The organism is Thermus sp. KWY1, from assembly GCF_057547025.1.
Genome location: NZ_BAAJPG010000023.1, coordinates 53350 through 94242, shown reverse-complemented (window position 1 = coordinate 94242; position 40893 = coordinate 53350). Strand labels below are relative to the sequence as shown.

The 40893-nt window shown below is 65.7% G+C and carries 51 protein-coding genes and 2 tRNA genes (1 of these 53 only partly in view); 33 read left to right on the top strand and 20 right to left on the bottom strand.

All coding sequences use genetic code 11. The features are described from left to right. Nucleotides 1-438: arsenate reductase ArsC (locus AC27GT_RS07170; RefSeq protein ID WP_487223813.1), on the top strand; the 438-nt coding region annotated here is incomplete at its 5' end. Between the two features lie 2 nt (nucleotides 439-440). Here the strand turns inward: AC27GT_RS07170 and ubiE are convergent. Further along, entirely contained in the window at nucleotides 441-1160 is a 720-nt protein-coding gene (gene ubiE, locus AC27GT_RS07165; RefSeq protein WP_487223812.1) for a bifunctional demethylmenaquinone methyltransferase/2-methoxy-6-polyprenyl-1,4-benzoquinol methylase UbiE, read from the bottom strand. A gap of 60 nt (nucleotides 1161-1220) precedes the next feature. On the opposite strand from ubiE, the gene AC27GT_RS07160 reads away from it, so the two are divergent. Both AC27GT_RS07160 and AC27GT_RS07155 read left to right on the top strand, forming a co-directional pair. Further along, nucleotides 1221-3053, top strand: a complete 1833-nt coding sequence (locus AC27GT_RS07160) for an ABC transporter permease (protein WP_487223811.1) — start codon at nucleotides 1221-1223, stop codon at nucleotides 3051-3053. Further along, nucleotides 3050-3973, top strand: a complete 924-nt coding sequence (locus tag AC27GT_RS07155) for an ABC transporter permease (RefSeq protein ID WP_038028652.1) — start codon at nucleotides 3050-3052, stop codon at nucleotides 3971-3973. The genes AC27GT_RS07160 and AC27GT_RS07155 overlap by 4 nt, the downstream gene beginning before the upstream one ends. On the opposite strand, the gene AC27GT_RS07150 is transcribed toward AC27GT_RS07155, so the two are convergent. From AC27GT_RS07150 to AC27GT_RS07135, 4 genes are read right to left on the bottom strand one after another with little or no spacing between them, the layout of a single operon-like run. After that, complete coding sequence (locus tag AC27GT_RS07150; RefSeq protein ID WP_487223810.1) at nucleotides 3961-4236, bottom strand: hypothetical protein; 276 nt, start codon at nucleotides 4234-4236, stop codon at nucleotides 3961-3963. The two genes, AC27GT_RS07155 and AC27GT_RS07150, sit on opposite strands and share 13 nt — an antisense overlap. 1 nt (nucleotide 4237) lies before the next feature. Further along, nucleotides 4238-5026, bottom strand: coding sequence for a PSP1 domain-containing protein (locus AC27GT_RS07145; protein ID WP_015718213.1), 789 nt, complete (start codon nucleotides 5024-5026; stop codon nucleotides 4238-4240). Next, nucleotides 5023-5832, bottom strand: a complete 810-nt coding sequence (locus tag AC27GT_RS07140; protein WP_015718214.1) for a DNA polymerase III subunit delta' — start codon at nucleotides 5830-5832, stop codon at nucleotides 5023-5025. Before AC27GT_RS07140 ends, AC27GT_RS07145 begins: the two co-directional genes overlap by 4 nt. After that, nucleotides 5799-6521 carry a metallophosphoesterase family protein gene (locus tag AC27GT_RS07135; protein ID WP_487223809.1) on the bottom strand — a complete coding sequence of 241 codons (723 nt, stop codon included), beginning with the start codon at nucleotides 6519-6521 and terminating at the stop codon, nucleotides 5799-5801. Before AC27GT_RS07135 ends, AC27GT_RS07140 begins: the two co-directional genes overlap by 34 nt. A gap of 23 nt (nucleotides 6522-6544) precedes the next feature. Between AC27GT_RS07135 and AC27GT_RS07130 the strand changes: the two genes are divergently transcribed. Continuing rightward, the gene (locus tag AC27GT_RS07130; protein WP_487223808.1) at nucleotides 6545-7168 is read left to right on the top strand and encodes a hypothetical protein; all 624 of its coding nucleotides are present in this window, start codon (nucleotides 6545-6547) and stop codon (nucleotides 7166-7168) included. Nucleotides 7169-7181: 13 nt separating this feature from the next. Next, entirely contained in the window at nucleotides 7182-7382 is a 201-nt protein-coding gene (locus AC27GT_RS07125) for a hypothetical protein (protein ID WP_038041103.1), read from the top strand. A 55-nt stretch (nucleotides 7383-7437) separates the two neighbouring features. On the opposite strand, the gene AC27GT_RS07120 is transcribed toward AC27GT_RS07125, so the two are convergent. Together AC27GT_RS07120 and AC27GT_RS07115 are read right to left on the bottom strand one after the other, a co-directional pair. Next, nucleotides 7438-7857, bottom strand: coding sequence for a hypothetical protein (locus AC27GT_RS07120; RefSeq protein ID WP_487223807.1), 420 nt, complete (start codon nucleotides 7855-7857; stop codon nucleotides 7438-7440). Nucleotides 7858-7902: 45 nt separating this feature from the next. After that, nucleotides 7903-8862 carry a tetratricopeptide repeat protein gene (locus AC27GT_RS07115; protein ID WP_487223806.1) on the bottom strand — a complete coding sequence of 320 codons (960 nt, stop codon included), beginning with the start codon at nucleotides 8860-8862 and terminating at the stop codon, nucleotides 7903-7905. On the opposite strand from AC27GT_RS07115, the gene AC27GT_RS07110 reads away from it, so the two are divergent. The 10 genes from AC27GT_RS07110 (at nucleotide 8828) to AC27GT_RS07065 (ending at nucleotide 19579) form a co-directional block, all read left to right on the top strand. Next, complete coding sequence (locus AC27GT_RS07110; RefSeq protein ID WP_487223805.1) at nucleotides 8828-10051, top strand: MFS transporter; 1224 nt, start codon at nucleotides 8828-8830, stop codon at nucleotides 10049-10051. The two genes, AC27GT_RS07115 and AC27GT_RS07110, sit on opposite strands and share 35 nt — an antisense overlap. 167 nt (nucleotides 10052-10218) lie before the next feature. Further along, nucleotides 10219-12198 (top strand): threonine--tRNA ligase, encoded by a 1980-nt coding sequence (thrS, locus tag AC27GT_RS07105; protein ID WP_487223804.1) that lies wholly within the window; start codon nucleotides 10219-10221, stop codon nucleotides 12196-12198. Further along, nucleotides 12198-12980, top strand: coding sequence for a PaaX family transcriptional regulator C-terminal domain-containing protein (locus AC27GT_RS07100; RefSeq protein ID WP_054391575.1), 783 nt, complete (start codon nucleotides 12198-12200; stop codon nucleotides 12978-12980). The genes thrS and AC27GT_RS07100 overlap by 1 nt, the downstream gene beginning before the upstream one ends. 10 nt (nucleotides 12981-12990) lie before the next feature. Next, a complete protein-coding gene (locus tag AC27GT_RS07095) occupies nucleotides 12991-14181 on the top strand; it encodes an ABC transporter substrate-binding protein (RefSeq protein WP_054391574.1) in 1191 nt (396 codons plus the stop codon). A gap of 48 nt (nucleotides 14182-14229) precedes the next feature. Next, nucleotides 14230-15447, top strand: a complete 1218-nt coding sequence (locus tag AC27GT_RS07090) for an ABC transporter substrate-binding protein (RefSeq protein ID WP_487223803.1) — start codon at nucleotides 14230-14232, stop codon at nucleotides 15445-15447. Between the two features lie 134 nt (nucleotides 15448-15581). After that, a complete protein-coding gene (locus tag AC27GT_RS07085) occupies nucleotides 15582-16349 on the top strand; it encodes a sugar phosphate isomerase/epimerase family protein (protein WP_487223802.1) in 768 nt (255 codons plus the stop codon). A 96-nt stretch (nucleotides 16350-16445) separates the two neighbouring features. Then, complete coding sequence (locus AC27GT_RS07080) at nucleotides 16446-17171, top strand: c-type cytochrome (protein ID WP_487223801.1); 726 nt, start codon at nucleotides 16446-16448, stop codon at nucleotides 17169-17171. A gap of 13 nt (nucleotides 17172-17184) precedes the next feature. Then, a complete protein-coding gene (locus AC27GT_RS07075) occupies nucleotides 17185-17667 on the top strand; it encodes a DUF1129 domain-containing protein (protein WP_038070560.1) in 483 nt (160 codons plus the stop codon). A gap of 10 nt (nucleotides 17668-17677) precedes the next feature. Next, nucleotides 17678-18307: a QcrA and Rieske domain-containing protein gene (locus AC27GT_RS07070; protein ID WP_015718228.1), complete on the top strand. Its 630-nt coding sequence runs from the start codon at nucleotides 17678-17680 to the stop codon at nucleotides 18305-18307. 9 nt (nucleotides 18308-18316) lie between these two features. Then, nucleotides 18317-19579 carry a cytochrome b gene (locus AC27GT_RS07065; protein WP_487223800.1) on the top strand — a complete coding sequence of 421 codons (1263 nt, stop codon included), beginning with the start codon at nucleotides 18317-18319 and terminating at the stop codon, nucleotides 19577-19579. 64 nt (nucleotides 19580-19643) lie between these two features. Here the strand turns inward: AC27GT_RS07065 and AC27GT_RS07060 are convergent, their stop codons facing one another. After that, nucleotides 19644-21263, bottom strand: coding sequence for a 30S ribosomal protein S1 (locus tag AC27GT_RS07060; RefSeq protein WP_487223799.1), 1620 nt, complete (start codon nucleotides 21261-21263; stop codon nucleotides 19644-19646). A 198-nt stretch (nucleotides 21264-21461) separates the two neighbouring features. On the opposite strand from AC27GT_RS07060, the gene AC27GT_RS07055 reads away from it, so the two are divergent. From AC27GT_RS07055 to AC27GT_RS07035, 5 genes are read left to right on the top strand one after another with little or no spacing between them, the layout of a single operon-like run. After that, complete coding sequence (locus AC27GT_RS07055) at nucleotides 21462-22577, top strand: M20 family metallopeptidase (RefSeq protein ID WP_487223798.1); 1116 nt, start codon at nucleotides 21462-21464, stop codon at nucleotides 22575-22577. Then, a complete protein-coding gene (locus AC27GT_RS07050) occupies nucleotides 22574-23050 on the top strand; it encodes a YbaK/EbsC family protein (protein ID WP_487223797.1) in 477 nt (158 codons plus the stop codon). Before AC27GT_RS07055 ends, AC27GT_RS07050 begins: the two co-directional genes overlap by 4 nt. A gap of 2 nt (nucleotides 23051-23052) precedes the next feature. Then, nucleotides 23053-23331 (top strand): hypothetical protein, encoded by a 279-nt coding sequence (locus AC27GT_RS07045; protein ID WP_038028683.1) that lies wholly within the window; start codon nucleotides 23053-23055, stop codon nucleotides 23329-23331. Nucleotides 23332-23340: 9 nt separating this feature from the next. Beyond that, nucleotides 23341-23625, top strand: a complete 285-nt coding sequence (locus AC27GT_RS07040) for a hypothetical protein (protein WP_038028685.1) — start codon at nucleotides 23341-23343, stop codon at nucleotides 23623-23625. 2 nt (nucleotides 23626-23627) lie between these two features. Further along, nucleotides 23628-24026, top strand: a complete 399-nt coding sequence (locus AC27GT_RS07035; RefSeq protein ID WP_487223796.1) for a hypothetical protein — start codon at nucleotides 23628-23630, stop codon at nucleotides 24024-24026. Between the two features lie 30 nt (nucleotides 24027-24056). Here AC27GT_RS07035 and AC27GT_RS07030 read toward each other — a convergent pair whose 3' ends face one another. Together AC27GT_RS07030 and AC27GT_RS07025 are read right to left on the bottom strand one after the other, a co-directional pair. Continuing rightward, nucleotides 24057-25412, bottom strand: coding sequence for an alanine/glycine:cation symporter family protein (locus AC27GT_RS07030; RefSeq protein ID WP_015718236.1), 1356 nt, complete (start codon nucleotides 25410-25412; stop codon nucleotides 24057-24059). 2 nt (nucleotides 25413-25414) lie between these two features. After that, on the bottom strand, nucleotides 25415-26239 hold the full coding sequence (locus AC27GT_RS07025; RefSeq protein ID WP_487223795.1) for a DUF4388 domain-containing protein: 825 nt from the start codon (nucleotides 26237-26239) through the stop codon (nucleotides 25415-25417). Between the two features lie 94 nt (nucleotides 26240-26333). Between AC27GT_RS07025 and AC27GT_RS07020 the strand changes: the two genes are divergently transcribed. Continuing rightward, a complete protein-coding gene (locus tag AC27GT_RS07020; RefSeq protein WP_487223794.1) occupies nucleotides 26334-27032 on the top strand; it encodes an alpha/beta hydrolase in 699 nt (232 codons plus the stop codon). 10 nt (nucleotides 27033-27042) lie between these two features. Further along, a complete protein-coding gene (locus tag AC27GT_RS07015) occupies nucleotides 27043-27789 on the top strand; it encodes a ZIP family metal transporter (protein WP_015718239.1) in 747 nt (248 codons plus the stop codon). Here the strand turns inward: AC27GT_RS07015 and AC27GT_RS07010 are convergent. The 3 genes from AC27GT_RS07010 to AC27GT_RS07000 all read right to left on the bottom strand — a co-directional run bounded on the left by AC27GT_RS07010 (nucleotide 27742) and on the right by AC27GT_RS07000 (nucleotide 28680). Then, nucleotides 27742-28452 (bottom strand): DNA/RNA nuclease SfsA, encoded by a 711-nt coding sequence (locus AC27GT_RS07010; protein WP_487223793.1) that lies wholly within the window; start codon nucleotides 28450-28452, stop codon nucleotides 27742-27744. The genes AC27GT_RS07015 and AC27GT_RS07010 overlap by 48 nt on opposite strands. Before the next feature lie 36 nt (nucleotides 28453-28488). Next, a tRNA-Ser gene (locus AC27GT_RS07005) sits at nucleotides 28489-28581 on the bottom strand. An 8-nt stretch (nucleotides 28582-28589) separates the two neighbouring features. Beyond that, a tRNA-Ser gene (locus AC27GT_RS07000) sits at nucleotides 28590-28680 on the bottom strand. A 54-nt stretch (nucleotides 28681-28734) separates the two neighbouring features. On the opposite strand from AC27GT_RS07000, the gene AC27GT_RS06995 reads away from it, so the two are divergent. The 3 genes from AC27GT_RS06995 to AC27GT_RS06985 are packed head-to-tail and all read left to right on the top strand — an operon-like array spanning nucleotide 28735 to nucleotide 29414. After that, nucleotides 28735-28974 (top strand): HEPN domain-containing protein, encoded by a 240-nt coding sequence (locus AC27GT_RS06995; RefSeq protein ID WP_487223792.1) that lies wholly within the window; start codon nucleotides 28735-28737, stop codon nucleotides 28972-28974. After that, nucleotides 28877-29119, top strand: coding sequence for a HEPN domain-containing protein (locus AC27GT_RS06990; protein WP_487223791.1), 243 nt, complete (start codon nucleotides 28877-28879; stop codon nucleotides 29117-29119). The genes AC27GT_RS06995 and AC27GT_RS06990 overlap by 98 nt, the downstream gene beginning before the upstream one ends. Beyond that, nucleotides 29082-29414: a nucleotidyltransferase domain-containing protein gene (locus AC27GT_RS06985; protein ID WP_487223790.1), complete on the top strand. Its 333-nt coding sequence runs from the start codon at nucleotides 29082-29084 to the stop codon at nucleotides 29412-29414. The genes AC27GT_RS06990 and AC27GT_RS06985 overlap by 38 nt, the downstream gene beginning before the upstream one ends. Before the next feature lie 164 nt (nucleotides 29415-29578). Here the strand turns inward: AC27GT_RS06985 and AC27GT_RS06980 are convergent, their stop codons facing one another. Continuing rightward, entirely contained in the window at nucleotides 29579-31015 is a 1437-nt protein-coding gene (locus tag AC27GT_RS06980) for an SWIM zinc finger family protein (protein ID WP_487223789.1), read from the bottom strand. A 72-nt stretch (nucleotides 31016-31087) separates the two neighbouring features. Here AC27GT_RS06980 and amrS point away from each other — a divergent pair, with 72 nt between their 5' ends. From amrS to AC27GT_RS06965, 3 genes are read left to right on the top strand one after another with little or no spacing between them, the layout of a single operon-like run. Next, the gene (amrS, locus tag AC27GT_RS06975; protein WP_487223788.1) at nucleotides 31088-32140 is read left to right on the top strand and encodes an AmmeMemoRadiSam system radical SAM enzyme; all 1053 of its coding nucleotides are present in this window, start codon (nucleotides 31088-31090) and stop codon (nucleotides 32138-32140) included. After that, nucleotides 32128-32940, top strand: a complete 813-nt coding sequence (amrB, locus tag AC27GT_RS06970) for an AmmeMemoRadiSam system protein B (RefSeq protein ID WP_015718243.1) — start codon at nucleotides 32128-32130, stop codon at nucleotides 32938-32940. Before amrS ends, amrB begins: the two co-directional genes overlap by 13 nt. A gap of 4 nt (nucleotides 32941-32944) precedes the next feature. After that, on the top strand, nucleotides 32945-33502 hold the full coding sequence (locus tag AC27GT_RS06965) for a Uma2 family endonuclease (protein WP_015718244.1): 558 nt from the start codon (nucleotides 32945-32947) through the stop codon (nucleotides 33500-33502). Here the strand turns inward: AC27GT_RS06965 and AC27GT_RS06960 are convergent. The 5 genes from AC27GT_RS06960 to AC27GT_RS06940 all read right to left on the bottom strand — a co-directional run bounded on the left by AC27GT_RS06960 (nucleotide 33499) and on the right by AC27GT_RS06940 (nucleotide 36099). Further along, on the bottom strand, nucleotides 33499-33888 hold the full coding sequence (locus AC27GT_RS06960; RefSeq protein WP_487223787.1) for a hypothetical protein: 390 nt from the start codon (nucleotides 33886-33888) through the stop codon (nucleotides 33499-33501). The genes AC27GT_RS06965 and AC27GT_RS06960 overlap by 4 nt on opposite strands. A 75-nt stretch (nucleotides 33889-33963) precedes the next feature. Continuing rightward, nucleotides 33964-34713 carry an HAD family hydrolase gene (locus tag AC27GT_RS06955; protein ID WP_487223786.1) on the bottom strand — a complete coding sequence of 250 codons (750 nt, stop codon included), beginning with the start codon at nucleotides 34711-34713 and terminating at the stop codon, nucleotides 33964-33966. A 13-nt stretch (nucleotides 34714-34726) separates the two neighbouring features. After that, complete coding sequence (locus AC27GT_RS06950) at nucleotides 34727-35110, bottom strand: hypothetical protein (RefSeq protein WP_487223785.1); 384 nt, start codon at nucleotides 35108-35110, stop codon at nucleotides 34727-34729. After that, a complete protein-coding gene (locus tag AC27GT_RS06945) occupies nucleotides 35107-35622 on the bottom strand; it encodes an LOG family protein (RefSeq protein WP_487223784.1) in 516 nt (171 codons plus the stop codon). The genes AC27GT_RS06950 and AC27GT_RS06945 overlap by 4 nt, the downstream gene beginning before the upstream one ends. Nucleotides 35623-35664: 42 nt before the next feature. Further along, the gene (locus AC27GT_RS06940) at nucleotides 35665-36099 is read right to left on the bottom strand and encodes a universal stress protein (RefSeq protein ID WP_028493756.1); all 435 of its coding nucleotides are present in this window, start codon (nucleotides 36097-36099) and stop codon (nucleotides 35665-35667) included. Nucleotides 36100-36145: 46 nt separating this feature from the next. Between AC27GT_RS06940 and rlmB the strand changes: the two genes are divergently transcribed. From rlmB to AC27GT_RS06915, 5 genes are read left to right on the top strand one after another with little or no spacing between them, the layout of a single operon-like run. Continuing rightward, nucleotides 36146-36862 (top strand): 23S rRNA (guanosine(2251)-2'-O)-methyltransferase RlmB, encoded by a 717-nt coding sequence (rlmB, locus tag AC27GT_RS06935; RefSeq protein ID WP_038028712.1) that lies wholly within the window; start codon nucleotides 36146-36148, stop codon nucleotides 36860-36862. 4 nt (nucleotides 36863-36866) lie between these two features. Further along, nucleotides 36867-37937, top strand: coding sequence for a M20 family metallopeptidase (locus AC27GT_RS06930; protein WP_038028715.1), 1071 nt, complete (start codon nucleotides 36867-36869; stop codon nucleotides 37935-37937). Continuing rightward, entirely contained in the window at nucleotides 37922-38158 is a 237-nt protein-coding gene (locus AC27GT_RS06925; protein ID WP_038028718.1) for a hypothetical protein, read from the top strand. The genes AC27GT_RS06930 and AC27GT_RS06925 overlap by 16 nt, the downstream gene beginning before the upstream one ends. Next, complete coding sequence (locus AC27GT_RS06920; RefSeq protein ID WP_054391557.1) at nucleotides 38155-39063, top strand: glucokinase; 909 nt, start codon at nucleotides 38155-38157, stop codon at nucleotides 39061-39063. Before AC27GT_RS06925 ends, AC27GT_RS06920 begins: the two co-directional genes overlap by 4 nt. Then, complete coding sequence (locus AC27GT_RS06915) at nucleotides 39050-39271, top strand: DUF2905 domain-containing protein (RefSeq protein WP_038029865.1); 222 nt, start codon at nucleotides 39050-39052, stop codon at nucleotides 39269-39271. The genes AC27GT_RS06920 and AC27GT_RS06915 overlap by 14 nt, the downstream gene beginning before the upstream one ends. On the opposite strand, the gene AC27GT_RS06910 is transcribed toward AC27GT_RS06915, so the two are convergent. Beyond that, nucleotides 39182-40893, bottom strand: partial view of a hypothetical protein gene (locus AC27GT_RS06910; RefSeq protein WP_487223783.1) — the 3' portion only. It continues 10 nt past the right edge of the window; only the last 1712 of its 1722 coding nucleotides appear in the window; its start codon lies off the right edge, out of view; it ends in the stop codon at nucleotides 39182-39184. The two genes, AC27GT_RS06915 and AC27GT_RS06910, sit on opposite strands and share 90 nt — an antisense overlap.

The window sequence follows — 40893 nt, the reverse complement described above, 5'->3', positions numbered from 1 at the left end:
GTTCTTTGCACCCACAACTCCGCCCGCAGCCAGATGGCGGAGGGCTGGCTCCGGCACTGGGCCAGGGAAATGGGAGTGGTCCTCGAGGTCCACTCCGCCGGCACCGAGAAGACCTTCGTCAAGGAGGAGGCCAGGCGGGTGATGGCCGAGGTGGGGATTGACCTTACGGGGCACTTCTCCAAAACCCTTTTTGAGCTCCCCGATCCCTGGAACTTCCACCTGGTTCTCACCGTCTGCGATGCCGCCAAGGAAGCCTGCCCCGCCTACCCCGCAAAGACGGAAAAGCGCCACGTTTCCTTCCCCGACCCCTCGGGAAAGCCCCTGGAGGAGTGGCGCAGGGTGCGGGACGCCCTCGGGCGCATGGCCCGCCACCTGGTGGAAAACCTGAAAGCGGGGCGCATTCCCACGGATGCAGAGCTGAACCAGGCCGCAAGGTAGCCCTATCGGGCTGACCCGGCCTCGAGGTCCCCGATGTGGATGGCCGCCACCCCGAAGGTGAGGAGTTCGTAGCGCACCTTGAAGCCCGCTTCCTCCATCATGCCCTTTAAGGCTTCCGGCGGGGGAAAGGCCTCCACGCTTTCCGGCAGGTAGCGGTAGGCCCCGAAGCTACCCGAGACCACCCCCCCCAGGAAGGGAAGGAGCCTCTGGAAGTAAACCCGGTAAACCAGGCCAAAGACCCCCCTGGGAGGCGGGGGAAACTCCAGGATGACCAGCCGCCCCCCCGGGGCCAGGACCCGGCGGAGCTCGAAAAGAGCCTTACGGTAGTCGGCGAAGTTGCGGAAACCGAAGGCGACGGTGATGGCCTCAAAGCTCCCTTGGGGAAAAGGCAGGGACAGGGCATCGGCTTCCAGAAACTCCACCGCAAGGCCCTGCGCCCGGGCTTTCCTGCGGGCGATCTCCAGCATGGGCAGGGCGAAGTCCGCCCCCACCACCTGGGCCGTGGGCGCCTTCCTCTTCAACATAAGGGCCAGGTCTCCCGTACCCGTGGCCAGGTCCAGGATGCGCCCGGGATTTTTTTCCAAAGCCAGGGCCACCGCCCGCCTGCGCCAGCGAAGATCGGCGCCAAAGGAAAGAAGCCGGTTCAAAAGGTCGTAGCGGGGAGCGATCTCCGCAAACATGCGCCGCACCCGCTCGGCCTTTTCCCGGGGAGAAACCTCCACGAAAGAAGTCTAGCACCGCCCCGGGCCGTAGACCTACGGGGCTAGGGTACAATCGTGGGCGTGTGGAAGGACCGTAAGCGCCTGGGAATCCTGGTGGCCTTGGGGGGAGGGGTTCTCCTCCTCCTCTGGTACCTGGCGCCCTGGGCGGTACCCCATCGCCTTTTTGGCGGCGAAGGCGTGCTTCTAAGCCCCTTCGGCCACCACCTGCCCCAAGGAACCCTGCCCCCGGGTTACCGGGATGGCTGGCTCTCCTGGGTCTTCTATCCCTCCCTGGCCTGGCTGGCCCTCACCCTGGTCCTGGCCCTGACTCCCAAGCCCGCCCGGAAGCTTTACCTCATGGGGATCCTGGGCCTAGGCCTCTTCCTCCTCACCTACCTTCTCTTCCAAGCCAGCGTGGCCCAGGTGAACGCCGGCGCGGAAAGGCCCATCCTCAGGCGGTACACCCTGGGGCTTGGCAGCTACGCCACCTTGGCCTATAGCCTCTACCTCCTCCTCCTGGCCCGGCTTTTCTCCCCTGGGGGGGTGGCCTTTCTGGTGCGCCGCCGGGGGGTGGTGGTGCCCCTTTTCTCCCTCCTCTTGGCCTCCTTGTTGGGCGGCCTCATCGTGGCGGTGATGAAGAGGGCACCGGGGGAAGCCCAGACCCTAAGGGAAGCCTGGATGCTGAAGCTGGACCTCATCACCTACACCTACCAGCTCCTCTATAGCCCCTTGGTCAACCCCTCGGGCTTCCTGCAAAGCCTCCTCCTGGCTACTCCCCTGATCTTCACCGGCTTGGCCGTGGCCTTAGGCTTCCGCGGGGGGCTTTTCAACATTGGGGCCCCGGGGCAGCTCATCCTGGGGGCCATCGCCGCCATGCTGGTGGGGGTGTACCTGCCGGGGCCCAGGTGGCTGGTACTCCCCCTCGCCATCCTGGCCGCCGCTTTGGCCGGGGGGCTATGGGGTGCCCTGCCCGGCTGGCTTAAGGCCCGCTTCGGGGCCCACGAGGTGATCAACACCATCATGCTGAACTACATCGCCGCAAGCCTCTTCCTCTTCCTCATCTCCTCCAACGAGTACAAGTTCTTCGGCAACACCCTGTACCTGCCCTTCAAGTACCCCGGGTACGAGGCCCGGAGCTACGAGATCCGACCCGAGGCCCGCATCCCCCACTGGACCGAGCTGGTGGCCCCAGGGGGGGAGCTTTCCTTCGCCCTGCCCTTGGCCCTCCTCCTGGGCCTGCTGGGCTACTTCCTTACCAGGAAAAGCCTGGGCCACCGGGTGCTCCTGGGCCTCCTGGCCGGGGTGGTGGGGTACTTGGTGGGGGGGCTTCTTCCGGGGCCTGCGGTGAACTTCGGCCCGGACCTCACCTCGGTGCGGCTCAACGGGGCCTTCCTTTTGGCCCTTCTGGCCCTTCTTTTCTTCCACTTCTACGTCTTCCGCACTGTAGGAGGGTACGAGCTCAGGGCCATGGGCCTGGCCCCCAAGGCGGCGGAGTACGGGGGGGTGCTGGCCGGGCGGAAGATGGTCCTCATCATGTTCCTGGCGGGGGCCTTGGCGGGCTTAGCCGCCACCCACTACGTGCTGGGCGGGGGGATTGACGAGTACCGTCTGAAGCAATCCCTTCCCTATTCCGTGGGCTTTGACGGCATCGCCGTGGCCCTGATGGGCCAGAACACCCCCTTGGGGGTGGGCCTCGCCGCCTGGCTTTTCGGCATCCTCCTCACGGGTGGATTGCAGGTGAACCTGCAGCTCGGCATCAGCCGGGAACTGGTGGCGGTGCTTCAGGCCTTGATCGTTCTCTTCATCGCCGCAGGGGGCTTTCTGCCCCGCTACTTCACCGACCCCTTGCGGGCAGCCGAGGTGGAGCTTAGGGAAGAAATCCGAAAGCGAGAGGAAAGGGAGGAGACCCCATGAACCTGGACGCTGCCTTTTGGATCGCCCTCTTCTTCTCCACCCTGCGCCAGACCACGCCCCTTTTGCTCACCGCCTTGGGGGGGATGTTCTCCGAAAGGAGCGGGGTGGTGAACATCGCCCTCGAGGGCATCATCCTCTTCGGAGCCCTCACCGCCGCGGTGGTGGTGGAAAGGGTGGAACACACCTTAGGCCCCGGCCCCCATCCCTGGCTTCCCTGGCTTGGGGTCCTAAGCGCCATGCTGGTGGGAGGGCTGGTGGCCCTGGTGCATGCGGTGGTCTCCATCAAATACCGGGCCGACCAGATCATCAGCGCCACCGCCATCAACCTCCTGGCCCTGGGAGCCCCCAGCCTGGTGCTCACCTACTTCTACGGCAACGCCACCAGCTCCAAGGAGGTGGCCAACCGCCTGCCCCTTTGGGGCCCCGAGGGTTTTGCCCTTTCCCCCTTGGTCTACCTGGCCTTCCTCCTGGTCCCCCTGACCTGGTGGGTCCTCTTCAAGACCCCCTTCGGCCTGCGGCTCAGGGCCGTGGGCGAGCATCCCGAAGCCGCCGACACCCTGGGGATCAACGTGTACCGCATGCGCTACATCGGGGTGGTGCTCTCCGGAGTTTTGGCGGGTCTCGCCGGGGCCTACCTGGCCATCGGCTTCCTCAACCAGTTCGTGCGGGGCATGTCGGCGGGGATGGGGTTCATCTCCCTGGCGGCTTTGATCTTCGGCAAGTGGCACCCCTTGGGCATCCTCTTCGCCACCTTGCTCTTCGGCTTCGCCAGCGCCTTGGCCATCCAGCTTCAGGGCACGGAGATCCTGCCCGCGGTCTTGGTGCAGGCCTTCCCCTACGTGGTCACCGTTCTGGTGCTGGCGGGCTTCATGGGCAAGAGCCGACCCCCGGCGGCGGTGGGAAGGCCCTACGAGAAGTGAAGGACCTTGACCCACCGCCCCAGGCGGTAGCGGAGGCTGAGGGCGCTTCCGTCTTGGAAGCGGAGCTCCACCCGCCCCCTGCCCAAGGCGAAGCCCGCCACCTCCTCCACCCCTAGACCCTGGGCAAAGTGGGCGAAGCCATCCGAGCGCAGGTAGAGGAAACCCTCCCCCCCAGGGGTGAGGAGGAAAATCTGGGCCTCGGTGCCCTGGCGGTTCAGCACCAGGCGGCGCACCTTTCGGGCGAAAACCTGGGCCCCGCTCATCCTAAGCCAGTTCCTCCTTGGACACCTCCACCGCCTTTCCCTCCTCCAGGAGGAGCTCCACCGTCCCCTTCAAGGGGTTCACCTTCTGCACCTTGCCGCACACCCCTTCCTTGGTGCAGACCCGGGCGTTTTTGCGGGGAAGCTCCGCCAAAAGCTCCTGGTACACGGGATGCTCGTAAGCCAGGCAGCAAAGGAGCCGGCCGCAAGGACCCGAGATCTTCTCGGGGTTCAGGGGAAGCCCCTGGTCGCGGGCCAGCTTGATGGAAACCTGGGCGAAACCCTGTAGCCAGGTGGAGCAGCAAGACTCCATCCCGCAGGCACCCAGGGTGCCCAGGTAGGCGGCCTCCTCCCGGGGGCCCTCGGCCAAAAACTCCACCCGGGCCCCGAAGCGCTCGGAAAGCTCCCGGGTGAAGCGCTTGAGGTTCACCCGCTCCTCCGCGGCGTAGTGCACGGAAAGGTGCCGGCCATCCAGGGTGAAGTCGCACCCCAGGACCTTGGCCCTCACCCCCTCTTCCTGAAGGCGGGCCCGCAGGTAAAAGGCGGCCTCCTCCGCCTTGGCCCGGAGCCTCGAGGCCAGGTCCAGATCCTCCTTGGTGGCCAGGCGCACCACCTCCCCGGCCTCCTTCTCCTTGCGGGGCGGGGTACGCACCTTGCCCACCTCCAGGCCCCGGCTGGTGCGCACCACCACATAGGCCTCCAGGGGTGGGGGATCCCCTTGGAAGCGGAAGTAGCGCAGGACAGGGGTGCGGGCTTTGCGCAGATCGGCGTGCAGGCGAACGCCCACGGTCATGTTTCCAAGTCTAAGGCCAATCGGGCCAGGACCAGGTCCGGGCTCACATACCGCTCCAGGGCCTCCCGGGCGGCCTCGAGGGCCAGAAGCGCTTGCGGACGGTGGCGGAAGGCGGCATAAAGGGCGAAAATCCCTTCCTCGTCCGCGAAGAGCTCCTTCAGGAGGGCAAACCGCCGCCAGGAGGAGGCGCCACCCACCTCCCTGGCCTTCTCCATGCGGGCGCGGAAGGCAGTGGGGTCGGCCAGGGCCCTCAGGAGCCGGCCTGGAGCCCCGCCGGCGTAAGCCAGAAGCTCCGGGTCCTGGGTCAAGGGGTAAAGCCGCTCCTCAGGCACCGGGGCAAAGGCCACCTCCAGGGCCCGGCTGGCCAAGGTGGGAAGCAGGGTGGCGCGGCTTGGGGCGATGAGGACGATGCGCCCGTAGGAGGGAGGTTCCTCCAGAAGCTTCAAAAGGGCGTTGGCCGCCGCCTCGGTAAGGAGGTGGGCGGCATCCAGGATGGCCACCTTGACCCGCTCCCGGGGGTGGGTGGCGAACCAGTCGAAAAGGGGTTCCACCTCCTCGAGGCGGATCTCCACCCGCCCCTTCAAACCCCGCTCCGGGGGACCTATCTCCAGAAGGTCGGGATGCTCCCCCAAGGCGGGGGGAGGAAACCCCCGGTTCAGCCCCCAGGCGTACCAGCGGGCCACCAGGCGCCTCCCCACCCCTTCCGGCCCCGAGAAGAGCAGGGTGGAGGCGCCAAGCCGGGGCAGGAGCTCCAGGACGGCCTCATGGCCGATTATTCCCCAAGGGTCAGGCGGGTGTAGAGCCACGCGGGAAACCCCTCCTCCGCCAGGCGCTGGGCCACCTGGTCCAGGTTGTACCCCACCCGGAAAAAGGTGATCCCGTCCCCCTCCCACAGGGCGAAGGCCGCCCCCGGCACGTGGTCGCGGGGCTGGCCCACCGAACCTGGGTTGACCAGGGCCCGCACCGTAGGGGGAAGGATCAGCTCACCCCCTTCCGCCAGGCGCTGGTAGCGCACCCAGGGGCGGGGTCCGGAAAGCTCCAGAAAGGCCCCGGCCAGATGGGTGTGCCCGTGGAAGGTGAGGCGGTGGTCCGTACAGGCGAAGGCCTGGCGGGCCAGTTCCAGCGCATCCAGGTACTCCATGGGATCGCAGGGGCTGCCGTGGACCAGAAGCGCCCCCTCCACCTCCTTTTGCCAGGGCCAGGAGGAGAGGAAGTCCAGGTGCCTGGAGGACAGCCGCTCCCGTTGCCAGGCCAGGATCTCCAGGACCACCCCCTCCTTGGGCAACCGGTCCAGGGCCAGAAGCCAGGCATCGTGGTTGCCCAAGACGCACTGGGCCTCCACCTCCATGAGCCAGTCCAGTACCCGGTCCCCATCCGGATAGTAGCCCACCGCATCCCCCAGGAAGAGCACCCCATCAAAAGAAGGGGCCGCCTCGAGGACCGCCTGCAAGGCCGGCCAGTTGCCGTGGATGTCGGAGAGGACCAGGTAGCGCACGGGGTTTAGGATACCATGAGAACATGGCTTCCTCCTTGCTGGAACAGCTTTCCGCAGACCTCGAGGTCCTCTCGGAGCACCTCCGGGCGGGACTGGACGAATTCGGCACCCTTTACTGCTACCTGGAAGGCGGCCGAGGAGGAAGAACCTACCTCCTCCACGCCCCCTACGAGGAGGCCTTGGCCGTGCTCCAGGCTCTAAACGGCCTCTCTTTTCGGGGACGGATCCTTCTGGCCCTGGATCCTTCGCCCCTCTCGCCCACCTTAGAGGGCCTTTCCCTTTCCGGCCCCACCCGGGCACCCCTGGCCCACCTCCTGGAAAAAACCCGCCCAGACCGCCTCCTCTTAGCCTTTCCCGGGGAGGGGCTTGGCCAAAGCTTCCCGGGAGCCAAGGAAACCCCAAGGGGCTGGCAACCCCTGGAAGCCGAGGAGGAACCCCTGGTCCTGCGGGTGGAGGCGCCCACGGGCCTCACCTACCAGGAGGTGCGGGCCTACGGGCCCTGGGAAAGCCCTCCTCTACCCCTTGGGCTACCCATAAGCCCAGGGCCCTATTGGGGAAGCGTGGGCTTGGCCTTGGGGATTCCCACCTACGGGGTGGGTTTGGTAAACTTACGGGCAAGCCTGGAGGCGCTTCTCAGCCTCTGGTAACAGGAGGGAGAATATGGTGTACATCGCGCTGTTTGCCTTGGGAGCGGCCCTGGTTACCCTGCTCTTCTACCTGATCCTGAACCCCCGCGTGCTCACCACCGAGGGGGAAACCTTTGACCTGCGCTTTATCCTCTTCATGCTGATGCTCATCGTCCTGGCCGCCAGCACCGTGGCCCTGATGCTGACCCTGGGCAAGATGCACCACCTGCTTTAAACTCCGCGCCCTCCGGCCAAAGGAGGGCACTTTTGCACTTTGCGGGTTTCCCACCTCAGGAAACCCGGCTCGTTTCCCTTTCGGAAAGCTCCTTGCGAAGATACTCCAGGTCCTTTTCCAGGACCTTGCGGGTGGCCTCGAGGACCGGGGTGAACTCGGGGGGAAACTCCCGGGTCAGGTGGCCCATGCACACCAGAAGCCCTTCCACCATGGCCTTCTCCTGCTCCCGCCGGCGCTTGCCCCCCCGCAGGGCGCTGTAGGCCAGATGCTCCAGCCGCCGCACCACGCACACCCTGGGCTCCCCCCCCACCCCAGCACAGGGAAGCCCCTCCGCACCCCCACAGGCCGCATAGGCCTTGGAGTACAGGGGAGCCAGCTCGGGATGCCCTAAAAGGGCAGGCCCCAGGGGCCCCGCGTGGGCCGCGGCCAAGCGGAGGTAGGCGACGTGGCGGGCGCGGCGAATCTCCACCTCCATGGTTCCATCTTAGACAAGGGCCACCGGGACAAATGCCCCAGAGGGCTAGGGAAGCCGGAAAGGGCTCCTCAGCCCAGCCAAGGCGATGGTCCTGGCTTCCTCCGGGGCCCAGGAGAGGGCCAGGACCCCCCGGTAGGCCCTCAGGGCCCTTTCCCGCTCCCCCGCCAGGTCCAGAAGCTGGCCAAAGCGGGCCAGCACGTAGCCTGGCAGGTAGCCGGGGTGCTGGAAGTCCATGCGGAACACCTCCTCCATCAGGCTTAAGGCCTCCTGCCACTCCCCGGCCGCCAGGTAGATCTGGGCCGCCAGGTACAGGGCCTCGGGATCCCCTATTTGGAAGAGCTCCTCCAAGAGCCCCGCCCAGTCGTCCTCCTCCCTAAGCTGCCAGGCCCGGTCCAAAAGGGCCCTCTGGCGTTCCTTCTCCGTGGGCTCATGGGCCTTGGGCAAGGCCTCGGGAAAGCTCTTGGCCAGAAGGAGGTAGTCCAGAAGCTCCGCCACCACCACCCCTTCCCGGCCCCTCAAGGCCTCCGCCACCCTTTCCATGCGGCGGGCCCGGAATCCCGTGGCCGGACCTTCCCCGAAGGTCTGGGCGTACCCCTCGTAGATTTGGCCCAGATGGTCCAGGAAGGCCTGGGAGCCCAGGACCTCCGGGGTAAGGGGGGTCTTGAGGAGCTGCAAAAGCTCCTGGTCAAAGGCGTGCATCCGCTCCAGGTGGGGTTTTCCCAGGGGGTGCTGGGCCAGGGCTTGACGGAAGGCCTCGGCCTCCTCCTTTAGATGGGCCTCCTCATCCAGGGCCACCACAGGGATGCCCTTCGCCTCCGCCCAGGGAAGCAGGTGAAAGAGAAGGGGGTCCTCCTCCCGCCAAAGCCCTTCCCGCAGGCTTTCCTCCGAGTGGGAGGCCAGGTAGAGGACGGGGGCACCGGCCTTTTCCAAAAGGGCCAGCACCGTGGCGGCGTTGTAGCGTGGATGCAGGATGTGGAAGGGCCCAAGGGAAGGAAGAAGCAGCATCCTCACCATCTTAGACCTCCGGGAACGCAACTACCGCCTGGCGGTGCTCAATGGCTGGCTGGTGTGGCTGGGGGATACCTTCTTGAACCCCAACATCGTCCTCACCAGCTTCGCCGCCAAGCTGGGGGCCCCCGGGGCCCTGATCGGCCTCCTCCCCGCCTTGCTGCAGGCCGGAGGTATGATCCCCCAGGCCTTCCTGGCCCCCTACGTGGCCCGCTTTCCCCGGAAGATCGTGCTCTACCGGAAGGTGGCGGCCCTAAGGCTTTCCGGGGTGATCCTCATGGCCTTGGCCACCTTCTTCCTGGGTCCCTGGCCCCACCTCCTCCTTGCGGGCTTCCTCGCGGGCCTTCTCCTGAATGCCCTCTTCACCGGGGTTTCCAGCCTCCCCTTCTGGGAGGTGGTGGCCAAGACCACGCCCGTGGAGCGCCGGGCCCACCTCTTCTCCGCCCGGAACCTCATCGGAGGGCTTCTGGCCTTCCTGGCGGGCTTCGGGGTCCGGGGAATCCTTGCCCTTCCCCTTCCCTTTCCCCTTCCCTACGCCCTCCTCTTCGCCCTGGGGGCCTTGGCCTTTGGCACGGGCTGGTACCTTTTCGGCCTCACCCGGGAGCCGGAAGAACCCCCCAAGGAGGAAAGGATCTCCCTGCGCCTACCCCTCGAGCACCAAGGCTTCCGCCGCTACCTCCGGGTGCGGGTTCTCCTGGGCCTTGCGGGGATGGCCGAGCCCTTTTATGCGGTGTATGCGGTGCGCACCCTGGGGCAGGGACAGGAGCTGGGCCTTTACCTCTCCCTTTACGCCCTTTCCTTCACCCTTTCCAACCTGCTTTGGGCCAGGCTGGCGGAGCGGGGCTCCAAGGGGGTGCTCCAGGCCGGGGCTTTCCTGGCCCTCCTCGCTCCCCTTCTGGCCCTTCTCCTACCCCGGCACCTCTTCGGTTTGGTCTTTCTCCTCCAGGGGGCCTACCTGGCCGCCTTGGGGCTTTCCACCACCACCTACCTCCTGAACCTGGCCCCACCCATGGAGCGTAGCGCCTTCATCGGCCTGGCCAACACCGTGGCCGGGGTCTTCGCCTTCGCCACCGTCCTGGGAGGGTGGGTGGCCGACAGCCTGGGGTTTTCTGGCCTCTTCCTCCTGGCGGCCCTTTTCTACGCCTGGGCCTTTTACGCCGGGAGAAAACTCCCCCACGAGGGGTAAAGAGGGAAAAAGCCCCGTGGGCCAAAGGCTTCTTTCATCCATTATCTCCACGCCCCTGCCCATGCGGGTTCGGTTCCCGCACCGCGCGCAAACCCTGGGTTTGCCCCAAGTCCTCGGCTTAGCTGAATCCATCCCCGCCGGCCGCGGGGCTGTGTATAGTAAGGTTCATGGTGGTCTACCTGCCGGATGGGAAGGCCCTCGAGGTGGAGGAGGGAGCCACCGCCTGGGACGTGGCCCGGGCCATAGGCCCAGGGCTGGCCAAGGCGGCCGTGGGGGCCTTGGTGAACGGGGAGGTCTACGACCTGCTAAAGCCCCTCCCGCCCGGGGCCCAGGTCCGGATCCTCACGGAGAAGGACCCCGAGTACCAGCTCCTCTTCCGCCACACCCTGGCCCACGTCCTGGCCCAGGCGGTGAAGGAGTTCTTCGCCGAAAAGGGCTACGACCCGGAAAGCGTGAAGCTCGGGGTGGGTCCGGTGATCGAAAAGGGCTTCTACTACGACATCGATGCCCCCGAGCCCATCTCCGATGAGGACCTGCCCGCCATAGAGGAAAAAATGCGGGCCATCATCGCCAAAGACCTTCCCCTGCGCCGCTACGTGTTGCCCCGGGAGGTAGCCCTTTCCCGCTACCAGGGCAAGGACCCCTACAAGACCGAGCTCATCCTGGACCTGCCCGAGGACGAGGAAATCAGCTTTTACCAGCAAGGGGACGAGGCCTACGGCTTCACCGACCTCTGCCGCGGGCCCCATGTGCCCTCCACGGGCCGCATCCCCCCCCACTTCAAGCTCACCCACGTGGCCGGGGCCTACTGGCGGGGGGATGAGAAAAGGCCCATGCTCCAGCGGGTCTACGGGGTGGCCTTCCGCACCGCCGAGGAGCTAAAGGAATACCTCTGGCAGCTGGAGGAGGCCAAGAAGCGGGACCACCGCCGTTTGGGGCGGGAGCTGGAGCTATTCCTGATCGATCCCATGGTGGGGAAGGGGCTGGTGCTTTGGCTTCCCAAGGGGAACGTGATCCGGGAGGAGCTCATAGCCTTCATGCGGGAGGAGCAGATAAGGCGGGGCTACCAGCTGGTCACCACCCCCCATATCGGGAGCCTCGAGCTTTACCGCACCAGCGGCCACTACCCCTACTATGCGGAAAGCCAGTTCCCCCCCATCAGCTTCAAGGAAAGGGGCGAGGAGGAGGAGTACCTCTTAAAGCCCATGAACTGCCCCCACCACATCCGCATCTACGCCTTTAAGAAGCGCTCCTACCGGGAGCTTCCCTTGAGGCTTGCCGAGTTCGGCACCGTCTACCGCTACGAGAAGGCGGGGGAGCTCCTGGGCTTGACCCGGGTACGGGGCTTCACCCAGGACGACGCCCACCTCTTCTGTACCCCCGAGCAGGTGAAGGAGGAGTTTTTGGGGGTCTTGGACCTGGTTTTGAAGGTGCTTTCCACCCTGGGCCTTAAGGACTATAGGGCCCGCATCGGCACCCGGGACCCCAAAAGCGACAAGTACGTGGGGGACGAGGCCAAATGGTCCCTGGCGGAAAGGCAGATTGAGGAGGCAGCCCTGGAAGCTGGCCTCCACTACACGGTGGAGGAAGGGGATGCCGCCTTCTACGGCCCCAAGCTGGACTTCGTGGTGAAGGACGCCCTGGGAAGGGAGTGGCAGCTTGGCACCATCCAGGTGGACTACAACCTCCCTGAGCGCTTCGGCCTCACCTATGTGGGGCCGGATGGGGCCGAACACCGCCCCGTCATGATCCACCGCGCCCCCTTTGGCTCCTTGGAGCGCTTCATCGGCATCCTCATCGAGCACTTCGCCGGGGACTTTCCCCTCTGGCTCGCCCCGGTGCAGGTGGTGGTGGTGCCGGTTTCGGAAAAACAGGAGGACTACGCCAAGGAGGTGGTCTTTAAGCTCAAGGAAGCGGGCCTCAGGGCCGAGGCCGACCTCCGCCCCGAGCGCATGCAGGCCCGTATCCGCGACGCCGAGGTGCAGAAGGTGCCCTATGTCCTGGTGGTGGGGGACAGGGAAAAGGCCGAGGGCACGGTGAGCGTCCGCAGACGGCACCGGGGGAACCTGGGAAGCATGCCCCTGGCGGCTTTCCTCGAGGCCGCCCTTAAGGAATACAAGGAACGCCTTTTGGAGCCAACCCTCTGATGCGGGCCAGGTCCACCATCTTCACCCTCTTTGTGGAATACATCTACCCGGAACGGCGCGCCCGGGTGCGGGACCTCATCACCATGATGGAGGTCCTGGGCTTCTCCGAGGCAGCGGTGAGGGCGGCCCTCTCCCGGAGCGCCAAAAGGGGCTGGGTGGTGCCGGAGCGGCGGGGGCGCATCGCCTACTACGCCCTTTCCGACCGGGTCTACTGGCAGGTACGCCAGGTTCGGCGGCGCCTCTACGAGGCCAGGACCTCCTGGGACGGGCGTTTCCTCCTGGTCCTGCCGGAAGGCCCAAAGGAGCGGGGGGAAAGGGAACGCTTTCGGCGGGAGATGGCCCTTTTGGGCTACGGCAGCCTGCAAAGCGGGGTCTACCTGGGGGCGGGGGTGGACCTCGCCGCCACCCAGGAGCTCCTCGCCTTTTACGGGCTTTCCGCCACCCTCTTCCGGGCGGAGCACCTCGGGCCGAAGGAGGAAGTGCTCCGCGCCTTTTCCCTTAAGGAGGCCTCGGCCCATTACCAAACCCTCTTCTCCAGCGTGCCCCCGGTGCTCGAGGACCCCCTCTTGGCCTTCCGGACCCTGACCCGCCTGGTTCACGAGATGCGCAAGCTCCTTTTCCTGGACCCTCTTCTTCCCCCCGAGCTCCTTCCCCCAGGCTTCCCAGGCCCCTTCGCCCGGGAGCGCTTCCTCTCCCTTCGGGAAACCCTTTACCGGCAGACCGAACCCTTCCTTAAAAAGCTCTCCCTCCCCCTCTCAGCCCTCTCACCCCGGGCGGGATAACCTTTAGGGGATGAGGCGGTTTCTATCCCTCTCCCTGATCGTCGCCACCCTGGCCCAGGGCCAGGTGGTCATCCCCTTCTGGCACACGGCAGGCCCCCCAGGGAATACCGTCCTGGAGGAGGCCATAAAAAGCTTCAACGAGTCCCAGCGCACCTACCGGATTGAGGCCCGCTACGTGGGGGACTACCGGGAGGCGGGGGTAAAGCTCCTGGCCGCCTTGCGCTCAGGGGGTGCCCCGGTCCTTTTCCACGGGGAGCTTTCCTTCCTCCCCCGCCTGGCCCAGGAAGGGGTGGCCTTGGCCCTGAACCCCTACCTCCAGAACCTGCCCAAGGACCTGTATCCGGAGATGATGCGAACCACCCAGGTCCGGGGGCAGACCTATGGCCTTCCCTTGGGGCTATCCGTGCCCGTCCTCTACTACAACAAGGATGCCTTCCGCGCCCGGGGCCTTAAGCCCCCCAGGACCTGGGCCGAGGTGGAGGAAGCCGCCAGCAGGCTCACCAGCCGCACCAGTAAGGGGCTTGTTATCTCCACGGACATCTGGAGCTTCAACGCCCTCGTGATGAGCCTGGGAGGTAGCCTGGTCAGGGATGGGCTTCCCGCCTTCACCTCCAAGGAGGTGGTGGAGGCCTTGGAGATGCTTTACCGCATGGTGCAGAAGGGGCACGCCCAGGCCAGAAACCTGGCCGAGGCCCAGTTCGCCGTGGCCGATTTCCTGCGCACCAAGGCCTTCATGGGAATCGGACCCACCACCGCCTTGCCGGTGGTGCTTTCCCAAACCTCCCTGCCCTTTGGTGTGGGCCTGGCCCCCCTGCCCCGGCGGGAAGGGGGTGCGGTACCCCTTTCCGGGGCAGCTTTGGCGGTGCTCAAGGGGGCAAGCCCGGAGCAGGCCCGGGGAGCCGTGGCCTTCTGGCTCCACTTCCTGGAACCCAAACGCCAGGCGGAGTGGGTGCGGACCACCTGGTACCTGCCCTTGCGAAAAGAAGCGGAAAGGGAGCTTGCCGACTTCCTGAAAGACCCCGAAAGGCAGGCGGTCTTCGCCCAGGCGGAGGTGGGGCGCCCGTGGAGCCAGGACCCGGAGCTGGTGGTCTGGTACAGCTACCTGGAGGAAGCCCTGGAACGAAGCCTGAAGCAGGGGGTGAAGCCCCAGATGGCCCTCGAGGAGGCCCAGAGGAAGGCCATGGGGGTGGAGAGGCGCTAAAGAAGCCCCTGACCCAGGCTTGACTTTTGGGATGGTAAAATCCCCCCCATGAAACAGCCCTTAGCTCTGGCCCTAGGGTTTCTCCTCCTTCCCCTGGCCTTGGCCCAGGCCGGCACCCGCACGGAGGTTTCCTTCTGGCACTCCATGGATGGCCCCGCGGGGAGGCTTCTTTCCACCTTCGCCCAGGAGTTCAACGCCCGCCAGGGGCTCTACCGGGTGGTACCCCAGTATGCAGGGGACTACCGGGATGCCGAAACCAAGCTGGTGGCCGCCCTACGCACGGGAAGCCAGCCCGTGCTTTTCCAGGCGGAAATCAGCTTCTTCCCCCGGCTGGTGGGGGAAGGCCGGGCCCTGGCCCTGGATGGTTATCTGAACCTGGAACGCGCCTTCCTGGAGGATCTCTTTGAACCCGCCTGGAACTACGGGGTCATGGAGGGGAAGCGTTACGGCCTTCCCCTAAACACCTCCACCCCGGTTCTCTTTTACAACCTGGACGTCTTCCGGGCCAAGGGGCTTAAAGCCCCGAGGAACTGGAAGGAGTTTGAGGAGGTGGCCAAGGCCCTCACCTCCCGCCAGGCCAAGGGCTTCATCTTCGTCACCGACCCCCAGGCCTGGCTCTTTGAGGCCATGGTGACCAGCCGGGGGGGGAACCTGGTGTGGGAAGGCAAGCCCAACTTCACCTCCAAGGAGGCCCTCGAGGCCCTGGAGATGCTGGTGCGCTTAAACCGCGCCGGGGCCCTCTCCGCAAGGAGCATGGCCGAGGCCACCTTCGCCCAGCTGGACTTCGTGCGCACCAAGGGGATGATGGTCATGGCCTCCATCGCCAACTGGCCCGCTGCGGAAAACTTTTCCTTCGCCTTCACCTTAGGGGTGGCCCCGGTGCCCCGGGAACCCGGGGGCAAGGTACCCATGGGCGGGGCCCAGTTGGTGGTCCTGCGGGGGGCCACGGAGGCCCAGGTGCGGGGTGCCCTGGAGTTTTGGAGGTACCTGATGGAGCCCGAAAACGTGGCCCGCTGGGTGGAGGCCAGCTACTACGTGCCTGTGCGCAAGTCGGCCATCCCCCTCCTGGAGGGCTTCTACCGGGAAAACCCTTTCCGCAAGGTGGCCTTTGAACAGATCGCCCATGCCCAGGAACGCCCCCGCATCCCCCAGTTCTCCGCCTGGGCCAGCGTCCTGGCAGAGGCCTTGGAAAAGACCCTGAAGGGCGGGGTTCCTCCCCAGAAGGCCCTGGAGGAAGCCCAGAAGAAGGCGGAGGCCATCCGGTAATACCACTCCACCCTGGCTCTGCCAGGGTGGGGGCCCCGAGAAGCCCCTTCTCCAAGCCACGTCTGGGAGTACCCAAGGGGCACAATAGGGCGAGAAGGGGTTAGCTCCTCCATAAAAACCCTAAAATGGCAGGGATGCGCCTAGGTTTCAGTCCCTTCAATGCGGAGATGGGCTATGAGGAAGCCTTCCGCCTGGCGGCGGAACTGGGGCTGGACCTCGAGGTTCCCTACGACCTGCACGAGGTCCTGCCCCTTCCCGACGCCAGGACCTTGCGGGCCACGGGGGAAGCCCTGGGGGTGGGGTTCACCCTGCACCTTCCCTTCGTGGAGATGAACCCGGCCAGCCTCATCCCCAGCGTCCGCGCCCTGGCCGAGGAGCGCCTCAAGCGGGCCCTGGAGTTCGGCGAGGCCCTGGGGGCCAAGGTGGGGGTCCTCCACACCGGCCAGGTACCCGTGCGCCACCCCATGGCCATAAGCCTGGCCCGGGAGGCCTTGGAAAAGACCCTTTCCGCCCTCCTTCCCCTTCCCTTCCCCGTGGCTTTGGAAAACCTGGCCCTTGCCGAGGAGGATCTCCTCCGGGGTCCGGAAGAGCTAAAGGCCCTCCTGAATCGCTTCCCCCAGTACGGCTTCTGCCTAGATGTGGGCCACGCCCTGGTGGAGCTGGGTCCCCTGGGTCCTTTCCTCTACTGGGAGGCCTTGGGGGATAGGCTTCTTCACCTGCACCTCCACGACAACCACGCCCGCCGGGATGACCACCTGCCCGTGGGCACGGGAGCCGTGCCCTGGGAAAGGCTGGCCCCCCGGCTGAGGAGCTTCCCTGCCACCGCGGCCCTCGAGGTGGGTGGGAACATCCAAGGAGTACGCCAGAGCCTTTCCCGTCTGCAGGCCCTCCTTGCCTCCTAAGCCTCCCCTTCCATAAGGGGGGACATCTGTCCTTGCCAGGGTACGCTTATAGTAGTGGAGTGGGGGTTTGTACCCCCCTTCACAAAGGGAGGCAGAATGGTCGTAGACCGGATTGAGGTGTACCTGGACGGGGCCAGCGAGCCCCTGGCGGTTCTGAAGGAGCCCCCTTACCGGCTAAACCTGGACACCCGAAAGATCCCCGACGGGGAGCATGTCCTGCGGGTGGTAACCCACTTCCGCGGCGGAGGCCAGGAGGTCCGAGAAATCCCCTTCACCGTTAACAACTACCCCGACGTGATGGTCCTGGGCCTAGACGAGGGGGGCGAGGTAGCGGGGACTCTGGAGCTCCGCCTGGCCGTGGGGGAACCCGAGCTCCCCGTGGAGCCGGTGCGCTTCAACCCCATCTGGTACGTGGTGGCCTCGGTGATCGTGCTGGGCGGCATCTGGGCCTACTTTGCCCTTTCCCCTACGGCGGAGAAGGTGGCAGCCGAGCTGGCCTCCCCAGCCCAGGAAGCCCCGGCTCCCGAGGAAGGCGCTGGCCAAGCCGCCAACGTGGACCAAGCCCTCATGGAAAAGGGTAAGTCCATCTACGAGGCCAACTGCGCCGCCTGCCATGGGGCAGACGGCCAGGGAATGCCCCCGGTTATGCCTGCCCTGGCGGGCAACGCCAACCTAAAGGACGCCCAGATGATCCTTAGCGTCGTAAAGAACGGGCGCGGGGCGATGCCCCCGGTGGGAGCCGCCTTCTCGGAGGAGGACCTCAAGGCCGTGGCCACCTACATCCGCAACAGCTTCGGCAACAACTTCGGCCCGGTGGAATAAGGAGGGCTAAGGCATGTACCGCAATGACCCCATCGTACCCACCTTCGCCCTCATCCTGGCCGCAGGCCTCTTCTACATGGCCTACCTGGATGGGCTCCACATCGCCCGCCTCCTGGGCCACACTCCAGAGGAGCTCTCCGTGGGCCAGATCGGCCTGATGGCCTTCGGCGCCGTCTTCCTTCTCTACGGGCTCATCGGCCTGGTGTCCTACTGGCTGGAGGGAGTAGAGCTGCGCCCCGGCCGCCACTTCCCCGCCCCTTCCACGGCTCCGGTGGCAGTAGGGGTGATCCTGGTCCTCCTCCTCACCGCCCTTTCCGGCTTCTTCGTCCGCCTCATCGTTTACTCCGCCCAGACCAGCCACAACCCCACCTGGCTCCAGGGCTTTGTCTTCGGAACCATCAGCCTAGTGGTAGCCGCCCTTTTGGGCATTTACAAGAAGTTCTTCGGCCGGGACGAGGTGATCACCGAGGAGGAGAAGAGCCACTTCCCCTGGTAAGAGGTGAAGCATGGACGAACGCGAGATTCGCTTGCAAAGATCCCGCAGGCGGCTTTTCCTGAAGACCGCCATCGGCACCGGAATCGGCCTCTCCCTGGTTTCCGCCTTCTACGTGGGGGCGAGCCTGCGCCCCAAGGCGGAGGTCACCCCGGAGAAGGAACCCCTGAAGCCGGGGGACATCCTGGTCTACGCCCAAGGCGGGGGGGAGCCCAAGCCCATACGTCCTGAGGAGCTCAAGCCCGGCGACCCCTTCGTTCTGGCCTACCCCATGGACCCCAAGACCAAGGTGGTGAAAAGCGGCGAGGCCAAGAACACCGTCTTGGTGGTGCGCTATAAGCCCGAAGAGCTTTCCCCGGAGGTGGCCCAGAACGGGGTGGAAGGGATCGTGGCCTACTCCGCCGTCTGCACCCACCTGGGTTGCATCGTGAGCCAGTGGGTGGCGGACAAGAAGGCAGGCCTTTGCCCCTGCCACGGTGGAATCTATGACTTCGCCCACGGAGCCAGGGTCATCGCCGGCCCCCCGCCCAGGCCTGTCCCCCAGCTTCCCCTTAAGGTGGAAGAAGGCGTCCTGGTGGCCGCTGGGGAGTTTCTAGGCGAGGTGGGGGTGAAGGCGGAAGCGGGCTTCTGCCGTCACGTCTAGGAGGGAAGCATGTACAAGTGGTTAGACGAACGCCTAGACCTCACAGGCTTTTACCAGAAGGTCTTGCGCAAGGCCTTCCCGGTGCACCATTCCTTCTTTCTGGGGGAGATCACCCTCTTCGCCTTCGTCGTCCTGGTGCTCACCGGCATCTTCCTCACCTTGAACTTTGAGCCTTCCATCCGGGAGGTCAAGCTCCCCGACGGCCGCACCGTACCCGCTGCTTACGCCAGCGTCCTCTACATAGACAGCCTTCCCTTCGGGGCGGTGATCCGTAGCCTCCACCATTGGTCGGCCCACGTGATGATCGCCGCCGCCTTCTTGCACATGCTCCGCATCCTCCTCTCGGGGGCCTACAAGAAACCCCGGGAGCTCAACTACCTGGTGGGCCTGGCCCTTTTGGGCCTGGCGGTGGTCACTGCCTTCACCGGCTATGCCCTTCCCTATGACAACTACGCGGTCACCGCCACCCGCATCGGCTACGGAATCGCAAACTCCATCCCCTGGGTGGGAACCACCCTGGCCCAGGTGATGTTCGGCGGGGAGTTCCCGGGCTCAGAGAAGTCCATCCCCCGGCTTTACAGTCTCCACGTCCTCTGGCTCCCCCTCCTCCTCATGGCCCTCATCGGGGTCCACCTGGCCATCATGATGAAGCAGAAGCACACCCAGCCCCGGTATGCAGAAAGGGTAGCCCCCGGAAAGATCCTCGGGGTACCCATGTACCCCCAACAGCTGGTGATGATGGGCATCCTCTTCGCCCTGTACGTGGGCATCATGACCCTGATCGCCGGGGCCTTTCTGGCCCATCCCATCGAGGCCTTCGGCCCCCCCACCCCCAACACCCCGGCGGTCAAGCCCGACTGGTACTTCCTCTGGATCTACGGGATCCTGCAGATCATCCCCTCCACCTGGGAGTTCCACCTCTTCGGGGCCACTATCGGGCCGGAGTTCATCGGGGGGGTGGTGATCCCCGGGATCCTGGCCCTGGTGGGGCTTCTCTTGCCCTTCGTGGACACCCGCAAGGACAAGATGCGCTACATGGAACTACCCTCGGAGCACCCCGTGCGCACCAGCGTCATCCTCTCCCTTTTGGTCTTCTTCCTCATGGCCACCCTGGCGGGGTACAAGATCGACTTCCAGCAACAGGGCTCCATCCTGGGAAACAACGCTGTGCTCTGGACCCTGGTTCTGGGCGGTCCCCTGCTCACCTACATCGTTTCCTACACCTTGCTCCGCATCTTCTACGGAAAAGAAAGAATCCCGCATAAGGCTTAGGCCCCCGTAGCCTTAGAAAGAGGGCCCCCGCCACAGGCGGGGGCCCTAGCGTTCTCCCTACAACCTAAGAGGTCTTTTCCTCCTCGAGGCCCAGGCTCGCCAGCAGGTCGCCGTAGAGGTCGCCCAGCTTCACACTGGCGCCTGTGGTGGGCACCGCCGAAGCATCGTACAGGTTGTACTCGGCCACGGCCCCATACTCGTATTCCCGGCGCTCCTCCCGGCGGGGTCCAGGCTTTCTCTTGCCCCGGGCCTCCTTGCCCTTGGCCCGGCGAGGCCGCTCCTCCTCGGCCTTAGGAGGCGGCGGGGGCAGAAGGCGCTTGCGGGAGAGGGAGATCCGCTGCTCCACGGGGTCGATGTTGAGGACCACCACCTCCATCTCCTCCCCCTTCTTGAAGAGGGCAGCGGGGTTTTCGATACGCCCGTGATCCAGCTCGGAAACGTGGACCAGCCCCTCCATGCCGGGCTCCAGCTCCACGAAGACCCCAAAATCGGTGATTCCGGTGATCTTGCCCTTCACCACGGTGCCCGGGGGATACTTCTCGGTGAGGAGCTGCCAGGGATCGGGCTGGGTCTGCTTAAGGCCCAGGGAAAGGCGGCGCTCGGCGGGATCCACCCTCAGAACCACCGCCTCCACCTCGTCCCCTTCCTTCACCACCTCGGAGGGATGCTTGGGCCTTTTGGTCCAGGAAAGCTCGGAGATGTGGATGAGCCCCTCGAGGCCAGGCTCCACCTCCACGAAGGCCCCGAACTGGGTGAGGCCCACCACCTTGCCCCGGACCCGGCTTCCCACCGGGTACTTCTCGGCCACGGTGGTCCAGGGATCGGGGATCAGGGCCTTGATGGAAAGGTTGACCCGCTCCTTCTCGGGGTCCACGGAAACCACCTGGGCCCGCACCTTCTGCCCCTTGTGGATAACCTCCTTGGGGTGGTTAAACCGCCCCCAGGTGATCTCGGAACGGTGCACCAGGCCGTCCACCGGGCCCAGGTTCACGAAGGCCCCGAAGTCGGTGACGTCCACCACCGTACCCTCCACCACCTGGCCGGGCTGCAGGCTTTGGAAAAAGGCCTCCTTGGCCCGTTTCTGTTCCTCTTCCAAAACCGCCCGACGGGAGAGGAGAACCCGCCCCTTCTTGCGGTTAAACTCGATGATCTTCACCAGGATCTGCTGGCCCACGTAGGCATCCAGGTTGGGGATGCGCTTGAGGTCCAGCTGCGAAGCGGGGATGAAGGCGGACACGCCATCCAGGTCGGCAACCACGCCCCCCTTGACCTTCTCCTTTACGGTGACGGTCACCGGCTCGCCCTTCTCATAAAGCTCCCGGATGCGGTCCCAGTGCTCCGTGGCCTCCACCCGCTTGCGGGAAAGAAGGACCTGGCCCGTTTCGGGGTCCACCTTGATCACCTGGACCCGCACCAGATCCCCGGGCTTCAAAAGGGCCTTTAGCTCCTCCTCGGGAAGGGACTTCTCCGTAAGCTCGTTAAAGGGGATGATGCCTTCCGTCTTCGCGCCGATATCTACCGCCACACCCTCCGAGCCCACCAGGACCACCTTGCCCGTCAGGATCTGGCCCGGGCGCACGCGCTTTTCCAAGCGGGCCTCGGTTTCCTGAAGGGCCTCCTCCATGCTGAAGGTCTGGCCTGGGGTCAAGTTGGCTTCGCTGACCTGGGTCGCCTTTTCTTCCATGCCGCCTCTTTCCTCCTTACGCGCCTTCCAGGGAAGGCGGGCGCATTTTGCGCACGTCCACACGAAAAGGAGGGGGAGAAGCCTCACTCCCCGCTTCCGTGTGAACCGGCCCCGAAGGGCATACCCTTCTTTTATACCACGGGGAGGCCCCCTTGCCAAGAGGCACCAGGCCCCTTGGGCTTAGGTCATAATGAGCCCATGGAAACCCTAGCCTGGATGCAGGCGAAGCTCCCTGAGTTTTTAAAGGACCTCGAGGCCTTCGTGCGCCGGGAATCCCCCTCCAAGGACCTGAAGGGCCTAATGGAAGCGGCGGCCTTCCTGGAAGAGGCCTTCGGGCCCCTCCAGGGGCGGCTTTCCCGCAAGGACACTCCCTTGGGCCCCATCCTTCTCTTGAAGCGGGAAGGGGAAGGGGCCCCGGTCCTGGTGCTTTGCCACTACGACACCGTCCACCCCAGGGGAAGCTTTCCCGAGCCCTTCCGTGTGGAAAGGGACCGGGCGGTGGGGCCCGGGGTCTACGACATGAAAGGGGGCATTGTGGCCTTGCTCTACGCCCTCCGCCATGCGGAGGCCGCGGGAAGGAAGCTTCCCCCTTTGGAAATCCTCTTCACCCCGGACGAGGAGATCGGCTCCAAGGAAAGCCGGCCCCTCATCGAGGCCGCCGCCAGAAAGGCCCGGGCGGTGTTGGTCCTCGAGCCCCCCACGGCGGAAGGGGATCTCAAGGTGGCCCGAAAAGGGGTGGGGCTTTACCGCCTTAAGGCCCTGGGCAAGGCCGCCCACCAGGGGGTGGAGCCGGAAAAGGGGGTGAACGCCATCCTGGAACTCGCCCACCAGATCGTGAGGGTGGCGGCCCTCGAGGACCGGGAAAAGGGCACCACCCTGGGCCCCAACGTGGTGGCGGGGGGCACGGTGAGCAACGTGGTGGCGGAGGAAGCCTGGGTGGAGATCGACCTCCGGGCCTGGACCCTGGAGGAGGTGAAGCGGGTGGAGGAGGGCCTCAAAAGCCTCACCCCCATCCTGCCCGGGGCCAGGCTGGAGCTTTCCGGAGGCCTGAACCGCCCTCCCATGGAGCCCACGGCGGAAAGCCTGGCCCTCTTCGAAAAGGCCCGGGCCATCGGCGAGGCCCTGGGCCTCTCCTTGCGCCCGGGGCGGGTGGGCGGGGGATCGGACGGCAACTTCACCGCCGCCCTTGGGGTGCCCACCCTGGACGGCCTCGGCCTCTTTGGGGGCGACGCCCACCAGAAGACCGAGTACGTGGTGGTCTCGGAGATCCCCCGGCGCACGGCACTGCTGGCCGAACTCCTCTATGCCCTATGAACCTCTCCCCTTCCGCAAAGAAGGTGCAAAGGTTCTTGGAGGAAAAGGGGTTCGGCCATCTAAGGGTGGTGGAGCTTCCCACCTCCACCCGCACCGCCCAGGAGGCGGCGGAGGCCGTGGGGGCCGAGGTGGGTCAGATTGTGAAAAGCCTGGTCTTCCTGGGAGAAAACGGGGCCTACCTCTTCCTGATAAGCGGCAAAAACCGCCTGGACCCCTCCAAGGCCCAAAGGGCCACGGGTGAAGCCCTGAGGCGGGCCACCCCGGAGGAGGTGCGCACCCTGACCGGCTACGCCATCGGCGGGGTGCCCCCTGTGGGGCACGAAACCCCCCTTCCGGCCTTTTTGGATCAGGACCTCCTGGCTTACCCCCTGGTCTGGGCCGCAGGGGGTACTCCCAAGGCCCTCTTCTCCCTGACCCCAGAGGAGCTTCTGGCCCTCACAGGGGCCCAGGTGGCCGATCTCAAGGAGGCCTAGGCATGTGGTTCCTCCGCAAAGACCCCCATGTGAAGCCCGAAGGACCTTTGGCCTTCCGGGTGCGGGTGCGCACGAAAAGCGGCGAGGTGGTGGAGCTAAGGCTCTCCAAGAGCATGGAGATCAGCCCGGTGGAAGGAGGCTACTACGTGCGCAAGGAGATCGTGGCCCCCAAGAGCCTGGACCGGGCGGTCCTGGAGATCTGGTTTGACACCCGTTATCGCCCCATGCGCAAAAGTATTGAGGGAGGAGAGCTTATACCTATTCGGGAATGGAACGGCTAGAATAAGGCCATGGAAAAGTTCTTGCTACTCCTGGGCCTTTTGGTCATGGTGTACAACGTCTTTTACGGCTTTCGGCTCAAGCGGGCCATCCCCGGCGGGGTCATGGGGGAAAGGGGCGGGCAGATGCTCGGGCTCATCGTCTTCTTCGCCCTTGCCTACCTGGTGGTCCTGATCCTCACCTGGAGCGAGCCCAGTAGCCTCCTCCTCCTTCTCCTCTCCCTGATCCTCCTTCTGGGGGCGGTCTTCGTCTACATGGTCCTGCGCCTGGTGGACGCCATCGTGGCCTCCTTGTAGCCATGGTCTTCCGCCGTAACCCCAACCCCCCGGAAACCGACTGGAAGCCCACCCCCGAGGAGTGGCGGGTCTACACCCTCTGCGACGGTCGGCGCACCGAGGAGGAGGTGGTGCGGGAAAGCGGCCTCGGGGAGGAGGCCTACGTCATCCTGGCCGCTCTTCTCAAGCGGGGCTTGATCCTGCCCGTGGAAGGCGCCAAGGAGCTTTGCCAGAAGCTGGTGGGCCTCCTCAAAACCCGGCTCGGTCCCAAGGCCAATCCCTTTGTGGCCCGCCTGGAGGGGTGCCAAAGCCGGGAGGCCCTCGAGGAGGAAGCCTTACGGGTGGCCCTCAAGGTCAAGCTCACCCTGGACCGCAAAACGGGAGAGGAGCTGGAAAAGGCCATACGGGCGCTATTCCATTGAACGAGGACCATCCCTTGGAAAAACCGCCGGTCAGCGGGGTGGTATCCAGGGCTCGCCCCGGAAGAAGCCGTAGACTAGCCGGCCCACCACCGGCCCCAGGAGGATAAGGCCCAGGAGGTTGGGGATGGCCATGAGGCCGTTTAGGGTGTCGGAGATGGCCAGGAAGGCCTCGAGGCCCCCCAAGGGCCCCACGAAGGCCAAGACGGCGAAGGTGAGGCGGTAGGGCCAGCGGATCCCCTCCCCGAAGATAAAGGCCGCGGCCTCCTCCCCGTAAAACCCCCAGGAGACCATGGTCCCCAGGGCGAAGACCGCCACGGTGACGGCCAGGATAAGCCCGCCCAGGGGATGGACCTGAAAGAGGGCACCTGCCACCTCGGTGGCGCTTCCTCCTCCTCGCCAAAGCCCCGAGGCGATGAAGGTAAGGGCGGTGAGGCTGGTCACCAGGAAGCTCACGAACATCTCCGTGACCCCCCAGAAGCCCTGGCGCACGGGATGGTCCACCTGGGCCTGGGCGTGGGCGATGGGCGCGGAACCCAAGCCCGCCTCGTTGGCGAAGATGCCCCGGCCAAGCCCGGCGTTGATGGCGGCAAAGAGGCTATACCCCGCCGCCCCCCCCAAGGCTGCCTCCGGGCTGAAGGCCGCCTGGAAGACCAGGGCCAGGGCCTCTGGAATCTGGCCCCCGTAAACCACCAGAAGGGGAACCACCGCCACCAAAAACAGAAGGAGCTTCAAGGGCACCACCACCTGGGCGAAGCGGGCCACCCGCACGATGCCTCCCCCCAGCACCACCCCCACCAGCAGGGCCAGGAAAAGCCCCACCAAAGCTGGAGGCGCCCCTAAAGGAGCCAGGGCACCCCCCACCGCCCCAGCCTGGGAGAGATTGCCGATGCCAAAGGCGGCCACGGCGGCGAAGAAGGCGAAGAAGTAGGCCAGAAAACGGAGCCTGGGTAGGCCCCGGTACAGGTAGTACATGGGCCCGCCGGAAACCGAGCCATCGGCATAGCGGCGGCGGAAATGAACCGCCAAGGTGGCCTCGGCGAACTTGGTGCCGGTGCCGAAGAAGTAGCCCAGCCACATCCAGAAGACCGCCCCCGGGCCCCCTACGAGCACCGCCGCCAGCATGCCCAAAAGGTGCCCGGTCCCCACCGTGGCGGAGAGGGCCACCATGGTGGCCTGGAAGGGCGTGATCTGCCCGCCGAAGCCGTAGGTGCGCTCGCGGATGGCTCCCAGGGTTTCGCTGAAGGAAACCCGCATCATCCGCAAGGGGGCGCTGAACCAGCGGATCTGGAAGATGACCAGATAGGCCCCCACCAGGAGGAAGACCAGCTTCATGGGAAAGCCGTATACGACCCGGTTGAGATACTCGTTTAAGGCCAGGATATCCATGGCTATACCTCCGGCACCACCTCCACCTTATCCCCCCGCCTGAGGCGGAGGCGCCTGAGATCCTCCTCCAATAGGCCCAGCCGGCCCGGAATGTTGGGCCTGGGCCGCACCTCCATCACCACCTCGGGAGGCCTTAGGCGCAGGCGGAACCCGTGGCGGATGGCCCGGGCCCACTCGGCGTAAAGGGCCTCGTCCACATAGGCCACCCCGGACCCCGGACCGTAGATGGGAAGGACCAGAAGGGAAGCGGGCGGCACCTCCACCAGGGGGACCGCCTCGAGGGCCCCCATTTGCAAAAGGGTATGCAGGATGCGGGCTAGGCGCAGGGTCCCGGGGGCCAGGAGCACCTCCATGATGCGTTTTCCCTCCACCTGGGCAAGAACCCGCAAGGCCTCGGGGCCAAGTTCCACCGCACCTCCCTTTGCGGGCAGGCGCAGGACATACCCCCAGTCGGCGGGAAGGGCAAGCCCCCGCCACTGAGCCTCGGCCTCGGCCAGGCGAGCAGGCACCGCAAGCCCCCCAAGAAGGGTGGTGTGGGGAGGCGACACCTCGGGCTCAAAGCGGTAGGGAGCCCGTTTGATCCCGGTGAGAAGGTCCAAGGCTTCCTCCCCCTCCAAGACCTTCTCCCCCGAGCGCACCCGGGCGTGGACCACCTGGCCGTTTTGCAGGAAGACCTCCCCCTCCAGGTAAGGGGTGCGGACGAGAAGCCGGCCCGTGCGCCCGGTGCTCATTAAAGCCCCCACCAAAGCCGAGAAGGGAAACTCCGCAAGGTTGCCTTCAAGGTGGCCTGAAGGTTGCCCAGAATGGCCCGGCGGTTGACCCAGCATTCTCCCCCGTTTTACCATGCCACCTCCCAAGCGTCCAGGCGGGGTACCCTGTTGCCTTGCCCGAAGGGCAAACCCATTTGCGTAAGCTAGGGGCATGAACCTCCTCTTGCTTCACGGGTTTACCTCGCATCCCGTCCTCACCCTGGGTCCCTTGCCCCAGGTGTTGCGGGAGGCTGGGTTTCAGGTGAGCCAGCCAGCCCTTCCCGGCCACGGCACCCGGCCGGAGGACCTCCTCAAGGTGCGGTGGCAGGACTGGCTGGAAACAGCCCGGGCTTTTTACCGGGAACTGCCCGAGCCTCGAGGGGTGGTGGGGCTTTCCATGGGGGCCCTGCTTTCCGCCCACCTGGCGGCGGAAACCCCCACCCAGGCCCTGGTAGCCCTGGCCCCGGCCATGGCCCTCAAGCATCCCCTTGCCCCCCTGGCGCCCCTCCTGGCCTGGCTGATCCCCCGCTTTCCCGGCCCCGATTCCATCCAGGATCCCGAGCTCAAGAAGCAAAATCCCAACTACCCCTACTTCCCCACCCGGGCCCTGCTTCAGCTTCTGGCCTTAATGCGCCGCACCCCGGAGGTCCTGCCCAAGGTGAAGGCCAACGCCCTGGTGATCGAGGCGGGCCAGGACAAGGTGGTGGACCCCGCAGGGGTGCGGGGCTACCATGCCCTTTTGGGAAGCTCGAGGAAGGAGTACCTGGTCTTTCCCGAAAGCGGACACGACCTTCTTCTGGACCGGGACCGGGAGGCGGTGGCCCTGGCGGTCCGGGATTGGCTTATTGCTAATAGTACTCATTTGCATTAAGATAAAGGCCATGGAGCCTGCCCCTATCTCCCCCTGGACCGTCTTCCTATACGCCCTTTTCACCGCCATCGCCACGGGCCTGGGAGCCCTGCCCTTCCTCTTCACCCGGCGCATCCTGGCCCACCACCTGGGCCTGGCCAACGCCGCGGCCGCTGGCCTGATGCTCTCGGCCAGCTTCGGCCTCATCTACGAGGGCGTGCACTACCACCTGGGCCGCACCCTCTTGGGGGTGGTCCTGGGCCTTCTTTTCATCCAGCTTTCCCACCGCTTCCTTCATGGCCGGGAAATAAGCTTCGGGAGCCTGAACGGCCTGGATGCCCGCAAGGCCCTCATGATCGTGGGGATCATGACCCTCCACTCCTTCGCCGAGGGCGTGGGGGTGGGGGTGGCCTTCGGGGGCGGGGAGGCCTTGGGGGTTTTCATCACCCTGGCCATCGCCGTGCACAACATCCCAGAGGGCTTGGCCATCAGCCTGGTCCTGATCCCCAGGGGGGTTAGCGTCCTGGGCGCTGCCCTTTGGAGCGTTTTCTCCAGCCTGCCCCAACCCCTTATGGCCGTGCCCGCCTTTCTTTTCGTGGAGGTCTTCAAGCCCGCCCTGCCGGTGGGCCTGGGCTTTGCCGCCGGAGCCATGATCTGGATGGTGGCGGCGGAGATCCTCCCCGAGGCCCTGAAGGAAGCCAAGGCCGAGGGGGTGGCCACGGTGCTCACCCTAGCCGCGGCCGTGATGGTGGCCTTCCAGATCCTCCTGGGAGGGTAGCCAGACCCAGGGAAGCTGTTCCTCCAGGTGGAGGGCCTCGAGGGTCGGCCGCACCCGGTAGGCCAGAAGCTGCACCCCAGCCCGCTTTGCTTCCCGGGCTGCCTGGTAAAGAACCCGGTCCTCAGGGTCGAGGGCAAAGGCCCGGGCCAGGGGATGCTGAACCATCCACACCGCATAGGCCAAGCCCCCGGCCCGGGCAAACTCCGAAAGAAGCCTCAGGTGCCGGGCGCCTCGAGGGGTAGAGGCATCGGGGAAAAGGGCCAGGTCTCCCTCCACCCGGTTGCAGTTCTTGGCTTCCAAAAGGGCTTCTTTCCCCCCAATCCGGGCGGAGAAGTCCAGCCTCTCCCCTTCCAGGCGCACCTCTTTTCGCAAATCCGCAAGGGAGCCGAAAGCCCCTTCCCTCAAAAGCAACTCCAGGAGACGGTTGGCCAAGGAGGCATCCACCCCCACCAGCACGCCCCGGCTCTCCAAAAGAAGAAGCCGCCCCACCGTCTTTGGGGTAGACCTGGGATGGTAAAAGCAAGGGGTCCCGGGAAGGAGAAGCTCCCCCATCCGCCCGGAGTTGGGAAGGTGCAAGGGCCCCACGTCCGACTCCACCAGGAAGCGGTTTTTCCTCTTCAGGAAACGGCAGGGTTTTAAGGGAGGCAAGGGCAAGGCCAGCATGACCAAAACGTTAGCCCGGTCTTAGACCGGGCTTTCTGGCGGAGAGGGCGGGATTCGAACCCGCGGTACCGGTTTTCCCGGTACAACACCTTAGCAGGGTGCCGCCTTCGACCACTCGGCCACCTCTCCAAGCCTTCTGGCGGAGGGTGAGGGATTCGAACCCCCGGTGGGCCTGAAGCCCACAGCGGTTTTCAAGACCGCCGCCTTCAACCGCTCGGCCAACCCTCCAAGGTATGGCCGCAAGGTTTACTATGCGGCAAGCTCCTCAGGTTGTCAATCGGGATGGGCTATACTGCCTTTGTGGAGCGAAGCCGGGACTTTATCCTTCAAGCAAGGAGGGACTTGGAGCACGCCCGCTTCGCCTTGGAAAAGGGGTTTTACGAGTGGGCCGCCTTCTCCGCCCAACAATCAGCACCTAGGGGCTGTGGCCTGGGGACACTCGGTGCTGGGTCTTTTGGAGGAGCTGGCCAAGCGGCATCCCATAAGCGAGTCCCTCCTAGACGCAGCCAGCGAGCTGGATAAGGCCCACATCCCCACCCGTTATCCCGATGCCCTCCCTGAAGGGGCTCCCTTTGAGCGCTACCGGCGCCCCGAGGCCGAGCGGCTTTTGCAGCATGCCGAGGAAATCTATGCCTTCTGTCAGGGTCTTCTTCCCTCCGTGGACTAAAGAGGAAATCCTAAAGCGCCTGAAGGAGGGGCTTGGGGTGCTAAGGGAAGACCTTCCCCTGCGGCAGGCCTACCTCTTCGGTTCCTGGGCCACGGGTCGGGCGTTACCGGGAAGCGACGTGGACCTCCTCCTCATCTACCAAGGCCCTGCCCGCGGGGACCTTCACCGCCTGGCGCGGAAGGCTTTTAAGGGCCTTCCGGTGGAACTCCATGCTTACACGGAGGAGGAAGCAAAGGCTTTAGAACCCCTTCTTAGGCAGATGCTGGCCCAGGCCATCCCCCTTCTGGACTCTTAGCGGAGCCAGGCCAGGACAAACCGCGGTTCACCGCCGCCAGAAGATGCGATTCCCAGCCTCCCGGATCAAGCTCCCGCAGGAAGCGGCCCGTAACATGATGGAGAACCACTTCCAAAATGGCAGGCCCTCGGAAGACCTCCACCCAGGGAAAGCGCTCCACAGGGCTATTCTGTCATAGGCCCATGGGGCTTTTCCGAGAGCCAAAAGCCGAGCTCCTCCTTCAGGGCGCGCCGACGGGGATAAGCCTGCAGCAAGGCCAAGGCCGCCTCACGGGCTGCCTTGGGGTCCAAACGGGAAAGGCGCCCAAGGAGCCTGGCTGCCTCCCGGTAAGCCTTGCGGGTTCCCTTTTCCACCTCGCGCCTTGCCGCCTCTAGGTAAAGCCTCTTGGCCTCCTCGGGAAGTTTCTCCTCCAGGACCTCCGCCAAGGCGGGATAGGCCTCCGGCGGGGCGTTCCTCAACAGGCGGTCCAAGGCCTTCCAATCCTCCTCCAAGAGGTAGATGCGGGCAAGAAGGGCAGGGTCCCGCACCTGCCTGAGAAGAGCCTTTCGCTCCCGGTAAAACTCCCGGCCCAGCTTGGACTTTAGGGCCAGGTAGTCCTCGAGGTTCGGCCTCACCCCAAAGCGGGCCCGGTGGTCCTCCGGGCTTCCCCGATGGGCCACCAACAGGTCCAGAAGGGGAAGGAGCCTGGGGTCTTTTCCAAACCAGTCCCGGGCTTCCTCCGCATACCTTAAGGCCTCCTCCACCCGTCCCAAGGCCATAAGGCGCTCCACCAGGAGGAGGTAGTCCCCAACCCCCTCCAGCCCCTCCCGCAAGGCGGAAAGCCCCTCCTCCACCCGCCCCAGGCGGAAGAGAAGCTCGGCCCTGAGCCCCCGCTTAAGCTCCAAGCCATCCCCACCCCTTAAAAGGTGAAGGGCCTCCTCCCCCCTTTCCCCAGCCACCTGCAGGAAAGCCTCCCGCAAGGCCTCGGAAGGGTGCCTCAGGTAAAGGTTCAGGAGGAAGGAAAGCCTAGGGGTGAGGGCCAGGTAGCGCTCCAGGGCTAGCCGCAAGTAGGGCTCCGGGTCAAAGGGAGCTTCCAATAGCGCCTCCAGGTAGGCCTCCACCTCTTTCCTCCCCACCCGGTCCAGGCGCAAGGACAGGGCCCGGGCCTCCTCCTGCCCTCCCCCCAGCCGGAAGGCCCGGCGCAGGTCCTTCACCCCTTCCAAAAAGGCCTTTTCCGGGGCCAGGGCTTCCGCCAGGTAAAGGCCCACCTCGGGAAGGAGGGCGAGTTTTTTCAGGAGGCCCCTGGCCTCCTCAGGGGTCAGGGCCTCAATCAGGGGCGCCAGGTCCGGTGCCTTTTCCTCCACATAGGCGTAGAGGAGGGCCACCGCATGTTTGCAAGGGAACTCTGGATAAGGGCAGGTGCAACGGCCCCAAAGCCCCGGGCCCACCTCCACCCGGTAGGGCGCCTCTGCCGAGCCCTGCACCAAGCCCAAAACCTTCTCCCCCACCCGGAAGACCCTGAGCACCCGGCCCTCCTGGTAGTAGGCCAGCCCCCGGCGCAGCACCTCCCGGGGAACAAGGGAGGCGAAGTCCCTTTCCTCCCTGGGGGGGAAAGGCGGCACAGGATCAGTTTAAGGCTCGCCATCGGATGGAAACCCCCTGGGCGTGGTATCATGAGATGAGAAGCTTATGAAATGACCCTGACGGTTACCCTTAGGGAAGCGGATCTGAAGCGCCCCCTGCCCAAGGGCTACGTGCAGTGCCGGGCCTGCGCCCACTACTGCGCCATCGCGGAAGGAGAGGCCGGCAAATGCGGGGTCAGGCGCAACTTTGCAGGCAGGCTCTATCTGGTGACCTATGGAAAAGCCGCCGCGGTTCACCTGGACCCAGTGGAGAAAAAGCCTCTCTACCACTTCCACCCCGGGGAGGGAATCCTTTCCCTGGGAACCGTGGGGTGCAACCTCTTCTGCGCCTTCTGCCAGAACTGGGAGATCTCCCAGTTCCGGGAGTTCAAGGTCACGCCGGAAGGCCACCTGGACCAGCCCATCGGGGAGGACTGGCCCCCCGAGGCCATCGTGGAGAAGGCCGAGGCCCTGGGGGTGAGGCTTCTCGCCTACACCTACAACGAGCCCGCCGTCTGGATTGAATACGCCCACGACACGGCCAAGCTCGCCAAGGAACGGGGCATGAAAAACGTCTTCGTCACCAGCGGCTTTGAAACCAAGGAAGCCTGGGAGTATATCCGGCCCTTTCTGGATGCCGCCAACGTGGACCTGAAGGGCTTCACCGAGGAGTTCTACCGGAAGATCTGTGGGGCCCGGCTCAAGCCGGTTCTGGAAAGCCTCGAGCACCTTTTGGCCCAAGGGGTCTGGGTGGAGGTGACCACCCTCCTCCTGGAGGGCTACAACGACTCCCCGGAGGAAGTCCGGGCCATGGCCCGCTTCCTCAAAGGCCTTTCCCCCGAGGTTCCCTGGCACCTCACCGCCGCCCACCCCGACTACCGCATGCTGGACCTGAGGCCCACCCGGCACAGCACCCTGGTGCGGGCCTACGAGATCGCCAAGGAGGAAGGGCTTAAGTTCGTGTACGTGGGCAACGTCCTGGACGAGGAAAGAAGCTCCACCCACTGCCCGGATTGCGGAAGGCTCCTCATCCGGCGCCGGGGCTTCCGGGTGGAGCCCCTTTGGGAGGTCCCCGGGGTCTGCCCGGGGTGCGGGAGGAGGATTCCCGGGGTATGGACCTGGTGAGGCTCCCGGCGGTGGCCGGCTACTTCTATCCCCTCGAGGCAGAGCGCTTAAGGCAGGAGGTGGAAGGCCTTCTGCAAAAAGCCCAAGCCTCCCCTGACCCAAGGGTCAGGGGGCTTCTTTCCCCCCATGCCGGCTACTTTTACTCGGGGAAGGTGGCGGCGGAGGGCTTTAAGGTGCTTTCCGCCTGGCGGGGAAGGGCGAGGAGAATCCTCCTCCTGGGGCCCAGCCACTTCGTGCCCTTCTTGGGAGCGGCCTTTTACCCTTACCGGGCCTGGGCCACTCCCTTGGGGGAGGTGGCGGTGGACCTGGAAGGGGGAAGCCGGCTTGTGGCCAAGGGCTCTCCCTTTCTGACCTACGAGGAGCCCTTCCGGGAGGAACATAGCCTCGAGGTCCTCCTTCCCTTCCTCCAGGTAGCCTTGCCGGACACGCCCATCCTGCCCCTCCTCTTTGGGGAGGCGGACCCTAAAGAGGTGGCCGAGGCCCTGTTGTCGGAGCTTGGGGAAGGGGACCTGGTGGTGGCCTCCAGCGACCTCTCCCACTACCATCCCGACCCCGTGGCCAGAAACCGGGATCAAAAGACCCTGGAAAAGGCCCTGGCCCTGGATGTGGAGGGAGTGGCCCAAGGGGAAGCCTGCGGCCACCTTCCCTGGGCCACCCTCACCGCCTTGGCCGGAAGCCTGGGTTGGAAGCCCACGCTTCTGGCCTACGCCACCAGCGCCGAGGCCTCCGGGGACACAAGCCGCGTGGTGGGGTACGCCGCGGTGGCCTATTTAGGGCAAGATCCACCCGCCTTAAGATGAAACCATGACCCCGGTGCGCAAGCGGTTCACCGTGGAGGAGTTCCACAGGATGGCCCAGGCGGGCCTCCTGGGAGAGGACGACCGGGTGGAGCTTCTGGAAGGGGAGGTTTGGGAAATGAGCCCCATCGGTAGCCGCCATGCCGCCGCCGTGCGGCGCCTTCGCCGCCTGTTCACCCCCTTGGAGATGGAAGGGGTCTGCCTTATCGCCGTACAGGACCCCGTGCGCCTTAGCCCTTTCAGCGAGCCCCAGCCGGACCTGGCCCTTTTGCGGCCCCGGCCTGACCTTTACCAGGAGGGTCACCCCGGCCCCCAGGATGTCCTCCTCCTGGTGGAGGTGGCGGAAGCCTCCTTGGCCTACGACCTGGGGGTTAAGGCACCCCTATACGCACGCCACGGAGTCCTTGAGCTTTGGGTGCTGGACCTGGAGGGCAAGCGGCTTCACGTCTTTCGCTCCCCCTCCCCCGAGGGTTACCGGGAAGTCCAGACCCTGGCCCCAGGGGACCACCTGGCTCCCGTGGCCTTCCCCTCCTTTTCTCTCCCGGTGGCCGAGCTCCTAGGCTAAAGCCTGAGAAGGGGCCGGAACCAGGGAATGGAAAGGAGCACCAGCGCCAGGGCCAGGGCGAAGAGGAGCCGGGCCCGGGGCTTTCCCTTTCGGGCCTGGGAAAGCCCAGCGTGGGCCAGGCCCAAGGCCACAAGCCCCCCCACCCAGTGCTCGGCCACGAAGTAGCGGGCCTCGCCTGGGGTTTGCAGGGTGGCCTCGAGGCTGGCCAAGGCTCCCTGAAAGAGAGGGCTCACAAAGGCCAGCAGGATCCCCAAAACCACCTGCAGGGTGAGGGCATGGGCGAAAAAAGCTCCTTCTTTAGCCCCAGGGCGCCAAAGGGCCAGGAAGCCAAAGGCCAAGACCGCCCAGCGCACCAGGTTGTGTAGGAAAAGGACCGCCTCGTACATGGTCCAAGGCTATCCCAGGAAGCCCTTGGCCCACGGAGGGAAATCACAAAGGGTATTAAATGCGGCCAAGGAGGGTCAAGTCTCCAGGAGGGCCAAGGCCTCCCGGAGGTCCTGGACTTCCAGGTGGGCGGGATACCGGGGGTCCTTGGGGCGGTGGCCCCGGTCCACCCACACCGCCCTTATCCCCGCCGAAAGGGCTCCCTTGATGTCCCGCTCGGGGTTATCCCCCACCATCACCGCCTCCTCCGGGCCCACGCCAAAGGCGCAAAGGGCCATGCGGAAGAGCCTGGGGTCGGGTTTGCCAAGCCCCACTTCCCCGGAAACCAAGGTGAGGGAAAAGGCCTCCCCAAGGCCTGCCCCGACGAGCTTCTCCCGCTGCAGGTCGGGCACGCCGTTGGTGAGGAGGACCGGGATGGCCCCCCTGGCTCCAAGGGCCTCCAGAAACTCCGGCACCTCGGGGAAAAGGGGGTAGCGGCGCCTCTCCCGGAAAAAGGCCTCCGCCAGCTCCCGGGCCTGCTTCTCAGGACTGCCAAGCTCCCTAAGGGCCTCCTGGAAAACCCTTTCCCGAAAGGGCCAGGCCCACTCCGCCAGGGTTTCCAGCCCCGGGGTGGAGTAGCGGGCCCAAAGGGCCTCCAGGGCCGAGTGGCCGATGCGCTCGGCCCAGGGGTAGAAGGGAGCCTGCCGGAAGAACTCCTCTGCTTTTCTCCGCACCGCCTGGGGTAGCCCCTCCACCCCTGCTTCCTGCCCCAGGCGGCCCAAGACCTCCTCGCTCACCCGGTGGTCCACAAGAAGGGTATCGTCCAGATCCAAAAGCCAAAGCTTCATGTATCTCCTCGGGTCAGGAATGTTTCTCTGGGGGAAGCTCCCGCACCAAGACCGGGTTCTCCCCCGGGTCAAAGAGGAGGAGGTGTCCCCCTGCCTCGCGGAAGGGAAGGCCGTACTTGGCAAGGCGAAGCTTTTCGTGCTCCAGGTTCTCCACGAAGAACACCAGACGGCCTTCCTCCACCCCCAGCCGGGCAAAACCATGCCCCTCGGGCCGGGGTCGGTTGGGCCCCTGCTCCACTCCCCCGCTTCCAGGACGCAGGAGGAGAAGGGGCCCCTCGAGGGGAGCCAGAAGGGCCTCCCGTTCCGGGATCAGCTCCTCCAGGGCCAGCCCCAAAGCCTGGTAGAAGCTCACGCCCTGGCCCAGATCCGGCACGTACACCACAAGGGTTTCGCTCATAGGCTCCGCAAAAACGCCCGCAAGTCTTCTTCGTCCGCCACCACCTGCAAAAGGGCCAGGTCCTCCGGGGCGATCTCCCCGTGGGCCTTGAGGAGGGAAAGCCAGTAAGGATCCACCGCCAAGGGCCGCCCCAAGCCCCGCCGCAGGTAGAGGAGGTTCCAGGCCAGGGTGAGCTCGGCCAAGGTGCCCACCCCACCCGGCAGGGCCAGGTACCCCGCACCCAGATCCAAAAGCCTCCCGATCCGCTCGGGCAAGGAGGAGGCGGGAAGCTCCAGGTCCACATAGGGGCTTGGGCCTTTGCGTTCGGGGAAAAGGGCCGGGGCGGTGACCCCCACCACCATCCCCCCCCTGGCCTTCACCCCCCGGGCCAAGGCCTCCATTCCTCCCTGGTAGCCCCCACAGGCCAGGCCGAAGCCCTCCTCGGCCATCACCTCCCCGTAGCGGACCAGGCGGGCGTACCGGGGATCGCTGGGGGCCACCCTCGAGGAAACGAAGGTGCTAATAAGCCGCATCGCTACAGCCAGGGCTCCCCCAACCGGGCGGGAAGATGGAGTTTAACGGCACCGCACCACCAAAACGGGTATCCCCACCCGGTGCAAGACCCCCTCGGTCACCGAGCCCAAAAGGAGCTTGTCCAGCCCGGTGCGCCCGTGGGTGCCCATGACCAGGAGGTCGAATCCCTTGGCCGCCTCCACGATGGTGGGTATCGGCACCCCCTCCTTCACCTCCCCCGTGGCCTCCACTCCCTTCTCCTGGGCCAGGCTCAAGGCCTTGGCGATGGCCTCCTCCCCCGCCTTCTTCAGGTCCTCCAGAAGCTCAAGGCCATAAGGAACGCTCTCGGGAGCGATCCAGATGGCCTGGGCGGGATTCTCCAGCACGTAGAGGAAGTGAACCTTGGCCCCCAAGGCCTTGGCCAGGGAAAGGCCGTGCTCCAGGGCCTGGAAGCTACAGGAGCTTCCGTCCGTGGGCATCAGGATGGTCTTGTACATGGCTCGCCTCCTTCGCCTTCATGATACCCCGTCGTAAACTCAGGCCATGTGGATCTACGGAAGGAACCCGGTCCTCGAGGCCCTGAAGGAGGGCCGGGTGCGGCGGGTTTTGGTGGCCCGGGGGGTGGAGGCCTGGCTTTTAAGGGAGCTGGAGAAACTCGGGGCGGAGTACACCCTGGTGCCCCGGATCGAGCTGGATACCCTCCTGAGAACCACCCACCACCAGGGCCTGGCCGCGGAGGTGGAGGAACCCCGCTACGCTCCCTTGGAGGAAGCCTTCCTTCTGGCGGAAGCCCGCAAGGAGCTTCCCCTGCTGGTCTTCCTGGACGGCATCACCGACCCCAGGAACTACGGGGCCATGATCCGAAGCGCCCTGGCCCTGGGAGCCCACGGGGTGGTGTCCGAGGAGCGCCGAAGCGCCCCCCTTTCGCCCCTGGCCCTGAAGGCCAGCGCCGGGGCCGCCTTAAAGCTTCCCGTGGTGAAGGTGAAAAACCTTCCCCGGGCCCTCGAGGAGGTTAAGCAAAAGGGGCTTTGGGTATACGGCCTGGATGTTAGGGGGGGGAAAACCCCCAAGGAGCTGGACTTCCAAAGGCCCCTGGCCCTGGTGGTGGGCTCGGAAGGGGAGGGTATGCGCCGGTTGGTAAGGGAAAGCTGCGACGAGCTTTTCCGCATCCCCATCCGGGAGGAGGCCGAGTCCCTGAACGCCTCCGTGGCCTTGGGGATAGCCCTCTACATGGCAGCCCTGGGCCGGGGTGTAGGATAGGGTCGTGGACTGGATCCGGCTTCTTTCCCGCCTCCTCCAGGCGGAAAGCCTCCCCGGGCAGGAAGGGGAGGCGGCGGCCCTCCTCCTGGAGGCCCTTAAGGGCATGGGCCTGTCGGCCACCCTGGACGAGGCGGGAAACGTGGAGGCCCTTCTGGGGGAGAAGGAACCCGAGGTGGTGCTAACCGGGCACCTGGACGTGGTGCCCGTGGGGGATCCCCTGCACTGGCCCTACCCCCAGGGCACCGTGGCCCAGGAGGCCGTCTGGGGCCGGGGGGCGGTGGACATGAAAGGGCCTTTGGTGGCCATGCTCCTGGCCCTCGAGGCCCTTGCCCAAAGAGCCCTCAAGGGACGGGCGCGCTTCCTCGCCACGGTGCAGGAGGAAGTGGGGGGCCTGGGAAGCCGCCATGCCGCAAAAAGGCTTTCCCCCCTGGCCTTCATCCTGGGGGAGCCCTCAGGAAGAAGGCTCATGCGGGGCCACCGGGGCCGGGCGGAGGTCTGGGTTGACTTTGAAGGGGAGGAAGCCCACGCCGCCCTCTCGGGCCCGGAAAACCCCCTCTTCGGCCTCGGAGAGTACCTCCTGACCCTAAAGGAGCTTCCCCTTCCCCCCGGCCTCAAGCTCACCCCCACCCGGGTGGACACCTACCCCGGGGCCCGGAACCAGACCCCCGGAGTGGTGCGCCTGTACCTGGATGTGCGCTACGAGCCCGAGGCCAACCTGGAAGCTCTTTTGGAAAGGCTCAAGGCCCTGGGGGATGCCTCGGTCTACATTCCCGAGGAGGAGCGGGCCTCGGGGGAGGTGCGCCTCGTCATCCCCGCCCTCTGGCCTCCCTACCGCCTGCCGGAGGACCACCCCGTGCTCCTTGCGGCCCTTAAGGCCCTGGGCCAGGAAGGGGCGGGCCTTTGGCCCTTCACCACCGACGCCCCCTATCTGGGCACCAAGGCTCCCGTCTTGGGCTACGGCCCGGGGGATCCCTCCTTAGCCCACACCCCCAGGGAGCATATTCCCTTGGCCGAGGTGGAAAGGGCCGCCCAGGACTACGTGCGCCTGGTGGAGGCTTTATGGAACGCCGCTTGATCGCCGGCACCCCCTACCGGAAGCTCCTCACCGCCCCCCGGCCCGTGGCCGAGGGAGTGAAGGCGAGGCTCGAGGCCAGGGGCATCCCCGTAATCCTGGAAACCCCTTTTTCCGGTCTGCCCGAGGCGGCCCTGGGCACCTACATGGGAGACGTGAACCTCTTTGTGCCCGAGGCCCTTCTGGGGGAAGCGGAAGCAGCCCTGGAGGAGGAGATCCCATGACCGTGGTGGGCCTGGACCTAGGGGGCACCAAGATCGCCGCCGGGGTCTTTGACGGAACGAGGCTTCTTTCCAAGGTGGTCCTCCCCACCCCCGAGGAAGGTGGGATGGCGGTGGTGCAGGCCCTGGCCGAGGCCACCAGGAAAGCGGAGGCGGAGGCTGGGGTGGAGGGTGTGGCCATCGGCCTGGGCACCCCGGGGCCCCTGGACTTCAAGGAGGGGGTGATCCGCTTCACCCCCAACATCCGGGGCCTCGTGAACTTCCCCATCCGCCGCCTTCTGGAGGAGGCCACCAAAAGGCCCGTCCATCTGGAAAACGACGCCAACGCCGCCGCCTTGGCCGAGCACCACCTGGGGGCGGCAAGGGGAGAGGGTAGCTCCCTCTTCCTCACGGTATCCACGGGGATCGGGGGTGGGGTGGTCCTGGGGGGGCGGGTCTTGAGGGGGGAAAGAGGGCAGGGAGGGGAGCTCGGCCACATCACCCTGCTTCCCGGGGGGCCGGTGTGCGGCTGCGGGCTGGAGGGGTGCCTCGAGGCCCTGGCGGCGGGCAGGGCCCTGGAGCGGGAAGCCTCCTACGCCTACCACCGCAAGGTGGATACCAAGGAGCTCTTCCAGCTCTTCCAGGAAGGCGAGCCCAAGGCCCGGCGCATCCTCCTCCAGGCAGCCCGCTATGTGGGCATGGGCCTGGCCAGCCTGGTCAAGGCCTTCGACCCCGGGGTGGTGGTGGTGGGCGGGGGGCTTGCCCTAAACGCCCCCCAGGCCTACTGGGAAGCCTTGGAGGAAGCCTACCGGCACTACCTGGCGGGCTGGGAGGCTCCCCCCTTGCGCCGGGCTCTTCTGGGAGGGGAGGCTGGGCTCTTGGGTGCCGCCCTCACCGCCTATCTGGAGGTTCGGGATGGAGGTGGGTAAGGCTCTACTTTTCCTGGGAGTTTTGCTGGTCCTTCTTGGCCTGGTGCTCCTCTATTTCCCCAAGCTCTTTTCCTGGTTCGGCCACCTGCCGGGGGACATCCGCATAGAGCGGGAAGGTCTACGGGTGTACATTCCCCTCACCTCGGCCCTGGTTCTTTCCCTTCTTCTCACCCTGCTCTGGAACCTCCTCGGCCTTCTTCGCCGCTAAGACCCACACGTCCACCGGAGCCTTGCCCGAACGGAAGGTACCCTCGTCCGACCGCGGGCGGTAGGCCCGCAGGGTACACTCGGCCACCCCCACACCGGAAAAGCGGAGGTGCAAAGGACCAGGGGGAAGGAGAAGCCGATGGGCGAAGGATTCCTCCAGGCGCAGGTGCCCTTCCCCCCAGGCCCCCCGCACGCTTAAAAGAAGCCCCCAGGAATCCTCAGGAGCATAGGCCTCCCCCAGAAGCTCCAACACCGCCTCCTCCTCCAGGGAGGAAAAGTCCAGGTGCGCCTTCTCCCCCGGTTCCAGAAGGGCCAGGCCAAACCCCTGCCCCAGGGGGAAGACGCCTTCGCTCCCTTGCGTGAGCAAGGCGAGTTCCCGTCCCAGCCCTCTTTTGGCCCACACCCTTCCCCCGCTTAGAAGAGCCTCCCGTAGATGAGGGTCAAGAAGGCTTTCGTAGCTTTCCCCTAAGACTTTTCGGTGCCAAGCCTCCACCTGGCCGCGCCCCGCCAAGGCCAAGGCGGTGGCCGCCCGCTCGTGGAGCTCGTGCCTCCGGCCCGGGGACAGGGTGGAATAGAAGAGGCGGCGCTCCGCCTCCCTGGCGAAGCGATACCCTCCCTGGTACACCAGCCACCCCTTGCGCTCCAGCTCCTCCAGGTAAGGCAAGGCTCCGAGGGCATCCAAGACCTGCTCGGGGATGAGGCCGGAGACCACCGAAAGCCGCTCCAAGGCCACCCGGGCCGGCTCGCTGAGCCAGCGGGCCTTAAGGCGAAGCTGGGCCAGGGGGCGCTGGGGGGAAGTGGCACACGCCAGCCACTCGGGTATCCACTCCGGCTGCCCTCCCGCCAAGAAATAGGCCCCCGCCGCCTGCTGGAAGGTGTACCCGGCCAAAAGCCCCTCCCGGGCCTCCAGCCAGCTTAAGGGAGCCAGCTCCAGCACCCGCATGCGCTCTGGGGGATAGTGGGCCCTTAGCTCCAGGAAGAAGCGGGGGTCCTCCCCGGGGTCCAGGCTCAGGACCAGAAAAGCCTTGGAGCGCAGGATTTCCCGCACAGGCACCTGAGGGTAAGGGGATTCCAGGTAAACCAGGCCCTCCGGACGCAGGCTCTGGTGAAAGGCCAAGCCCAGGATCCGGGCCAGCTCCTGGGCCAAGGCCCGCTGGCCCGCTCCAATCCGCCCCCTTAAAACCAAGAGAAAGGGGGGACGCAAGGCAGCAAGCTCCCGCAAAAGCTCCTGGCGCCAGGGAAGGCCAGGAGCGTACTCATGGCGGGCGCGCACCTCCTGCACCCACTCCCACAGGCTTCCCACTTCCTCCAAGCCCTCCAGGGCTTCCCCGTGCCCCGAGGCTTCCAGCTTCAGCCAGGAAGGTAAGCTCAGGGGATCCTGCCCCTTGGGAAACACCTCCCGCCCAAAGGCCTGGCCCAGGCGGTGGAGCTCCACCCGCAGGTTCTGCAGGGCCGAGCCGTGGCCGTAGAGGAGGTCAGCCAGGCGGGCCCTCGAGGTGGGTCCCTCGAGGGCCAGGTAATAAAGGAGGGCAAGCCCTTTCCGGGAAAGGCGTACCTCCTTGCCCTGGCAAAGCACCCTCGCCCGGCCAAAAAGGGGCAGGGCATAAACGGGATCGTTAAGGG

What these genes read in the sequence shown, in the direction of transcription:
- AC27GT_RS07115 (WP_487223806.1), bottom strand. Translation starts at nt 8,862, where the DNA reads ATGCTGCTTCTTCCTTCCCTTGGGCCCTTCCACATCCTGCATCCACGC.
- AC27GT_RS07050 (WP_487223797.1), top strand. Translation starts at nt 22,574, where the DNA reads ATGAACCTCTCCCCTTCCGCAAAGAAGGTGCAAAGGTTCTTGGAGGAA.
- AC27GT_RS06955 (WP_487223786.1), bottom strand. Translation starts at nt 34,713, where the DNA reads ATGAAGCTTTGGCTTTTGGATCTGGACGATACCCTTCTTGTGGACCAC.
- AC27GT_RS06945 (WP_487223784.1), bottom strand. Translation starts at nt 35,622, where the DNA reads ATGCGGCTTATTAGCACCTTCGTTTCCTCGAGGGTGGCCCCCAGCGAT.
- AC27GT_RS07055 (WP_487223798.1), top strand. Translation starts at nt 21,462, where the DNA reads ATGGAAACCCTAGCCTGGATGCAGGCGAAGCTCCCTGAGTTTTTAAAG.
- AC27GT_RS07075 (WP_038070560.1), top strand. Translation starts at nt 17,185, where the DNA reads ATGTACCGCAATGACCCCATCGTACCCACCTTCGCCCTCATCCTGGCC.
- AC27GT_RS07095 (WP_054391574.1), top strand. Translation starts at nt 12,991, where the DNA reads ATGAGGCGGTTTCTATCCCTCTCCCTGATCGTCGCCACCCTGGCCCAG.
- AC27GT_RS07035 (WP_487223796.1), top strand. Translation starts at nt 23,628, where the DNA reads ATGGTCTTCCGCCGTAACCCCAACCCCCCGGAAACCGACTGGAAGCCC.
- AC27GT_RS07120 (WP_487223807.1), bottom strand. Translation starts at nt 7,857, where the DNA reads ATGGAGGTGGAGATTCGCCGCGCCCGCCACGTCGCCTACCTCCGCTTG.
- AC27GT_RS07015 (WP_015718239.1), top strand. Translation starts at nt 27,043, where the DNA reads ATGGAGCCTGCCCCTATCTCCCCCTGGACCGTCTTCCTATACGCCCTT.
- AC27GT_RS06995 (WP_487223792.1), top strand. Translation starts at nt 28,735, where the DNA reads ATGGGCTATACTGCCTTTGTGGAGCGAAGCCGGGACTTTATCCTTCAA.
- AC27GT_RS07125 (WP_038041103.1), top strand. Translation starts at nt 7,182, where the DNA reads ATGGTGTACATCGCGCTGTTTGCCTTGGGAGCGGCCCTGGTTACCCTG.
- AC27GT_RS07080 (WP_487223801.1), top strand. Translation starts at nt 16,446, where the DNA reads ATGGTCGTAGACCGGATTGAGGTGTACCTGGACGGGGCCAGCGAGCCC.
- AC27GT_RS06915 (WP_038029865.1), top strand. Translation starts at nt 39,050, where the DNA reads ATGGAGGTGGGTAAGGCTCTACTTTTCCTGGGAGTTTTGCTGGTCCTT.
- thrS (WP_487223804.1), top strand. Translation starts at nt 10,219, where the DNA reads ATGGTGGTCTACCTGCCGGATGGGAAGGCCCTCGAGGTGGAGGAGGGA.
- AC27GT_RS06950 (WP_487223785.1), bottom strand. Translation starts at nt 35,110, where the DNA reads ATGAGCGAAACCCTTGTGGTGTACGTGCCGGATCTGGGCCAGGGCGTG.
- AC27GT_RS07110 (WP_487223805.1), top strand. Translation starts at nt 8,828, where the DNA reads ATGTGGAAGGGCCCAAGGGAAGGAAGAAGCAGCATCCTCACCATCTTA.
- AC27GT_RS06965 (WP_015718244.1), top strand. Translation starts at nt 32,945, where the DNA reads ATGACCCCGGTGCGCAAGCGGTTCACCGTGGAGGAGTTCCACAGGATG.
- AC27GT_RS07150 (WP_487223810.1), bottom strand. Translation starts at nt 4,236, where the DNA reads ATGAGCGGGGCCCAGGTTTTCGCCCGAAAGGTGCGCCGCCTGGTGCTG.
- amrB (WP_015718243.1), top strand. Translation starts at nt 32,128, where the DNA reads ATGGACCTGGTGAGGCTCCCGGCGGTGGCCGGCTACTTCTATCCCCTC.
- AC27GT_RS07100 (WP_054391575.1), top strand. Translation starts at nt 12,198, where the DNA reads ATGCGGGCCAGGTCCACCATCTTCACCCTCTTTGTGGAATACATCTAC.
- AC27GT_RS07020 (WP_487223794.1), top strand. Translation starts at nt 26,334, where the DNA reads ATGAACCTCCTCTTGCTTCACGGGTTTACCTCGCATCCCGTCCTCACC.
- AC27GT_RS07030 (WP_015718236.1), bottom strand. Translation starts at nt 25,412, where the DNA reads ATGGATATCCTGGCCTTAAACGAGTATCTCAACCGGGTCGTATACGGC.
- AC27GT_RS06985 (WP_487223790.1), top strand. Translation starts at nt 29,082, where the DNA reads ATGCCTTCTGTCAGGGTCTTCTTCCCTCCGTGGACTAAAGAGGAAATC.
- AC27GT_RS07065 (WP_487223800.1), top strand. Translation starts at nt 18,317, where the DNA reads ATGTACAAGTGGTTAGACGAACGCCTAGACCTCACAGGCTTTTACCAG.
- AC27GT_RS07145 (WP_015718213.1), bottom strand. Translation starts at nt 5,026, where the DNA reads ATGACCGTGGGCGTTCGCCTGCACGCCGATCTGCGCAAAGCCCGCACC.
- AC27GT_RS06940 (WP_028493756.1), bottom strand. Translation starts at nt 36,099, where the DNA reads ATGTACAAGACCATCCTGATGCCCACGGACGGAAGCTCCTGTAGCTTC.
- AC27GT_RS07090 (WP_487223803.1), top strand. Translation starts at nt 14,230, where the DNA reads ATGAAACAGCCCTTAGCTCTGGCCCTAGGGTTTCTCCTCCTTCCCCTG.
- AC27GT_RS07060 (WP_487223799.1), bottom strand. Translation starts at nt 21,263, where the DNA reads ATGGAAGAAAAGGCGACCCAGGTCAGCGAAGCCAACTTGACCCCAGGC.
- AC27GT_RS06925 (WP_038028718.1), top strand. Translation starts at nt 37,922, where the DNA reads ATGGAACGCCGCTTGATCGCCGGCACCCCCTACCGGAAGCTCCTCACC.
- AC27GT_RS06960 (WP_487223787.1), bottom strand. Translation starts at nt 33,888, where the DNA reads ATGTACGAGGCGGTCCTTTTCCTACACAACCTGGTGCGCTGGGCGGTC.
- AC27GT_RS07085 (WP_487223802.1), top strand. Translation starts at nt 15,582, where the DNA reads ATGCGCCTAGGTTTCAGTCCCTTCAATGCGGAGATGGGCTATGAGGAA.
- AC27GT_RS07040 (WP_038028685.1), top strand. Translation starts at nt 23,341, where the DNA reads ATGGAAAAGTTCTTGCTACTCCTGGGCCTTTTGGTCATGGTGTACAAC.
- amrS (WP_487223788.1), top strand. Translation starts at nt 31,088, where the DNA reads ATGACCCTGACGGTTACCCTTAGGGAAGCGGATCTGAAGCGCCCCCTG.
- AC27GT_RS06920 (WP_054391557.1), top strand. Translation starts at nt 38,155, where the DNA reads ATGACCGTGGTGGGCCTGGACCTAGGGGGCACCAAGATCGCCGCCGGG.
- AC27GT_RS07010 (WP_487223793.1), bottom strand. Translation starts at nt 28,452, where the DNA reads ATGCTGGCCTTGCCCTTGCCTCCCTTAAAACCCTGCCGTTTCCTGAAG.
- AC27GT_RS07155 (WP_038028652.1), top strand. Translation starts at nt 3,050, where the DNA reads ATGAACCTGGACGCTGCCTTTTGGATCGCCCTCTTCTTCTCCACCCTG.
- AC27GT_RS07130 (WP_487223808.1), top strand. Translation starts at nt 6,545, where the DNA reads ATGGCTTCCTCCTTGCTGGAACAGCTTTCCGCAGACCTCGAGGTCCTC.
- AC27GT_RS07025 (WP_487223795.1), bottom strand. Translation starts at nt 26,239, where the DNA reads ATGCTGGGTCAACCGCCGGGCCATTCTGGGCAACCTTCAGGCCACCTT.
- AC27GT_RS07070 (WP_015718228.1), top strand. Translation starts at nt 17,678, where the DNA reads ATGGACGAACGCGAGATTCGCTTGCAAAGATCCCGCAGGCGGCTTTTC.
- rlmB (WP_038028712.1), top strand. Translation starts at nt 36,146, where the DNA reads ATGTGGATCTACGGAAGGAACCCGGTCCTCGAGGCCCTGAAGGAGGGC.
- AC27GT_RS07045 (WP_038028683.1), top strand. Translation starts at nt 23,053, where the DNA reads ATGTGGTTCCTCCGCAAAGACCCCCATGTGAAGCCCGAAGGACCTTTG.